Raw genomic sequence first — 55,029 nt, forward strand, 5'->3', positions numbered from 1 at the left:
ATCGTCGGGACGACGACGAGCGTCGGCGTCGCGAGGCGCTCGATCGCCTTCAGCGCGATGACGGTCTTTCCGCTGCCGGTGGGAAGCTCGAGGACGCCCGCGGGGGCGCGGTCGACGGGGAGCGTTCCGTCGGGTTCGAGGCCCGCCCAGCGGTCGGTCTCGAGCCAGGCCGACAGCGCCTCCTGCTGGTACTCGCGGAGTTCGTACGCCGAGCGCAGCTCCGAAAGAGAGCTGCGCTCGAGCACTCGATCCCGAACGTCGATTTCCTCGAGCGCCGGCGCCGCCCGAAGCGGCGCGTACCGCAGGGCGGGAACGCGTCGACCGCCCGATCTGGGATCCGACTCGAGCTCCGGAACGTGCTCTCGTAGCGCCGACACGAGTTCCGGAGTCAGTCCCTCGAGGCGGACGGTGCCGTCCTCGTACCGGAGCTCGATGACTCCCTCCTCAGCCGTCGGTGTCACGCCGAACACTGCGGTCGGCGGGCACATATATCGTCGGATCGCGCCCCGTCGAGTCCGGATCTCAACCCTTTTACCGCCGCTGGCCGTTGACCCGATCATGAGCGAAGACGAGGGCACGAACGCGTCAGCCCAGGGTGTCCCGTCCGAGGATCGACCCGACGGCGGCGACGGCGTCGAGACCGACACGGGCGACGAATCGGACGCGGAAACGGCCGAGCCGGAGCCGGAGACGGCCGGCGGCGAGACCGAGATCGACGAGGAGACCGTCGAGCAGCTCCGCGCCGAGCTCGAGGAGGCCGAAGCAGAGATCGAAGACCTCGAGGGCCGGCTCAAGCGCAAGCAGGCCGACTTCCAGAACTACAAGAAGCGGGCGAAAAAGCGCCAGGAGCAGATGAAAGACCGCGCGACCGAGGATCTGGTCGAGCGACTCGTCGGCGTCCGGGACAACCTCAAGCGCGCACTCGAGGAGGACAGCGACGACGTCGAGAGCCTCCGTGAGGGCGTCGAGATGACGATGCGGGAGTTCGACCGCGTCCTCGCCGACGAGGACGTCTCCGAGATCGACCCCGAGCCCGGAACCGAGACCGACCCCCAGCGCCACGAGGTCATGATGCAGGTCGACAGCGACCAGCCCGAGGGGACCGTCGCCGACGTCTACACGCCGGGCTACGAGATGGGCGAGAAGGTCATCCAGAACGCCCAGGTGACGGTCTCGAACGGTGAACTCGAGGACGACGCAAACGAGGACACGGCGGAGTAGTTCCTCGAGGCGCGAAGTAGCGTACCCGCTCTATCTGCGAAACCGAGTTCAGCACTACCCCTCGGAATTGCTGTTCGTGGCAGTAGATCGGAGCACGGCTGCGTTATCCGCTCTGCGGACCGATACCGGACGAACTGACCAGAGATTCGCTCACGTGTCGCCACCCGTAGTATACGAAGAGGGTGCCACGGAGTAAACGATGAAACCGATAGCCGTGGCCCCAAAGATCATCCAAACCGGTCCGACAGTTCCGACGGAGACCGAAATGGCTAACAGAGCCAGTGCGACAGCGATTATCGCAGCCCGAATCGCACGCAGGTGTGCACCGAGTAGTGCATCGTCCATATCCCGTTCCGCTCCCGGATGGTAATATGCTTTATAGGTTTGCGGACGGCGGATCGGAATCCCGAGTGAGTCGCTCGTACCGTGTACTCGGCACCCTTCGGCGACCGGGCACCGGCTCGCGCAGTAACCACGCGGCGTACAGCGAGTCGGATCGTTCGGAGGCGGGCCCGCAACTGGGTCCGGAAACCTCGCCTCACCTACCGGCGTGGAAACGTGCTAGACGGCACGAACGGCGATGCGAGAACACCGCGGGACGACTTCCCGTGTAGCTCTACGTTGTGGCCAGAGGCATTCAACGCGAGACGGCGGGCTACGGCACTCGAGGCAATTCACTCGAGCGAAGCGAGAGTGCCGTCACGGTCCCGCGGACCCGTGGATCCCGTCGGCCTCCCCGCTCGGTCCGTCGCGAGGGCTCGTTCCGTGGAACGAACAGTAGCCGAACGAAAAGTCAATATCCAGCTTGAGAGGTCTCCTCCCACGGTATCTGCTGTAATCCAAAGTGCGCTCACTCGCTGTGATAAGCTTTAAACCAAAGTGAGCATTACCCGTCTCGTAATGACGAGCAACAAGATTCTCGGTATCGACCTCGGTACCACGAACAGCGCGTTCGCGGTCATGGAGGGAGGCGATCCGGAGATCATCGCCAACGGCGAAGGCGAACGGACGACGCCGTCGGTCGTCGCGTTCAACGACGACGAGCGACTCGTCGGCAAGCCGGCCAAGAACCAGGCCGTCCAGAATCCCGACCGGACGATCCAGTCGATCAAGCGCCACATGGGCGAGGAGGACTACACGGTCGAGGTAGACGACGAGGAGTACACGCCCGAGGAGATTTCGGCGATGATTCTCCAGAAGATCAAACACGACGCCGAGGAGTACCTCGGCGACGACGTCGCGAAGGCCGTCATCACCGTACCGGCGTACTTCAACGACAAGCAGCGCCAAGCGACCAAGGACGCCGGCGAAATCGCCGGCTTCGACGTCGAGCGCATCGTCAACGAGCCGACCGCGGCGTCGATGGCCTACGGTCTCGACGACGAGTCCGACCAGACCGTCCTCGTCTACGACCTCGGTGGCGGCACGTTCGACATCTCCATCCTCGATCTGGGCGGGGGCGTCTACGAGGTCGTCGCGACCAACGGGGACAACGACCTCGGGGGCGACGACTGGGACGAAGCGATCATCGACTACCTCGCCGAGGAGTTCGAGGCCGAACACGGGATCGACCTCCGCGAGGACCGCCAGGCCCTCCAGCGGCTGAAAGACGCCGCCGAGGAGGCCAAGATCGAGCTCAGTAGTCGAAAGGAGACGGACATCAACCTGCCGTTCATTACTGCGACCGACGACGGTCCCGTCCACCTCGAGGACTCGCTGACCCGCGCGAAGTTCGAGAGCCTCACCGAGGACCTCATCGAGCGCACCGTCGAGCCGACCGAGCAGGCCCTCGAGGACGCCGGCTACGACGAGAGCGACATCGACGAAGTTCTCCTCGTCGGTGGCTCGACCCGGATGCCCCAGGTCAGCGAGAAAGTCGAGGAGCTCACCGGCCAGGAGCCCCAGAAGAACGTCAACCCCGACGAGGCCGTCGCGCTGGGCGCGGCGATCCAGGGCGGCGTGCTCTCGGGCGACGTCGACGACATCGTGTTGCTCGACGTCACCCCGCTGTCGCTGGGGATCGAGGTCAAGGGCGGCCTCTTCGAGCGCCTGATCGAGAAGAACACGACCATTCCGACCGAGGAGTCGAAAGTGTTCACCACCGCGGCGGACAGCCAGACCTCCGTGCAGGTCCGGGTCTTCCAGGGCGAGCGCGAGATCGCCGAGGAGAACGAACTGCTCGGCGAGTTCCACCTCACCGGTATCCCGCCGGCCCCGGCCGGAACGCCCCAGATCGAGGTCACCTTCTCGCTCGACGAGAACGGCATCGTCAACGTCTCCGCCGAGGATCAGGGCTCCGGCGAGAGCGAGGAGATCACCATCGAGGGCGGCGTCGGTCTCTCCGACGACGAGATCGATGAGATGCAACAGGAGGCCGAGCAACACGCCGAGGAAGACGAGAAGCGCCGCCAGCGCATCGAGGCCCGTAACGAGGCCGAGGCGACGCTCCAGCGCGCCGAGAAGCTCCTCGACGAGAACGACGACCAGATCGACGACGACGTCCGCGCCGACATCGAGGCGGCGATCGAGGACTTAGAGGAGACCGTCGACGACGACGAGGCCGACGCCGAGGACCTCGAGGACGCGACCCAGGAGCTCAGCACCGAACTGCAGGAGATCGGCAAGCAGATGTACCAGCAACAGGCCGGCGCGGCGGGCGCCGGCGGTGCGGCCGGCGGCGCCGCTGGCGGTGCGGCAGGTGCCGGCCCCGGCGGGATGGGCGACATGGGCGGCGCTGCCGGTCCCGGTGGCGCAGCCGGCGGTGACGACAGCGAGGAGTACGTCGACGCCGATTTCGAAGATGTCGAAGACGACGGCGATAACGAAGACGAGAACTGACAGGACGAGTCATCATTCGTCCGGAACCTTCGATTCGCGCTGGTGACGAGGACGAGAACTGAGCGAACAGGTCGTCCGCTTCGACTCGAGTTCGGCGGCGGGCTCGAGCGAGGAACCGTGCTCGTTCGCCAGTTGGCTCGCGACCGCGAGCGCAGTTCGGGCTTCAGTTTCGCGCCGAGGCACGACCCGGCTCGCGTCGAAGCCGCCGTGTGATCAAGCGGACGCTGATTTTCAGCGGCTACTACCGCTCCCCTCCGCGATCGCCGCGTCGCGGTCCGAGGCGTTCCGCGTTGCTCCTCGCTCCGCGACGAGGAGAAACAGCGCGGTCCAGAGGACGAGCGCGGCGCCGAGCCCGACGCCGAGGCTCGACCCCTGTTCGGCGCCGGGGTAGGCGATCGAGCCGAGGCCGACGAGCGCCATGAGCGCCGCGGCAGCGTAGACGGGGAACCGCCAGCCGACGCCCCTGAGGCTCGCGTACAGCGAGAGCGCGCCCGCGCTTACGGCGGCGCTCGCCATGATCAGGTAGTGGCCGAAGCCGGCGTGGGCGTCGCCGGTTCCGAAGTGGGCAGCGAGTTCGACGCCGGCGAACGCGAGACCGCCGACGGCGGTAACGCCGGCGATCGCGGCCAGCCGACGGTCGAACCGGTCGGTCGACGGAAGCTGATCGCGGCCGGCCGGGTGTGCCAACGCCATCCCCACGAGCAGGGCCAGCAGGACGAGGAAGATCGACGAGAACTCCCCGCCGACGGCGTACACGACCGTCAGGGAGACCCACATCACGATCGCGGCGTGGAGCGCGCCGACGCGTGCGCTCGGGCGAACCGCCTGAACGAACACGCCGAGCAGGAGGATCACGAAGAAGCCGCCGAGGACGAAGTGGTGGAGCTCGTGGGTCGGGTAGGCGTACCCTCCGAACACGATTCCCGTCCAGAACGTCAACGGCTCGGCGAACCCTGGGACGGCGAGCGCCAGGAAGCCGACGCCGAGCACCACGAACGCGCCGAGTCTCAGCCGACTGACCGAGGGGTTGATCCGCGCCGAAGTCGTGCTCACGGGCGATCGACTCCGACTATACCGACCGACTGGGACGTCGCTTCGGCGACGGCTCGAACGCGGGTTCCGGACACGTAACCTCTTTCCAACATGTGTGAGTATTATCACCACTCGAAGACATATCAACTGTTCGATACTCTCGACTCGGTCGAAGTCTGTTCGTGCCCCGAGTGCGGGTAGCGCGTCAGAATAGCCGCGAGACACGACACCTCGAGTGGTCGACGTATCGGCTAAGGGATCGATAGCGATATCCTCCCAATGGCGGTCGAACGAGACGACCCGACAGCGGGAGACCGCGTGACGGCTGCGTCGGAGCGCCGTCTCGAGACCGCCGTCTAGACAACGGACCCGGGGTCGCGATCGGCGCGGTTCGCCAGCACACCCGGTAGCCGAGGGAACGGTCGTTTCAAGTGTCTCAACCGAGTACGGCCCACAACGAATGAGCGAGGATTTCTACGACGTTCTCGGCGTGAGTCGCGACGCGTCCGCCGACGAGATCAAGAGCGCCTACCGGGAGAAGGCCACGGAGTACCACCCGGACGTCAGCGACGACCCCGACGCCGAGGAGAAGTTCAAGAAGATCCAGAAGGCAAAACAGGTGCTGACCGACGAGGAGAAACGCGAGGCCTACGACCGAATGGGCCACGACCGCTACGAGCAGGCCGAAAAGCACGGCTACGACGCCGGCGGCGGTGCGGGCGGGATGGGCGGCGACCCGTTCGGCGGCATGGGCGGCGGAATGGGTGGCGGCGGCCTCGGCGACATCTTCGAGCAGGTCTTCGGCGGTGGCGGGGGTCGCGGTCGCCAGCGCCCGCGCAAGGGCCGCGACCTGCGAACCGAACTCGAGATCACGCTCGAAGAGGCCTACGAGGGTGTCGAGAAGCAGTTTTCGGTCGAACGGCCTGAGGCTTGCGACACCTGTGACGGCGAGGGTCACCCGCCGAGCGCCGACGCCGAGACCTGTCCCGAATGTCAGGGACGGGGCCAGGTGACGCAGGTCCAGCAGACGCCGCTGGGCCGGGTCCAGCAGACGACCGCTTGTCCGCGCTGTGAGGGGGAGGGAACGCTGTACTCGGAGACCTGTAGTGACTGTCGCGGCGAGGGGTACGTCCGCGGCGAGGCGAGCCTGACCGTCGAGGTGCCCGCCGGGATCCAGAGCGGCCAGACCCTGCGGATGGAACGGGAGGGGGCGCCCAGCCCCGAGGGCGGTCCGCGCGGCGACCTGCTGATCGACGTCGCGGTCGCCGAGCACGACGACTTCGAGCGCGAGGGCGACAACCTTCGCCACCGGCTTCCGATTTCGTTCCCGCAGGCGACGTTCGGCGACACGGTCCAGGTGCCGACGCTCGACGGCAGCGTCGAGTTCGACGTCCCCGAGGGCACCCAGAGCGGGGAGACGTTCCGCCTGCAGGGGAAGGGAATGCCCCGCCTGCGCGGACGCGGCCACGGCGACCTCTACGTCAAGGTCCAGATCGTCACCCCCGACTCGCTCAACGAGGAACAGCGCGACGCCCTCGAGGCGTTCGCCGAGGCCGGCGGCGACGAGATCGAGGTCAACGAGGGCTTCTTCGAGAAGATCAAGCGAGCGTTTTAGCTGAATCCGAACGACAAACGAGTCGCTTCCCCTAACTGTCGCCACAATCGTCGGTACGAGTTTTCCTTCTCCGTGGTGTGTGCACAGACGCCATGTCCGAACAGATACTCCTGCTGGCGGGTGACTTCGTCGAGGACTACGAAGTGATGGTCCCGTTCCAGGCGCTACAGGCGGTCGGCCACGACGTCCACGCGGTCTGTCCCGAGAAGGACGCGGGCGATCAGTGTCCGACGGCGATCCACGACTTCGAGGGCGATCAGACCTACACCGAGAAGCCGGGGCACAACTTCGAGCTGACCCACGAGTTCGACGCAGTCGAGCCGAGCGACTACGACGCGCTCGTCGTCCCCGGCGGCCGCGCGCCCGAGTACCTCCGTACGTACGACGAGGTCCTCGAGACGGTTCGGCACTTCTTCGAGGAAGGGAAACCCGTCGCCACGCTGTGTCACGGCCTGCAGATACTCGCAGCGGCAGACGTCCTCGAGGGCCGGACCTGTACGGCCTACCCCGCACTCGAGGCCGATATGCGCCAGGCCGGCGCGGAGTGGGAGGAGGGCGTCGCGCGGGACGAAAACCTCGTGACCGCTCAGGCCTGGCCCGACCATCCCGAGTGGCTCGCGGCGTTTCTCGACCTGGTCGGGACCGACCTCGAGCAGCCGGCGGAGGCGGCCGACGACTGACGACCGACGCCCGCGAGTCGGCGCGCTTTTTTGCGATCGGCCCTCACTCGAGGGTATGAACGCCGCGACAGTCGACGACCTGCTCGCGCGAGAGCGACGCGGCGACCGGACGGCGCTGGTCGACGCGACCGGGCGCGAGTACGACCGCCACTGGCTGTGTACCTCCTCCTGGAAGGCCGGCAACTTCCTTCGTCACTCGGGCGTCCGCGAGGGCGTCACCGTGGGCGTCGTCGGCGAGGGTCCCCTCTCGCTGCTCGCCTTCTTCGGGACGACCCTGCTCGAGGCTACTACCCAATTCGATCCGCCGACCGACCTCGCCGACGACGAGCGGTTCCGGGCCCTCGTCGCGCCGACCGACGAGGGCGGCGCCTACGAGCTGCCGCCCGGCGCTCAGCGGGTCTACTACGGCGACAAGCCCGACGAACCGGGGGTCCACCACTTCGACGCCGGGCTCTGGAGCGAGAACCCCTCCTTCCCCCCGCTTTCGGTCGATCCGGAGACAGCGCTGGTGACCGACGGGGAGCGAACGCTCACTCATGGCGAGGCCCTCGAGGCGGCCCGCGGGGTCGTCGAGGAACACGACCTCGAGGCCGACGATCGAGTCGTCGTCCGGGCGCCGCTGTCAAATCCTGGAACCGTCGTCGCCGGTGTGCTCGCGCCGCTGCTGATCGAGGGGACGATCGTTCTCACCGATGGGACCGAGAGCGACCACGAGAAACGCGGGGAGGTCGCCGTCTCGAGCGATCCCGCCCCCGAGCCGGCCCGGATCGGCGTCGAGGGGATCGGCTACTGATATCGGAACGCACCGCCCCTTACACAACCGTTTACTGGCTCTCCGTGGAAGGACCGGCCATGCCAGACGTAGCCATCGTTGGCGGCGGTACAGCCGGACTGAGTACGGCGCTTTTCACCGCGAAAAACGGCCTCGAGACGGCGGTCTTCGACACCGACGAGACGTGGATGCACAAGGCCCACCTGTTCAACTACCCGGGAATCCGCAGCATCAGCGGTAGCGAGTTCATGTCGGTTACCCGGGGCCAGGTTCAGGATCGGGGTGCTGACCTCCATATGACCGAGGAGGTGACCGACGTCGAGGAAACCGACGACGGGTTCCGAATCGAGACCGCCGACAGCGAGTACGAGGCGACGTACGTCGTGCTCGCGACCGGTGCCGACCGATCGATCGCCGAGGAGATCGGTTGCGAGTTCGACGACGACGATACCGTCGACGTCAATCTCAGCATGGAGACGAGCGTCGAGAACTGCTACGCGACGGGCGCGATGGTTCGCGCCGAGGAGTGGCAGGCCATCATCGCCGCCGGCGACGGCGGCGCGGCGGCGCTCGACATCCTCAGCGCCGAGAAGGGCGAACACTACCACGACTTCGACACGCCTGGTGACGTTCCGACGTTCGAATCGGAGTAACTGCAACCCACCCTGCGTGTTCGTGGTCGGCGATTATTCGGGGGCGAGCGCTTTGACGTAGTATGAGCATCGACACACTCGAGGGGCTGTTCGTCTACAAACTCCGCCAGCAGTACTACGTCGAACGGGAACTCGTCGAGACCCTCGACGAGCTGGCGACGAGCGCGAACAACGGGCGGCTGCGTCAGAGCTTCGCCGACCACCGCGAGGAGACTCGAGTCCAGGTCGAGCGACTCGAGGCCGTTTTCGAGGCGCTGGACGTTCGGGCGGAGACCCGCGAGGCGCCGATCCTCGACGCGATCGACGCCCAGCGGCGCGGCTTCGAGGCCCAGATCGACGACGAGGACCTGCTCGACACCGTCTACCTCAACGCCGGGCTGATGACCGAACGGGTCGAGATGACGACCTACGAGGGGCTGTCGATGCTCGCGACCGAACTCGGACTCGACGAGACGGTCAGGGAGCCCCTCGAGGCGAACTACGACGAGGAGCAGTCGACTCACGGCGAACTCGACACGCTGGCGGCCGCCTCCGAGATGAAGTCGCTGTGGGATCGGTTGACACCGTCGTAAGGGGTCTTGAGGGCTATCTCAGCCCCGTTCTGCGAACCAGTCGGCGACCCGTGGCCACCCTCTGTCGTGGGCGACGTCCGCCACGGAGAGCCCGACGTGGCCGGTCGGGAGTTCGACGATCTCGGCCTCCTCGCTTCCGATCTCCTCGAGAATCGGGACGCTCGCCTCCCGTGGAACGAACTTGTCGTCCTCGCCGAGGACCAGCAGGGTCGGCGCGTCGATCGCCGACAGCTCGATCCGTCGACCGCCGAGCTCGAGTTCGTTTTCGATCAGCCGGTTCTCGAGGAGCAGGTCCCCGACGAACTCGCGGTAGAGCCGCACCGGAATGTCGGGGCCGCCCTCGACCCACTCGAGTTTTCGCCCCTGTTGCTCGACGAACGCGGGATCGTCCAGTCGGTCCCAGAGTCGAAGCGGCGCGGTGACGGTGTACTCGACCGGTTTGCGACACGCGAGGCCGACCTCGAGCAGCGGCGTCGGAACGGCGTCGAACACCCTCGAGATCCGCTCGTGATCGTGTCCGGCAGCGAGCGTCCGAAACAGCTCGAGATCGTCACCGGCGCGGAAGTCGATCGGCGGTCCCTGGAGGACGAGCGTCCGAACGCGGTCCGGAAAANCTCGAGATCCGCTCGTGATCGTGTCCGGCAGCGAGCGTCCGAAACAGCTCGAGATCGTCACCGGCGCGGAAGTCGATCGGCGGTCCCTGGAGGACGAGCGTCCGAACGCGGTCCGGAAACAGGGCGGCGTAGGCGACGACGAGCGGGACGGACGTCGAGTAGCCGAGCAGGTGTACCGACTCGGTCCCCTCCCGCTCGCGGACGGCGTCGACGCAGTTCGCGAGGAAGCGCGTCACGTAGTCCCCGAGTCCGAGCGAGCGGTCGATCGGCGAGGGATCCCCCCAGTCGACGACGTAGACTGGAACGCCCCGCTCGAGGAACTGTCCGACGACGCTCCGTTCCGGCGAGAAATCGAGGATTGACGGATCGTTGATGAACGCGTAGGCGATCACTACCGGCGTCGCGTCGGTCGCCTGCTCCGGGTCGTACCGCCGGAGCCGAACCGGGGGCTCCTCGTAGACCACGTCGTACGGCGTCTCGCCCGGTTCGGCCGCGGCGAGCTGGAGCGTTCGATACGGCGCCTGTCCGAGCTTCCGGGGGGTTCGGACGGCTCGGTTCGTGAGCTGACGCGAGAGCTCGAGGGGATCCATCTGTCGTCCGTACTCGAACGATCCACACGCTTGAGCCGCATCCTTGCAGGGTTCGACGCTTCGGCGTCGTGTGGTGGCTAATCCCCGGAGCGCGGGCGACCGGGGCTCGAGGCTGGCGGGGACGACCCGGTCGGTGATTCGACGGCCCCGCTCTCCCGCCGAAGCTGTCGTTGGGCGCGCCCGACGAGGTTCTTCAGCAGGATACGTCCCGAAAACGAGAGGCTGTGGCGCAGTTTCCGGTAGTAAACCTCGCCCAGCTCGGCCTCGGGGACGGTCGTCGGCTCGAACGTCGGATCCCGAAGATTGGCGACGCCCTCGCTCAGCAGCGAGACCTGGCGGCTCACGACGCGGTCGAAGACGTCCCACAGCGTGGCGCAGTTGTCGATCGCGACGTCGTCGTAGGCGACGATCTCACCGCCGTCGATCGACTCGTTTAGCCGCTGGAGCGTGGCGCCACACCGGTCCCGCCCGTCGTGAAACACCGCCGGTGGCCCCATCCCTCGGTAGGATCGAATGTCGGCGGGATGGAAACTCAAGACGCCGAATTCGGGCGCCTCGAGAATCGGTCCGCGGACGAGCCCGAACCCGAAGAGCACCAGCGCGTCACACTCCTCGGCGACGCGGTCGACGACGTCGTCCGGGAACTCGTACCAGGCGCCGTCGGTTTCGGGCTCACACCGGATGTGGTCGGCGTCGGCGAGGACGGCGACGTTCTCGACCGATCGACGCCGCCAGAGCGGTCGCTCCTCGCCGATCAGCTTGGCGAAGTTGCGCTCCGCGAGCACGAGCGCCCACGCCCGCTGGCGCTCGAGGAGGTCGACGAACTGCCGGGCGTCGGCGAGCCCGATCCGGTTTCGCGTGTTCCACGCCTCGGGGTCGCCGTCGGCTTTCTCCTCGTTGGTAACGACCAGCGACACCGTCACGCCGTGGTCGGCCCGTAGCTGCTCGAGAGCGCGGACCTGCCACTCGTTGAGGTACGGATCGGCCAGAACCCCGATCGTCTTCGGCCCGGATCGTGTCATGGTACGTTCGTCCGCCCGTCTCCCCCTTAGTTACAGTCCCCGTGCGTTCGGTTACGGGCTCCGAACAGGGGCGGAAACTGGCTCGAGACGAACTCGCCGCTGGTGTCCGAAGAGAGGGAAAGACGACGCCGACTACGACTCCGAGAGCAGTTCCTCGACGTACTGCTGTTCCCACTCGCGGCGCGCCTCGAGTTCGCGCTTGCCCCGTCGAGTGACGGTGTAGAAGTTCGTCCGTCGGTCGACCTGCCCCTTCTCGACGAGTCCCTTGTCGACGAGCGTGTCGAGGTTCGGGTACAGCCGCCCGTGGTGGATATCCTTCTCGTAGTACTCCTCGAGTTCCTCCTGGATCGCTAGCCCGTGGGGCTCGTCCTCGCCCTCGATGACGTACAGGAGGTCCCGCTGGAAGCCGGTTAAGTCATACATGTTTCCTCGGTTGAGCTATTGATATAATACGATATCGGAATCGACCGATTTCGAACTGGGTCAGCAGTGCTCTCGACCGGACGGTCCAGAAGGACGATCACCTCGTGAGGTCCACGTCGGTACCACGGCACTCGGGACAGATTCGTTCGCCCCCGACTCTCGGGTCCCCGTCGCGAATCCGCCAGTTGAGTTCGTTTGCGCCCCCGCTCCAGCGGCAGGTTCGACACTCGGATTGCATCGGCTTCGGTACGCCGTGTGAGGTGATACCTCTTTTTACACGGTGGCGAACCGGTAGTCGGATCGAGACGAACTCGCGAGACGTCCTCGGGGGATGACTCTCACGGGTGCAAGCATCGAGCGCGCACACGGCGAACGGTCGAAACGGACGAACCGGCGACGACACCCTCGCGTAGCGTTGCGGTCGGACGAAACGGGACGGTACCGGGAACCGCTCACTCGGTCGTTGCGTACGGATCAGCCGGTGCGCTCTCTAGCACTTCGAACGACGTCCCCCCGCAGGAACACTGGCGGACGCCGATCGGTTCGATCGCTCCGCCGTCCGACTGCCGGACTGCGAATACGTTTCCACACTTCGCACACGTTCCAGCAGCCCTGGTTTTGGACGCCATACACGTTGCATCGCCATCAAGTAACATAAGGCGTCCGTGAATACAACCGTAGTACTCGAGTTGTTACTACGGGTGTAACAACTACGTCGTTCGGCGGGCAGATGGCGCGGTCGCGTTCGACTCTCCCTGTCGTCGGATCCGCCTAGAGGGGGACAGATGGCGAGGGCAAGCCGGGTCGGTTCAGCCACACCTTCAGTTGCCACTGAACGTCGTTGCACGCTCGCTCACGAGAGGACGCTCGGAGATCGGGCCGTTTTCGGCCTCCGGGCGCTGTTCGTGAGCAGTGTAAAAAGCGTTCCAGCCGTAGCTGTAGCGGCCGAACGCGCCGAGAAACCGCGCGAGGTGAAGTCCCGCTTCAACTCGCTCCGTGTGGTTCGTATCTGGTTCGTGGTGCGAGGTCGGTGGGATCGAGGGTGAAGGCATGACCTCTGACCGTTAGGGCAGTTCGAATAACTCCCCCACCGACCACCTGGTTCTACTTAGGGTGGTTACAATAATCTTTTTATTAGTCAGGTGTAATAAGAAGTTCAGAGCTGCGACTAAACATATTAGAGGGACCGCCGTTCAACTGTGGACCGATATGTCTCGCGTCAGAGCCACGGATCGATACGGACGTTTCGACCGACCGACGCTCGAGTCGCTCGAGGCGTGAGGTCGGACGCTTCGAAAGAGCAGCGATGGGGGGAGGGGAGTGGCCGAGGAAACTCACGAGCGATGCCTGTCAGAGGCAGTATTCCTCCGGCCGTTTCACAAAATAACACGCTGGAATAAATACTTTCTGTCCGAAGATACTGACGGTGGACATCGTCTGGAGCGGCGCTATGCTGCCGGGAACGATGCTCGAGACGACGTGGATCTCGAAGAACCGTGGTGGCGGACTGCCTGGCGTCGTCTGGGTTTCGTTCGTTGCGATCATCTCCGGGTCGGGGCTCGTGATCGTGACGCAACGTTTCGGGCGAATCGGAGCGGAGAACGCGGGCTGTGTGGCGGAGTCGACGGCAATCCAGAGGACGCCGGCTCCCGTCACTGTAACTCGAGCTCGAACCCCCCACGTTCCGTGCTCGTCGTACTCGTGTGCCGTTCGATACGTCCCGCGATCCGGACACGAGTCCGTCAGCTCCTCGTCGACCGGCGCGACCGCGCACCGCTGTTTGATGGCGTCGCCCGGCTCGAGAACGGTCTCCACTTCGACGTCGTTGCGTGCGATTCGTCGCTCCAGTCGAGCACAGCCTTCCTCGTCGAGCAGGGCGGCGTCGACTTCGTCCGCCAGCCCGATCTCGAGTTCGTCGGTAACGCGCCGTTGCGGGAACGCGAACTCGGACTGCGACTGCGTCCACGTCGCCGGTTCGTCGCCCACGTTTTCGACCGCGATCTCGAGCGTCGGAACGTCGGTCTCCGACAGCCCCTCCTCGAGGGATTCGATCTCGAACGAGAGCGGATCGATGTCGTCGTCCATCGACCCGAGCGAGAGCGTCATCTCCGGGTCGCTCGCGTCGGTCGCATCGGTCGCCTCTCCGAGGCAGCCGCTGGCGGATAGCCCGAGCGCGGTACCGACGCCGGCGAGGACCGTCCGTCTGTTCATGGCCGATATCTGGCAAGTACAGATAAAGCCTTCCTTCAAAGTGAAACGGCTGTTTCACTCGGTTCGTCCATCGGGTCGCTCTCGAGCGACCCGAACCGTCTCGTCGCGTCGCTCGTGCAAGACCGTGAACTAACCGAAAAGCACAGTATTCTGTGTACCCACAGAAGCCTGTATGCCCAGTATTACGGTCAACGTGGACGACGACCTCAAAACGCGCATGGAGAACCATCCGGAAATCAACTGGAGCGAGGTCACGCGACAGGCCATCCAGGAGAAGGTCGAGACGCTCGAGATGATGGACGAACTCACCGGCGAGAGCGAACTTACCGAGCGCGACGTTCAGGAAATCGCCGATAGGATCAACGAGCGTGGACGCAAGCGCATCGACGAAGAGTCGGCGTAGACTCGACGGATGAAGCTGGTCATCGACGCCAACGTTGTCATCTCCGCACTCATCGCCGACTCGAAAACGCGGGAACTTCTCGTCACACTCGAGCCGGATCTCCTGACGCCCGAATTCGTCCACGACGAAGTCGAGAACTACGAGGATCTGATCGTCGAGAAATCCGGAATGAATCCGGATCGCGTAACCCAGTTCATCGACCTCTTATTCCAGTATATCGAGGGCGTTCCTGCCGACGACTTCCATCCGGCTATCGAGACGGCAGAAGCGGCAATTGGAGACACCGACCCTGACGATGTGCTGTATCTCGCGTGTGCGATCGCCAGCGATGCTGCAATCTGGAGCGACGATTCCGACTTTGACGAACAGAGCCTGGTCGAGACGTATTCGACGAGTGATGTGGTTGCCTCGTTCGACACACGCTAATTCGGTCGAGTCGCCCCTCAGCACTTCGATACTATAGACAGATGAATACGAGTCGATCTTCCGCGGTGGAGTAACTGCCGCCCCTCACTCCCGTCCAGTTCCTCCATCGAGTCGCTCTCGAGCGACCCGAACCGTCTCGTCGCGTCGCTCGTGAAAGACCGCGACGCAGTCGGGCACTCGGCCGTCGAATTCGATCTCGAGGACGTACTCGACGACGCCGAGACACTGCACGCAGAAGCCGTCCGGTTCGTCGACGCCGACCGTCACCTCGAGTGCGTCGCGCTCGTACGAAACTGACTCGAGGACGAGGACGTGACAGGGCGTCGGCGTTCGGATGAGTCCCTCGAGGACGAGCGTGCCCCCGTCGATCCGAGCCGTCGCCGCGTCGTCCTCGTCGCTCGCACAGCGCTGCTTGCGGCGCTCGATCGACGCCGTCGCGTCGTCATCTCGGGCGACGAACGCGCCGAACCCGGTTGCGAGCCCGCCCAGCAGCGTTCGCCGTCGCATACTGTACTCGCCTACGGCGCGGGATAAATCGCTTTGCCGTCGTCGGGCGACGTGCCCGAGATCGGCCTCGAGCTACCGGAGTCGGTGAATCACGCGCAGCAGGATCGAGGTCGCCGTTCCGATCCCGGGGATCCGCGTCGAGAGCGCGGCTGCAGCGAGCAACAGCAGTGCGCTCTTGGGTCGCCCGCGGGCGAACGCGAGCCCCGCGTCGATCACCGTCGAGACGATACTGAGCTTGTTCGCCGACGAGCCGCTGAAACCGCCGTTGCTGGTGTTTGTGGACATCGTACCCCTTGTAGGGGCGCCACGAGGAAATAGTACGCCCCTGAACCTCCAGGTGGAGACCGGACGGCTGGCCGACGCTTCGGTCGCTTTCGCCGAATCCGCTCGCTCCGGAGCATCGATCCAAGTCCGACCCCACGTCGGCACGCCTATTACGGTCCGACGCCGCGTTGGGAGTAGATGAGCGAACCAGCGGAGACCGTCGGATTCCTGGTCGCCGGCGAGCCCTCGCCGGAACAGCGCGCCGCCCTCGAGTGGTGTGCGGCGGCCGGGGTCGACGTCGAGACGATCTCACTCGCGGCCGTCGCCGAAGGTGGCGCCCGGCTCGCGGCGTACGACGTCCTCTGGTGGCACCGCGCCGAGCCGGCCGATGACGCAATCGCCGAGGACGCACGCGCTGCGCTCGAGGCGTTTCTCGGGGACGGCGGCGGGCTCTTGCTGTCCCTGCGGGCGCTCGAGGCCGTCCCCGCACTCGGGATCGACCCGGTCGGCCCCGATACCGCGGGAACGGAGGCGGGGACGACGGGGCTGCTCGTGAAGTCGCTGCGCGCCGACCGTCCCGTCTTCGAGGGACTCGAGGGGTTGCGGGTGCCGACCGCCTCGCCGGAGGCCGAGCAGCCGTTCGCGCGCTACCAGGGGATCCTCCCGCATCGGGGAGCCGTCCTCGCGAGCACGCTCCGGGCCGACGGGGAACGGCCACACGAGACCGCGCTGCTCGGCTGGCGGATCGGTGACGGCGACGTCGCCGGGCTCGGGACGGGAGTCCGATTCGACGAACCCCTTCCCGAGGAGGCCGCCCGCAATCGGGACCGTCTGCTCCGGAACCTCTTCGCGGTACTCGGCGGGAGGGATCGACTGCTCGAGCACGATCCCGGGGGAACCCCCGCGCTGTCGGCCGACCGTGACCGACTGGCCGACGACCACCACCGTCCCCGCTATCACGTGTCGCCGCCGGGCAACTGGCTCAACGACCCCAACGGGATGATCAAGTGGAACGGGACGTACCACGCCTTCTACCAGCACAACCCGGGCGGTCCCCATCACGGCACGATCCACTGGGGGCACGCGGTGAGCGACGATCTGGTCACCTGGGAGGACCGCCCGATCGCGCTGACGCCATCACCGGACGGCCCCGACCGCGACGGCTGCTGGTCGGGCTGTGCGGTCGACGTCGACGGGACGCCAAAAATTCTCTACACCGGGGGCCGGGACGACGTGCAGCTTCCTTGTCTGGCGACCGCGACGGACGACGAGCTGACGGGCTGGAAGAAGTCACCCGAAAATCCGGTGATCAAGTCGGTCCCCGTCGAGCCGCCGCTTCGCTCGAGCGAGCACTGGCGCGCGGAGTTTCGCGACCACAACGTCTGGCTCGAGGACGGCGTCTGGCACCACCTCATCGGCTCCGGCATCGAGGACGGGGGTGGGACAGCCCTGCTCTATACCAGCGACGACGACGACTTCACCGACTGGACCTACGAGGGGCCGATCCTCACCGGTGCGGCCGAGACCGACGGCGTGATCTGGGAGTGTCCGGAGCTGCTCGACCTCGGCGAGAAGCGGCTGTTACACGTTTCGAACTACGAGGAGGTCCGCTACTACCTAGGCGACTACGCCGACGGCTCGCTCGAGGTCGAGCGGACGGGGCTGCTCGATCACGGCGCGTTCTACGCGCCCCAGTCGCTGCGCGACGACGACGGCCGGTGGCTCACCTGGGGGTGGATCAAACCCGACCGCAGTCACGAGTTCCAGTGGGACGCGGGCTGGTCGGGCACCCTCTCGCTGCCCCGCGAGATCGATCTCGACGAGGCGGGTCGGCTCCGACAGCGCCCCGCGGCCGAGTTGACCGCACTCCGAGAGGAACGCGGCTACGACGGCTCTCCGGTGCTTACCGACGAACGCCGCGACCTTCCCCTCGACAGTCGGTCGTTCGAGCTCCGAGCCGAGATCCGACTCGACGACGCCGACGAATGCGGGCTCGTCGTGCGAGGATCGCCCGACGGCGAGGAGGAGACCCTGCTGCGGTACACCCGCGAGAGCGACCTCGTCGTCGACCGGTCGGCGTCGACGACCGACCACCGGGCCTCGAGCGAGCCGATCTCGATGCCCGTCACGCCGGTCGACGAGAGCCTGTCGCTGCGGCTGTTCGTCGACGGCTCGGTCCTCGAGATCTTCGCGAACGAGCGCCACTGCCTGACGACGCGGATCTTCCCGACCCGACCCGACAGCGACGGTATTTCGCTGTACGCCGCCGAGGGACGGGCCGTCTTCGAGGATCTCGAGGTGTGGACAATGGGCTCGGCCTGGCCGAACGTCGGGGCTGAACGCGAACGCGAGCGGGGGTCGGAACGCCCGGTCGGTCCGGAACGCTAGTACTCGCCGCCGCCGTCCCCGCCCCGGTAGGAGGAGAACAGCGTGGGGAGGTTCTCGCGGGGCAGCGGCAGGTGGCCGTGATCCAGCACGCCGAGCACCCGCGTCTCGGTCCCGTCGACGCCCAGCCGAACCGTCGGGGCGAGGGTGCCGCCGAACCGACGCTGTTGCTCGTCGTCGGGGAGGTGTGCGACGTCGTCGAGCGAGAGCCCGCGCAGGTCGTAGTAGTTGAAGAAGCTGCTGACGAGGATCTCCTCGCGGTGGGGGTAGGCCAGCCAGGAATAGGTCTGGAACGGCGCGCTCTCCGGATTGGTAAGCACGAGTCCCGACTCGTTCAGCGGGACGTACTCGCCCCGCAGCGAGTCCGCGACGAAGCCGTACAGCGCGTCGTACCCCTCGAGTCCCTCGGCGAAAGTGTGCTCGTGACTCGAGAGGAAGAGGTAGTACCGCCCGTTCTGGACGACCAGATGCGGACGCTCGAGCTCCTGGTTCGTCCCGACGCCCTCGAGGATCGGCGACTCGAGTTCCCACTCGGTCGGATCGCCCGACGGCGAGACGGCAATCCCGACGCTGCCGTTGAAATCGAGGTGTTCGGGGTCGGCGTCGTACCGATCGCTCTCGAGTTCGGGGTCGGGAACCGGCGTGTTCGCCTCGAACAGCAGGCAGGTCTCGCCCGTCTGCGGGTCCTCGAAGAACCAGGGGTCGCGGAAGGTGTAGATCATCCCCCGGGACTGCTCCTCGCGCTCGTACTCGGTGCCGTCGGGCTCGAGCAGGATCTCGTGGTCGAACGGCCCCGAGATCTCGAGGCCGTCGTCGTCGGTTTCGATCGTCCCACCCGAACCGACGGCGAGGCGCTGGGTGTAGGTGAGATCGGTCTCGTCGCGGGTTCCCGAGGCGGTGTAGTAGAGGTACAGCTGGCCGTCCTCGTCGTCGTCCGCCACGCCCCCGCGACGGTCGTACAGCGCCGAGCCGGCCCACTGGCGCGAGCCGAACGGGACGCTGTCGCCGGACTCCGTCCGGCTGCCCGCGGAGCGTTGCTCCGCGCTCTCCTCGAAGACGGGGCCGCCACAAGTCCACTCCCGGCCGTCCCGCGAGTAGAAGTACCGAATCGTCGCCACGTCGTGGCGTTTGCCCGGCAGGAGGTCGGCCGGCGCCGTCAGCGAGAAGATCACGCGGTAGCCGTCGATCTCGGCGATCGTTCCGTCACGATTGCGCAGGAGCCAGGTGTCCCAGACGTGTACGTCCGGATCGATATCCTCGGCGGGCGGGTAGACGACCGGCGCGAGCGTCTCCTCGCTGCGCCGGATCGCGGCCGCCTGCGAGCGCGTCCACCGCGAGATCGTCCGCTCCTCTCGAGCGGACTGCGGATCGTCGTGCATGCTGTAGCGTCCGCAAGCGCGGTAGAAAAACGATTTGGAGCGCGAGTGCGACGCGGTCGTCGATCTACTGGCTGTCGACTTCCGACTCCTCGCCCGGCGTCTCTTCCTCGTCTCGCGGCACGTCGATGCTGTCCGGGCTCTGGCCCATGTCCTCGCCCTCCTGGATCGCCTGGGCCTCCTTTTCCATCTCCTCGACGTCCATCTCGAGCTCCTCGTCGATCTCGCCGAGGATCTTGCTGATGTCGTCGAGGCCAATCAGTTCGCGAGTTTCGTCGTCGAAGTCGAGGCTCTCGAGCTGGCGGTCCTGTTGCTGGACGTCGCTGCCCGAGAGGTGCTTGCCGTAGCGTCCGACCATCGACGTGAGCTCCTGGGGCATGACGAAGGTGGTCGATTCGCTCTGACCGATGTTTTCGAGGGCGTCCATTCCCTTGTCGATGACCGCACGCTCGCCCATCGATTCGGCGGATTTCGCCCGCAGGACCGTCGAAATCGAGTCACCCTGCGCCTCGAGAATCTGGCTTTGCTTCTCACCCTGGGCGCGGATGATGTTCGACTGCTTCTCCCCTTCGGCCTTCTCGACGGCGCTGCGGCGTTCACCCTGTGCCTCGAGGATCATCGCGCGCCGTTTCCGTTCGGCGGAGGTCTGCTGTTCCATCGCGCCCTTGACGTCCGGCGAGGGAGTGACCTCCCGGACCTCGACGCTCTCGACGCGGATGCCCCACTCGTCGGTGGGTTCGTCAAGCTCCTGGCGGATCCGCTCGTTGATCATCTCCCGGCGGCTGAGCGTGTCGTCGAGCTCCATGTCGCCCAGGACCGCACGGAGGGTCGTCTGGGCGAGATTCGAGACGGCGTTCTTGTACTCGTCGACCTCGAGGAACGCCCGTTTGGCATCCATTACGCGGATGTAAACGACGGCGTCCGCGGTGACGGGCGAGTTGTCCCGCGTGATCGCTTCCTGGGTCGGCACGTCGATCGTCTGGGTCCGCATATCGAACGTGTAGACCCGCGAGACGAACGGCGGAACGATGTTCAGCCCCGGCTGGAGCAGCTTTCGGTACTCCCCGAAGACCGTCAGTGCACCCCGGTTGTAGGCATCGACGATCTCGACCATCTGCCAGACCGTGATCGCAGCGACCGCGAGCACGAGCGCTCCGATAAACAGCATCGGATCGATCCCCGGATCCTCGAGTTGGAGGACTGTCGCCACCAGTTCGTTCATACTCGAATCAGGGGTTCCGTTCGAATAACTCTTCGTTCAGGAATATGTGAGAGAGTAGCACTTTCCGGTCGAGATTGCCGGTATCGTCCGGATTCCACCGACGGCTCCGAGCCACGAATCGGCGGATCACCTCTCGGTAGCCGTCCCGATCACCCGCAGGATGGTCACTCGAGCTCGACTCGACCAGTGGTCGACCCGGCGCCTTGGGAAGCAGGCACAACCCTTTCGGGTAGCGCTACCGTTGCTGGACGCATGAACGAACGGTTGCTGGTTCCGATCGACGACTCGGATCCTGCTCGAGCGGCGCTCGAGGAGGCGACGGAACTGTTTGATCCCAAAGAGATCGTCCTGTTGCACGTTCTCGAGCTGGACGAGGTCACCTACGGCGCGGCCGGCGCCGCGGCGGAAGGCATTCGGGAGGAACGCGAGGAGGAAGCCCGGGAGCTGTTCGACGACGCGCGGCGAACGCTCGGCGATGACGTCTCCGTCGAGACGGTGCTCGAGACGGGCGACCCGTCGTCGGTGATCGTCAACGTCGCCGAGGCCAAAGCCGTCGATCACATCGTCATGGGGAGCCACGGTCGGTCGGGGCTCTCCGGAATCCTGGTCGGCAGCGTCGCCGAGAACGTCATCGGGAACTCACCGGTCTCGGTGACGATCTCGCGGCCGTAGCGTCCTCCTTTTTCGAACTCGTGTAGCGCCCGTTCGTTGTCGAAACCGCTCGAGCGAGTGCTACCCTCGGCGTAGTCGAAACGGACGGTCGTCAGTTAGTGCATCGCCGATTCGTCGATCTCCTCGGCGGGTTCGGGGCCGAAGAACTTCAGCAGGATCGAGACGCCGACGCAGATCGAACTCAGCGTCACGATCACGATGAACCCCCACGCGTAGCCGATCTCGCCGTAAATGTCCACGAACACGCCGAGGATCGGTAGCACGAGGAGGGTTCCGGCGCCGCCGATTCCCCCGATCCAGCCGGAGGCGCCGCCGACGGCGTCGGGGACGTACTTCGGAACGAGTTCGAACACCGCCGCGTTCGCGACGCCCATCCCCGTGCCGAGCACCATCATTCCGACGAAGGCAGGGATCACGGCCTGGGAGACGGTGGCGATACCGGCGCCGATCACCATCACGGCGAAGCTGACGGCGGCGACGTTCTCGCCGCCGAACCGGTCGCTCAGGCTGCCGCCGGGAATTCTGACCAGCGAGCCGTAGACGACGAAGACGCCCGCGAACAGCCCCGCCATCGCGAGGCTCATTCCGTGGAAGAGGTTCCAGTAGGTCGGGTACCACGTCGTCAGCGCGGTGAAACCGCCCCCGTAGGAGACGGTGTAGAGGAAGACGAGCACCCAGGTCCAGCGGTTCGTCGAGGACTCCTTCAGCGAGTCCCAAGTGCCGCCGCCAGGGAAGACCTCCTGGCCCATATCTTCGGCGACGCTCTGTGCTCGGTCGCTGTCGAGTCCCTTGTCGAGGAGCTGGAAGTAGTACGGGTTGGCGCCATAGACGAAGTACAGCGCGGTCGCGGCGAGCATGAAGACGAGCCAGCTCGAGTATGCGAGCGCCAGTCCCGCGACCCCGATGAGGAAGGGAATCACCGAGTTGATGATCCCCGGTCCGATGTTCCCGGCGCCGCCGAAGACGCCCATCGCGAACCCCTGTTTATCCTCGGGGAACCAGTAGGAGGTCTGGGCGATACCGACCGAGAACGTCGCGCTGCCGGCGCCCGCCAGGATCCCGAAGACGAGCAGCGGGACGTACAGATGGGAGCCGAAGTTGTCGGGGTAGAACAGGAACAGCGTCGCGACCAGGCCGACGAACCCGACGAGCGTCATTCCCATGAGGATGAGAATGGGCTTTCGCGCGCCGATGTCGTCGACCCAGGCGCCGAACGGCACCCGGAGGAGCACCTTGCTGATGTGAGGTGAAGACAGCAACAGTCCCAGCAGCGCTCCGGAGATCCCGAGCGCCTCCTGGAAGGTCGGGCCCGCCACGCCGTAGAAGGCGATCGTCGTGAGACCGGCGAAAAACGACAGCGTTGCCATAATCAGCCCCCGTCTGGGGTTCCCCGTAAGATCGTACTCGTCACTGTGGTCCGCGTCCTGAGCCATATGCGTACACAAAATTGTCTGTATTGGAACAATTCTCTGCCTTCACGACAAAGCACTCTTAGTGGGGGTAGGGGCTCTAAGAATTGTAGTCGGGGTATTGAGCCGTCCAAATTTATCTACTCGAGTATAATTTTCAGTTGGTTCTGGTGCGGCCGACGAGAGCAGGTGAGCACCCTTAAGAGCCGCCGGAAACAGGGTTCGCGTATGCAACCGCGCGACCTGTCCGAACACGTCGCCTACGAGGCGGGGCGAGGCATCGAGGAGGTCGCCCGCGAACTCGGGCGCGACCCCTCGGAGTTCATCAAGCTCGCCTCGAACGAGAACCCGCACGGCCCCTCCCCCGCGGCCGCGGACGCCATCCGGGAGGCCGCCGGGAGCGTGAGCTCCTACCCCAAATCCACGCACACCGATCTCGCCGACGCGGTCGCCGACCGCTGGTCGGTCGACCCCGCGCAGGTCTGGCTCGCAAACGGCGGCGACGGCGCGATCGACTACCTCTCCCGGGCGATTCTCGAGCCGGGCGACGACGTCCTCGTCCCCTCGCCGGGCTTCGCCTACTACGGGATGAGCGCGCGCTTTCACCACGGCGGGGTTCGAGAGTACACCCTCGAGCGCGAGGCCGACTTCGCACAGACCCCCGAGACGGTGCTCTCGGCGTACGACGGCGAGCGGATCGTCTACCTCACGAGCCCGCACAATCCCTCGGGGTCGACGATCGAACTGGCGGCCGTCGAGGTGATCGCCGAGGAGACCGGCGAGGACACCCTCGTCGTCGTCGACGAGGCCTACGGCGAGTTCGCCGACGTCGACAGCGCCGTTTCCCTGCTCGAGGGCCGGAACGGGTTCGAGGCCCGCGACGACGTCGCCGTCCTGCGGACGTTCTCGAAGGCCTACGGCCTCGCGGGCGTCCGACTCGGGTACGCGATCGTTCCCGACGAGTGGGCCGACGCCTACGCCCGGGTGAACACCCCCTTCGCGGCCAGCGAGATCGCCTGCCGTGCAGGGCTGGCGGCGATCGACGACGACGAGCACGTCGAGCGAACCGTCGCGACGGCCCGGGACTCCCGCGAGTACATGCGCGAACGGCTCGGCGCCCGTGTCTGGCCCAGCGAGGGCAACTTCGCGCTCGCGGCGGTCGGCGACGCGACGGCCGTCGCCGAGGCGACCCAGGAGCGAGGCGTCATCGTCCGGGACTGCTCGAGCTTCGGCCTGCCGGGCTGTATCCGGATCACCTGTGGCACCGAACGCGAAACCGAACGCGCCGTCGAGACGGTAAACGCCGTCCTCGAGGAGCTGGAACTCGAGCGAGAGCCGGAGGTGACCGACACGTGAGGATCGCCGTCACCGGAACCCCGGGAACGGGGAAGACCACCGTGACGGAACTGCTCGAGGATCGGCTCGCGGACGGCGAGTCGCCGATCGAGGACGACGCCCTCGAGGTGGTCCACCTCAACGAGGTCCTCGAGGAGGAAGAACTCTACACGGCGATCGATCCCGACCGCGAGAGCAAGATCGCCGATCTCGACGCGCTGGCAGAGCGTCTCGCGAACTACGAACACGCGGTGATCGAGTCACACCTGGCACACCACTTCGAGGCGGATCGTGTCGTCGTTCTGCGCTGCGAGCCCGCACAGCTCGAGCAGCGCTTGCTCGAGCGCGGCGAGCGCGAGGCCAAGGCCGGGGAAAATGCCGAGAGCGAGGCCCTGGACGTCGTCCTCGCGGAGGCCGTCGAGGAACACGGCCTCGAGTCGGTCTACGAGATCGACACCACGGATCGCGACCCCGAGGCGGTTGCGAGCGAACTCGAGGCCGTCGTCGCGGGCGACCGTGAGCCGAGCGCCGGCGAGGTCGACTTCGTGGGGTATCTGGAATGACGCTGGATCAGCTCCGTCCGTACGTCTCCGGAATTCTGGACCCGTTCGTCGAGGGGTTCGACCGGCTGGGGATGACGCCCAACGGCGTCAGTCTGCTGGCGTTCGGGATGGCGGTGCTGGCGGCGCTCGCCTTCACGCTCGGCGGGCGGGTGGCGCCGATCTGGTTCGTCGCGGCCGCGATACTGGTCTTTCTGAACGGCTGGCTCGACGTCATCGACGGGGCGCTCGCCCGCGAGCAGAACGTCGCCTCCGCGGGCGGGGACCTGCTCGACCACGTCATCGACCGCTACGCCGACATCGTCATCATCGGCGGACTCGCAGCCGGCGTCGAGAGCTACTTTCTGGGCTTTCTGGCAGTGACGGGCGTCGTGATGACCTCGTACCTGGGTACGCAGGCCCAGGCAGTGGGACTCGACCGAGTCTACGGCGGGCTCATCGGCCGCGCGGACCGGCTGGTGATCATCGGCCTCGTCGGCTTTCTCGCCTACCCGATCTCCGGCGTCTACGGCGGGCTAACGCTGATCGGCTGGCTGCTGGTCTTCCTCGCGGTCGTCGGCCACATCACCGCGCTCCAGCGCTTTTACTACGCCTGGATCGCCCTCGAGTAACCGTCCCTCTCGGCGCCGACTCCGGGGGACTGGGACCGCGCCGCATGGTTTATGACGTCCCGCGATATAGGTTCGGTCATGGTTCAATGCGAGATGTGTGGCACCGAGACGTCGTCTCCGAAGACGATCAAGGTCGAGGGTGCGAAGCTGGACGTGTGTTCGAACTGTACGGAGTTCGGGACGGAGGTGAAACAGCCCAGTAGCTCGAGCTCCTCCACGAAGTACTCGACCAGTTCGAGCTCTTCGAGTTCGTCCTCGAGCTCCGGCGGTGCCGCGAGCGGCGGCTCGACGTCCTCGAGTTCCGGCGGCTCGCGCCGCCAGGACATGTTCGACGACATGGACGAGCTGGCGACCGACTACGACGATCTGGTTCGGAACGCTCGCGAGAGCAAGGGGCTCAGCCAGTCGGATCTCGCGAACGAACTCAACGAGAAGGCGAGTCTCATCCGCAAGATCGAACGCGGCGACACGCTCCCCAGCGACCGCGTGCAGTCGAAACTCGAGAGCCACCTCGGAATCGACCTGAACGCCGAGGGCGGCTCGGCCGAGGACTCGGAGTGGTCGGGCGGCTCGGCCTCTGGCAGCTACACCCTCGGCGACGTCGTCAAGCGCAAGGACTAGCCGGGACCGACTCGCAAGCTATTTCTCTCCGGCGACGGCCGTCTCTGGTATGTTCGTTCTCGTCAACCTCAAGACCTACCCGTGCGATCCGATCGAGGTCGCGGAGGCCGTCAGCGACGTCGACGACCGGACCGACGCCCGACTGGCCGTCGCACCCCAGGCCGCCCACCTCGAGCGCGTCGCCGAGACGGGCGTCGAGACCTGGGCCCAGCACGTCGATCCGATCGATCACGGCAGCAACACCGGCCACACGCTCGCCGAGTCGGTCGCCGACGCGGGCGCCGACGGCACGCTGATCAACCACTCCGAGCAGCGCCTGAAGCTGGCCGATATCGACGGCTCGGTTCGTGCGGCCGAACGTGCCGACCTCGAGACGGTCGTCTGTGCGAACAACCCGGCCCAGATCGGCGCCGCGGCGGCGCTCGGTCCCGACGCCGTCGCCGTCGAGCCCCCGGAACTCATCGGCACCGGCACCCCCGTCAGCCAGGCTGACCCCGACGTCGTCGAGGACGCCGTCGACGCCGCCTCGAACGTCGATTCGGCGGTTTCCGTGCTCTGTGGCGCGGGCATCAGCACCGGCGACGACGTCGTCGCCGCGGGCGGCCTCGGCGCCGAGGGCGTCCTGCTGGCAAGCGGTGTCGCGAAGGCCGACGACCCGGCCGCGGCGCTCGAGGACCTCGTCGAGCCGCTGTAGCGGGTAATCGTTTTTAGGGACACCGGCCCAACTCGGAGGTATGTCACCGGACCACGCCGTCGATGTCGCGCTCGAGAACCGGCTGATGAGCAACGGGATCTACGTCACCGACGTCTCCTGGCCCGACGGCGGCGGTGGCGAGGCGCCCGCCGACGGCGCGGCGATCGACCTCGAGTACGAGACCGTCGCCGAGGCGCCGTTCGTGACGACCGACGAGGTGAGCTCCGTCGTCCGGATGTTGCTCTCGATCGCCGAGGAGCGCGACTGGACGCCCGGTCGTCTCGAGGTCACCTCGCTGTCGACCGACGGCGAGTTGCGGGGGCACTGGCACGTCGAGGAGGAGTGGTTCGCGGGACTCAACGACGAGCTCTCGGAGGTAGAGTTCTCCCAGCGCGTGCTCGGGACGGTCACCGGGCCGCCCGAGGCCGAGTAACCGCGTTCCGGCCCTGTGAGAACGAACCGAGACATCGATATGGACGCAGTCGCGAGAGTCGGGCATGGACACACCGGCCCGCTCGTCCGCGTTCTCGATCGACCGGGAGGGGCTTGCGCTCGGCGCGGTCGATCTCGCCTTGCTCGCCGCGATCATCGTTGTCGGCCAGCTGAGCCACGGCGTCGACCCGATCGGGGAGCCGCTGGCCGCCCTCGAGACGGTCGTCCCCTTCGCCGTCGGCTGGCTCGCGATGGCTCCGCTGACCGGGCTGTACGCGCCCGGCGTCGCCACGTCGCTCGCTCGCACCGTCCGCCTGACGACGGTGGCCTGGGTCGCGGCTGCGAACGTCGGTCTGATCCTGCGGGCGTCGGCGCTGTTCGACGGCGGCGCGGTCTGGCCGTTCCCGCTCGTGATGACCGGGTTCGGTCTGCTCGCGCTCGTCGGCTGGCGCGGGGCCTACGCGGTCTACGCCCGCTCCCGTCGCTGACTGCACCGAAACGGTTCCGCCCGACGACTCCGAACGCTGACCCTCCACCGAGCCTCTCAGAAACCGAACAGGATGTTTTCTTGCTGATACGCTCAGCAGATAATGTAATTATCGATCGTGTTCTTTCCCGCGTTCGACGATTAACGGGCGCAAAACGCCTCTATCGGGCTATTTTTTGGGTTTCAGCCGATAGATAGTCGGCGCGCTATGGGGGATAGCTCGCTTCAAACCGATGGTTTCGCTCCCTGTCATATCGACATGAATTTCCCATAAGTTATGCAAATCGCTCCTCGCTAATACGAGTTAGAAATAGGTCCAGTATCAGCTAATTATGGGAAACACTTATACCACTATTCCGCATAGTATAGAATACATTATGACTGGATACTACGACATTGTTCTCGGCCTCATCCCAGTCGCACTGCTCGGCATCACCGCTGCACTGACGTTCGTCGGCCTGTCAGTGACGGCGGCGGTACCGGCCGGAGCGTTCGCCGCAATGACGCTCATGGGCCACGCAATGTTCGTCAACGCGCCGCTCGACTCGACGGACGACGTCCAGTCGACGCCCCAGCCGCTCAACGCGGACTGAATCCGATCTCGAGCCGATATCCCTTTCTCCCTTCCCGTTGTTCTCCCCGGTGTGACCGACACCCTGTTTCTGACGAGCGAGGACGTCAACGGCCTCGCGACACCAGCCGAGTACGTCGACGCCGTCCGCGAGGGGTACCGACAGCGCGGCGAGGGTGCCCCCGCCCAGCCCAGATCGAAGCTCGTTCGTGACGAGCCCGCGGGGATGCTCACCGGCTACACCGCCATCCTCCCCGACAGCGGCGTCATGGGTGGATACACGTACAGCGCCGGGTTCGGCGCCGAGGACGCCTGGTTCGTGTTGCCGCTGTTCGACGCCGACAGCGGGGCACCGCTGGCGCTGTTCGACGGCGCGAGCCTGAACCCGTTCAAGACCGGCGCGGCCGGCGCCGTCGGCGTCGACGCCCTCGTCCGCGAGGACGCCGACACGCTCGGGATCATCGGTAGCGGCGCCCAGGCACGCGGCCAGCTGCGGGCGACGGCGACCGTCCGCGACCTCGCCGACGTGCGGGTCTACTCGCCGACGGCCGAGAACCGCGAGGCGTTCGCCGCCGACTTCGACGCCGAACTCGAGGCCGACGTCCGGGCGGTCGCCTCGAGCGCCGACGCGGTCGCCGGGGCGGACATCGTGATCACGGCGACGCGGGCGAGCGACCCCGTCTTCGACGGGAACGACCTCGAGCCCGGGACCCACGTCACGGCGATGGGTCAGTACGGAACCGACGGCCGCGAGCTGGACACGACGACGATCAAGCGGGCGACGTACGTCCCCGACCTGCGGGAGCGGGCGACGTTCGATGCCGGTGCCTTCCTCGCGGCGCTCGAGGCCGGCGTCGTGAGCGAGGACGACGTCCACGCCGAACTCGGCGAGGTCGTCGCCGGGGTCGCGCCCGGCCGGACGAGCGCCGAGGAGATCACCGTCTTCGACAGCGGCGGCACCGGGGTCGAAACGGTCGCAGCGGCGAATATGCTTTACGAGCGCGCGAGCGAGGAGGGGCTCGGCACGGAGATTCCGTTCGCGCCAGCCAGCGAGGCGTTGACGGGTAACTGAGCGAACGGGTACACGCCGCTTACCGACGGTGATTGCGACATATGGCGCTGCTACCTCGCGATAACGTTTAATTTCCAGTGTAATTCCTGCGAAACCGTAGGGGCGTTCAAACGTTTCGACCCCCTACGGCGTCCCATGTCACGCGCGGCCGAGCTCGCCGCGGTTCTCGAGACCCGCGACTCGCTTGCGATCGTCTGTCACGACAACCCGGATCCCGACTGTCTGGCCAGCGCGCTGGCTCTCGAGGCGATCGCCGACGACGTCGGCGTCGGCGAGGTAGCGATCGCCTACGGCGGCGACATCTCCCACCAACAGAACCGTGCGTTCGTCTCGGTCCTCGAGATCCCGCTGCAGACCCTCGACGGGATCGAGCTCGACGACTACGACGCCGTCGCGTTCGTCGACCACTCCCAGCCCGGGGCCAACACCGAGCTGCCGGAGACGGTTCACCCGGAGATCGTCGTCGACCACCACCCCGGCGATCCGATCGAGGGCGCGTTCGTCGACGTCCGCGTCGACTACGGCGCGACAGTGACGATCTTCGTCGAGTACCTCGAGGAGCTCGGGATCGAGCCGACCCCCCGGCTGGCCTCGGCGCTGCTGTTCGCGCTCCACCGGGAGCGGCTCGACTACGTTCGGCGTCCGACCCGCCGCGAGTACGAGGCCGCGCTCGCCGTCTACCCCGAGGCCGAACTCGAGGCGCTCGACCAGCTGTACGGCAGCGCCTTCTCCGCGGCGACGCTCGACGCTATCGGTCGAGCGATCGCGACCCGCCAGCGCCAGGGGTCGTCGATGGTTGCTACCGTCGGCCGGACTCCCGAAACGGACGCACTCCCACAGGCCGCGGACTACCTGCTCAACCTCGAGAACGTCGACACGGTGTTGGTCTACGGCGTCGTCGACGACGCGATCCGGCTGAGCGCCCGGTCGATCGATCCCGAGATCGACATCGGCGAGGCGCTCGAGGCGGGCTTCGACGAGCTCGGCTCCGCCGGCGGCCACCACGACATGGCCGGCGGTCGGATCGAGCTGGCGGCGATCGTCGACGACGTCGATCCCGAGGCCAGGGAGCTGCTGACGGTCGTCGGGAGCCGGCTCCCGGATCGGTTCTTCGAGGCCCTCGAGGCCGAGGGCTGAAAGCAGACAGCGTGCCCGTCTCAGTCGATGTCGATCGCGTGCGAACCCTCGCCGGGCTCGAACTTGGGCAGGCGGATCGTCAACACGCCGTTGTTGACCGTCGCCTCGATCCCGTCGGCGTCGACGGGCTCCGGGAGCGTGAGCTGGCGGCTGAACGACTCGAGTTCGCGCTCGCGGCGAAGGTAGCTGTCGTCGCGCTCGTCGGTCGTCCCGTGTTCGCGTTCGCCGCTGATGTAGAGGGTTTCACCCGAGAGTCGGCTATCGAGGTCCCCGGATTCGTAGCCGGGCACGTCGACGGTGACGACGAACTCGTCGCCGTGGTCGGCGAGGTCGAGCGTGGTCGTTGCGCTGCCGAAGGCGAACTGCTCGCCCTGCTCGTCCTCCCAGTCCCTGGCAGCCTCCTCGAACTGGCGGTTCAGTCGGTCGAACAGTTCCTCGAGGCGGTCGAAGGGGTTTCGTCGGCCGGCCATAGCAGTTCGAGTCTCCACCGTCGTCCCCAAAAACCCATTCACGAGCCCCGGGACTGTCACCGGTCCGGACGTGTCGACTCGCGAACGCGGCAGCATCCAGGCTCGTCGTTTTCCGTCTTCCGACCCTCGCTTCGGGTATGACGAAAGCGCTGTTCGTTGTCAGCGAGGAAGGCTACTGGGGCGAGGAATGCATCGAGCCGCTCGAGACACTCTCCGACGCCGGCGTCGAGATCACCGTCGCGACACCGTCCGGCGGACCGCCCGAACTCGACGAGACGTCAGCCGATCCCGACGAGGTCGGCGAGGAGACCGCCGAACACGTCCGCGAGGTCCACGAGAGCGACGAGCGGCTGAACGATCCGATCCCGGTCGCGCGAGCCGACGGCGAGGCCTACGACGCCGTCGTCTTCCCGGGCGGCCACGGCACCGAGTGGGACATCAACCAGGACGTCGACGCCCGTCGACTCCTCCGTGAGGCCGTCGAGGGTGACGACGGAACGGCCCTGGTCGTCTGTCATGCCGTCGGCATGCTCGGGTTCGCCCGCGACAGCCAGGGCGCCTTTATCGTCAACGGCCGCGAGGTCACCGGCTTCCCCAACGAGTGGGAGGAAGACATCGTCGACGAGAACGACGTGATGCCCGACGGCCGCAAACTCCCCTACTGGGTCGCCGACGAGGTCGAGGCCGCAGGCGGCGAGTTCGAGCCCGAACTCGACGCCGACACGAGCGTCACCGTCGACGGCGACCTGCTGACGGCCCGCGGCCCCGAGTCCTCGAGCGCCGCGGCCGAAGCGCTGCTCGAGGAACTCGAGTAACTCCGAACCGGGCCAGTTATCCCTCCGGATTGCCGAGTTCGGGTGTGACCGCCGACCCGACGCCGCCCGAGCGAACGACCGAGCTGCGGAGCGAAAGCTACCGAATCACCGTCGACGACGGCCGGGATTCGTTTTTCGCCCTGAGCATCGAAGACGCCGAAAACGACGACGCGTGGCTCATGTCCGACACCGTCTACGCCCTCGAGAGCATGCGGTAGCCGGCCCGCCGCCGGCTCCCCCGTGGCGAATCAGTCCCTTTTTACCCCGCGCCGGGGAACAGCCACTATGAGCTTCGAGAAAGACGACGACGTCGTTTTGCACGACGAGCACAGCGAGTTCGACGGCGAGACCGGCACCATCACCCAGACGATGGAGTCGATGTTCGGCGACGTCACCTACACGATCAGCTTCGAGGACGGCCAGGAGACCGGCGTCCCCGAGGACTCCCTCGAGGCGGCCGACGGCGCCGACGAGGACGACGAGGAGTAACCCGACGAGACGACCCGACGGTCGTCCTCCGGAACCAGCGATCCGCACTGTACCCGCAGATGCCACAGATACCCCTTCACTACGTCGACTTGCGGGCGTTTTGCTACGCCACCGAGGACGAGAAACGCGTCGAGCAGGCGCTTCGAACCTTCCTCCCCAAGGAGTTCGAGATCGAGCGCGTCGAGAGCGAGGGCCACTACGGCGACCGCATTCTGGTGCTGTCGGCCCGCGTCGAGAACGCCGACGACGTGCGCCACGTCCTCTCGCGGCTCGCCGACCTCGAGGACCTCGACGGCCTCCTCGGCGAACTCGACGACCGCGTCACCGAGAACACCGAACTCTTCTTGCGCCTGGACAAGCAGGCCGCCTTCGGCGAGGAGGTCCGCCTCGGCGAGGGGATCACCTTCCGCGCGAAGGTCGAGGCCTACCCCGCCAAGAAAGAACAGGCCGTCGACAACGCCGAGGAAGTCCTCGAGCGCCTGCGAGACGAGGAGTAGTCCTCGAGCGTAGCGTTCCGTTCGCCTGCCGACGCGAAACAGGAGCGCCCGTACTGTAAGGCTTCGAACCCGCCGACCAGACCGTGAGCACGACATGATAGCGGTGTCAGTTGAGACGGCCGTCGAGGTCGCGACGACGATCTTCGTCCTCACGACGATGTTCTCGATCGGGATGGAGCTGTCGCTCGGTCAGTTACTGGCTGCACTCCGCAAGCGGCGACTGATGGCGAAATCCCTGGTCGTCAATCTCGTGGCGATCCCGGTACTCGCGTACCTGCTCGTTCGTCCGCTTTCCGTGGAGGCGGGATACGCGGCGGGGATCGTGCTGATCGCCGTGGCTCCCGGCGCCCCTTTCGGGCCGAAATTCGCAGAAATAGCGAACGGTGACATCGAGTTTGCCAGCGGCCTGATGGCGGTTCTCGGAATCGTCTCGGTCGTGACGATACCCGTCAGTCTGGCGCTGCTTCTGCCCGGAACCGTTGCCGTCGATCCGCTCGCGATCGGGTGGATGATCTTCGGTATTCAGCTCCTCCCCCTGCTGGCAGGGATGGGGCTCGACTTCAGGTACTCCGCCGTGACAAACTGGCTGTACCCGCCGGTACAACGGCTCTCCGATCTCTCGTTTCTCTTCTTGCTCGTCCTCCTGTTGGCTGCCTATAGCAACGAGATGCTCTCGCTCATCAGCACGGGAACGCTGTTCATTTCGGTCGTCATCATCGCCGGGTCGCTACTGCTCGGGTACGTACTCGGTGGACCGGGACGGAACACGCGGGAAGTGTTGGCGACGACGACCGCCGCTCGAAACGCCGCGATCGCGCTCTTTATCGCGACGACCAGCTTTTCCGATCCCGACGTGCTGATGGTCGTGCTGGCGTTTTCGTTTATCGGCGTCGTTCTCTCGGGACTCCTCGCCGGAAAGTGGAGGCGACCGGTGACGTGACGCCAGACCGCCGTGGAATCCGCTTTTCGAGTCCGGTCCGGGTGCCGATTCCTGTCACGTTCGCCCGTCTCCGTGACGAATCGACCGATCTGACCAGCGACCCGGACCGGGTCGGGTACGGAGCGTGTGCGACTATCCGCTGATACCTGTATCCCGGCACGATCCGGCGTCGTCCCGCGGTCGCTCCGGAAATGACTTACAGCAGACCGTACGACGATCCGGTATGCACGTTTCCGTCGTCGGTGAGGATCCCGTTCGCGACGCCGTCGAGACCGCCCTCGAGGACGTCGACGTCTCGGTCCGTTCGGCCGGACCGGCAGCCCTCGAGGACGCCCGTTTTGCCGTCGTCAGCGACGTCGCCGGCGCGGCGACGTTCGAGCGAGCGAACGAGGCGGCGCTGGCGGGGGGGACTCCCTGGATCGCCGTCGAGATCGGCGGCGTCGGCGGCCACCCGATCGCGGAACTGGACGCTGCCGTCTCCGGGTTCGCCCCCGCGACGGGCTGTTTCGACTGTCTGCGTGCCCGCGTCGAGTCACACCTCGAGTCCGCTGAGGACGAGCCCAGCGCCGACTCGAGCGCGGCCCGGTTCGCGGGCGCGCTGGCGGGTCGAGAGTGCGTACGGGTGCTGTCGGGCGAGGAGCAGTCGGTCATCGGCCACGTCGTCGAGGTCCCCCATAGCCGACGACGCGTCCTCCCGGTACCGGGCTGTGACTGTGGCGGCGAACGGGATCGATCCCTCGAGCGCGACGACGAGTCGTTCGATCTCGCACACGCCGTCGAGCACGCCGATCAGGCGATCGACGACCGGGTCGGGATCGTCAGCACGATCGGCGAGGTCGAGTCGTTCCCCGCGCCGTACTACCTCGCGACGACGGCCGACACGAGCGGCTACAGCGACGCCAGCGCAGCGAACCAGGCGGCGGGGGTCGACCCCGACTGGAACGCCGCGCTGATGAAGGCCGTCGGCGAGGGGCTCGAGCGCTACTGTGCTGGCGTCTACCGGGATAGCGAGTTCGAACACGCGAGCGAGGCCGACCTCGAGCGAGCGGTCTCGCCGACCGAGCTCGTTCGACCCGACGACGCTCCCGAGTACGATCCAAGCGAGGAGCACCGCTGGGTCGAGGGCGAGAGCCTCGAGACGGGCGAGCGGACCTTTCTGCCGGCCGCGGCCGTCCAGTTCCCCCAGCCCGGCGAGCGACTCGTCCCCGCGATCACGACCGGGCTCGGCCTCGGCTCCTCGACGGTCAACGCTCTGGTGTCGGGACTGACGGAAGTCATAGAGCGCGACGCGACGATGCTGGCCTGGTACTCGACGTTCGAACCCCTCGGGCTCGCCGTCGAGAGCGAGACGTTCGCGGATCTCGAGCGCCGCGCAGCGAGCGAGGGGCTCGCGGTGACGCCGATGCTCGTCACCCAGGACGTCGACGTTCCCGTGGTCGCGGTGGCGGTCCACCGCGAGTCCGCGGACGGGGACGGCGAGACCGAGTGGCCGGCGTTCGCCGCGGGCTCGGCGGCCGGTCTCGACGCCGCCGAAGCGGCGACGGCGGCGCTCGCGGAGGCGCTACAGAATTGGATGGAGCTGCGCGGACTCGGCCCCGACGAGGCCGCGGAGGCCTCGGCCGCGATCGGCGAGTACGCCTCGTTCCCCGAGCCCGCGCGGGCGTTCGTCGACGTCGATCGGACGGTTCCCGCGGCGAGCGTCGGTCCCGATCCGGCGCCGACCGGCCGCGAGGCGCTCGAGGAACTCGTCGCACGAACGGTCGACGCCGGACTGGAGCCCCACGCAGCGCGGCTGACGACCCGTGACGTCGAGGGGCTGGGCTTCGAGGGCGTGCGAGTCGTCGTCCCCGGCGCCCAACCGCTGTTCACCCGGGAGCCGTTCTTCGGCGAGCGCGCCCGGGCGGTGCCGGCCGAACTCGGGTTCGAGCCTGCACTCGAGCGGCCGTTCCACCCCTACCCCTGATCCGCGTCGTCGTCGCCATCGCCGTCGCCTTCGGAGCCGTCGTCGTGTTCCTCCTCGAGTTCCTCCTGTTCCTCTTCGGCTTCCGTCTCGTCCTCGATGATCTCGAGTTCGATCTCGTCCTCGTAGAGGCTGATCAACACGAGGTCCGTCTCGTCGGTGATCGTCCCCATCTCGACCAGATCGTCGACCTCGTCGTTGCCATGTCGGGTGACGCGGAACTGCTGATCTTCGCCCTCGATGTGGGGTGGAGCGACGCGCTCGCCGGGCGTGATAGTGAACGCTTCCTCGTAGCTCTCCCGGCCGTTGCCTCGAGCCACGGCGTCGAGGCTCACGTCGTACGGGTGATCCCCGTCGTTGGTGATCTCGACCGGAACCGGGCTCTGGAGGCTTCCCGTGAAGTGGTCCTGGACGCCGTCGATACAGCCCGCGAGACCGACGAGCGCGACGGTCCCGGCGGACTGCAGTACCCTGCGGCGGTTCACGCTCGATTCTCGGAGCCGAGCGACCGTCAGTATTACTTTTCGGCCCCGCCGTGAGCGGCTCCTTTCGAGGAGCGGCGACGGAGTTTAACATGTTAACGATCACCTACTCGGCAATCTATTGTGTGTAATAGGACGATGATTTGTGATAGAAAGCGACGGGTCGGCCGAGTGCGGCCGGTCCCGAGGGGACGCCGCGGGGGACGCGGACAACGCGTCGAGACCGTCGGCGGACGGCCGGACCGACGACTCGAGCGAGGGGTGAGCGACCGATGACGCGGAACACGACGATGACGGTGATCGGCGTGCTCTCGGTGGTCGCACTCGTCACGGCGGCGCTGGGACTGTACCGCGTGTTCTCGTTTGTCGGTGCGGCGACCATCCTGGCGGTGTTCGCGGTCGCGACGATCGAACGCAACGGGTCCGAACTCGATCTCGCGCCCTACACCGGACTGATCGGCATCCTCGGCGCGTTCTTCGTCGCTGGCCTGGCCGGGATCTGGCTAACCTGGGAGCCCGGCGTCACCGACTACAGCTACGTGCTGGGCGTGCCGACGTCGACGCTGATCTACTTCGGGTTCATCTGGCTGTTGCCCCTGACCTGTGCGGTCTACTACTCGCTGCTGTTCGATCGGGTTGCAAGCGAGGAGATCGTCGAGGGCATCCTCGAGGACGCCCGTAAGGCCCAACGGGGCGAGTCGCTCCCGCTGGCGTCCGAACAGCCCGAGAGCACCCTCGAGGCGACCGACGGAGGTGAGCAGACCGATGAGTAGCGTCCTCGGAACCGCCGGAACCGTCCTTCAGCAGGACGGGATCCCCGTCGCGGACGACCCGATCATCCTCGGCTTCGGCGCGGCGTACCTGCTGATCGTCCTCCTGATCGGTATCTGGGGCTGGATGAGAACGGAGTCGACCAGCGACTTCCTGATCACGGGCAAGAGCATCGGCACCTGGGTCCTCGCGCTGACGGCGTTCTCGGTGATCCAGTCCGGGTTCGGATTCATCGGCGGTCCCGAACTTGTCTACGAGTTCGGGACGACCGCGCTGTGGATCTTCTTTACCGCGCCGCTTGGCTTCCTGCTGACGTGGGCCGTCCTGGCAAAGCGGATGCGCCTGCTTGCCGACATCCGGAACGTGTTGACCCTGCCCGACGCGATGTACGTCCGCTACGAGAGCGACTGGGTTCGCGGGCTCAGCGGCGTCGCCGTCGCGCTCGGCGTCGTCGCCTACCTGGCGGTCAATCTGGCGGCGCTGCAGTTCGTCATGCGGGCGATCTTCGGCATCCCCGTGCTGTGGGGACTGTTCGGGGGCGCGCTAATCCTGCTGCTGTACTGTATGCTCGGCGGGATGATCGCGGGCGTCTGGACGGACTTCCTGCAGGCGATCACGATGGTCGTCGGCGCCGTGTTCGTCTTCGCGTACGCGATCTCGTTCGGGGGCGGGATGGAGAACATCTCCCAGAACCTGGCGAGTACCGATCCGAACCTCATCTCGCCGTTCGGCGCGATGGGCGGTGCGACGACCGCCGTGCTCGTCGGCATCGCCTGGTGGGTGCTGTTCTCCGTCGGTGCGGCTGGCCAGCCCCACCTGATCACGAAGTTCTACATGAGTCGTAACCTCACGATCCTGAAGTGGGGTGCACCGATCGCGGCGATCTCCTACGCGATCTCGAGCCTGATTGCCTTTTCGGCCGGCCTCTCGATGCGCGCGATGGTCGAGGCCGGCCAGCGCGAGGCGACGTTCTCGGCCTCGGAGGTCGGCCCCGTCTTCGTGCTCGATCACACCGGGAGCATTGTCGCCGGGCTGATCCTCGCAGCGCTTCTGGCGGCGATCATGTCGACCAGCGACTCGTTCCTGAACATCGGCGCGGCCGCGATCTCGCGGGACATCCCGCGGGCGCTCGGCCGGCCGATCACCGATCCGAAGACCGAACTCCGCGTCACCCAGGCCGCACTCGCAGGGCTGACGGTGTTGTCGACGATCGTCGTCTTCTACTCCGACGCGCTGGTCGGTATCCTCGGCGCGATCAGCTGGGGCTTCTTCGCCGCCGCGTTCGTCCCGGTGGCCGTCTTCGGGTTGAACTGGAAGGGGGCGACCAAAGAGGGGGCGATCGCCGCCCTCGTGGTCGGCATGCTGTACAACATCATCTACAACGTCGTGCCCGAGGCCGCGGCGATCGTCGACGCGGGCTGGCTCAACTGGGTCAGCGAGAACGTCGTGATGGCGACCTACCCGTACCCGCCGGAGGTCCCCGCGGAGGCGATCTCGCTGCTCGTGACGATGGCCGTCTTCGTCTTCGTCTCGATCGCCACCCAGAAGGGACGTGAACTGCCCGCCGACCTGCACGCTCTGTTCGAACGGTGATGACCGCGACCGAGGAACCGATCGCGAGACTCACCCACTGGATCCGCCAGCGCCCGAACTCGATCGAGTTCTGGGAGCTGGTGGTCACCGACGAGCGGCTGCTCTGCTGTTTCGTCGGCGAATCCTACCGTTCGATGCTGTTGCGGGCCGACATGGGCGAACGCGGCCGCGCGCTCGTCGCCGACAGCGCGCCCGCGGAACTCGAGTCCCTCGACGAGCGAAACTTCTCGGTTCCCCTCGAGGCCATCGAGGGAATCCGGCTCGTCACCGGAACGCGGTTCCGGCGAGCGAAACTCGAGATCGACTGGAACGACACGGACGCCCCCTACGACGACGGAATGACGCTGACGGCGTCGAGCGGAGCCGAGTCCCAGGCCGACGTCGTCGCCGGCCTCGAGGACGAGCCATCCTTCGAGGACGTCGCCATCGACGTCGAACGGCGGGGCTGGTTCTAGGACCGCGTTCCGTTCGAACGGATGACTTTTCACGTCGACCCGTGAGGGATCGTGTATGTCCACGGGTGCGACGACGACCGTCGAGATCGATACGACACTGTTTATCACCGTCTCCGGGCCACCGGGCTGTGGCGCGACGACGCTCTGTGAGCGTCTCTCGGATGCGATCGGCTGTCCGTACGTCTCCGGCGGAGACATCTTCCGCGAACTCGCCGAGGACCGCGACATGAGCCTCAACCAGCTGACGGCGAAGGCGGAGGCGTCGGGCGATATCGACCGGGCGCTCGATCGGCGGCTGCAGTCGATCGCGGAGAAGTGGGGCACCGCGAACAAACCCTTCATCCTCGAGTCCCGGCTCGCGGGCTGGATCGCGGGCGAGCGCGCCGATCTGCGGATCTGGCTCGACGCCCCCGAGGACGTCCGCCTCGAGCGCATCGAGGATCGTCTCGAGACCGAGGCCGAGATGCGGGTCCGGGAGGTCAGCGAGGCCGGCCGCTACGAGTCGTACTACGAGATCGACATCGACGAGCGGGAGTTCTACGACCTGCAGCTCAACACCGCCCGCTGGGGGAAAGAGGGCGTGTTCCAGATCGTCCGGGCGGCACTCGAGGAGTACGACCCGGGCGCCGATACGGGAGCGTTTCCGACGCCGGCGCTGGACCCGTAGTCGCTTCCCGCCACTACCGGAGACGACGGGAGAGGCCAGTACTGTGCTGAACCCCAGCCGTGACTCAACCGAAGGCAGTATTATCGAATCAAGAACCCATCGGATAAGGGATCTTCCGGATCGATCACAAATTCGTTCCGCCCAGTGACGTAGGCACTTCCGGAGATCCGCGGAACGATCGCGTCGTAGCCGCCATACGGTTCTTTGCCGGTGATTGTTCCTCGGAACACCGTACCGATGATGCTCTCGACGACAAGTTCGTCACCCACCTCGAGGTCGCCGCGTGCGTGTTGGATAGCGAGTCGGCCGCTGACACCGGTGCCGGTTGGCGAGCGGTCGATTTGCCCGTCTGCAAACACACACACGTTCTTGCTGTCGCACCCTTCGGTGGAAGACTCCTTTCTGAAGACGGTCCCGTACAAGAAACTCAAATCGTCTTCAACCGGGTGTTTGATGTCAAAAGAATCCGAAACCGCGCGCTTGATAGCCATACCGGTGTGTATTATTTCGTCATCGTTATCTGGTGAAAGATCCAGATCAATCTGATCGGCATCACAGTAGGCATAGAACGCGCCCCCATATCCGAGATCAAATTCGACCGGGCCAAGTTCGGGAACAGTGACGGTTTGATCTAGTAGCGGAGCGAACGATGGAACGTTCTCGAAAGAAACCGACGTCACACGATCCTTCTCGATTTGGGATGTCGCGGTGACGAGTCCTGCGGGAGTGTCGAAAGCGACGATTTCTTCGGGCTGGTTCGGCGGGAGCATCCCAGTCTCGAAGAGAGCCGTTCCCAGCGCAATAATACCGTGACCACACATCGAACTGTAGCCTTTGTTTGTAGTGAACAGGACACCAACGTCGGCTTCGTCGGAAACCGGTTCAGTGAGAACCGCGCCGTACATGTCCGCATGTCCGCGTGGTTCCCACATTAGTGCGGACCGAAGCGTATCGTACTCATCGTGCATGTAGCGACGCCGTTCGAGAATCGTTTCACCCGTTAGCTCAGGAAAGCCGTCAACGATGATTCTGAGAGGTTCTCCACCTGTGTGCGATTCGATCGTCGTAATACGATCCCACTCACTCGGGATCCGGGGCTGGTCCAGCATAGTTCACTAGCTCTCGTTTTTCTGGACGGTATATGTTCTCGCCGAACGTAACTCGGCCTCACTGTTCCTCTCGTGCTCGTCAACGGCAATCACGATAGTGTTTCCGACAATATGCACTAATTTTCCAAATCCTGAAACGAGTTCAAATATCGTGCCCCGACTCAACCTCACGGCCACCCCTGAACGGAGCCACAATGTGATTCACCACTATGCGTCGGGTCGACGCGCCGAGCTGCCGATCTTGCTCACGCAATCACAATCCCTTTTCGGATCCTGACGAATCCTTCGGACATGGTAGACGAAATCGCTCCCGACTTCTGTCCGACGACGTCGAACGGCCTGCCGATGCTCGGCCTTGGTACCTGGGAGAACGACGACCCCGAACAGTGCGCCGAGAGCGTCCGAAACGCCCTCGAGCGAGGGTACCGACATATCGACACGGCACAGGCCTACGACAACGAGGAAGCCGTCGGCGAGGGGATCGCGAACGCCGACGTCGACCGCGAGGAAATCTTCCTCGCGACGAAGATCTGGACCGACAACCTCGGCTACGAAGACGTCAAGGAGACCGCTCGAGAGAGCATGGACCGCCTCGGGGTCGACTACCTGGACATGCTGTACGTTCACTGGCCCGCCGGAGCGTACGAGCCCGAGGAGACCCTCTCGGCGTTCTCGGAGCTGTACGACGAGGGACTGATCGAGAACGTCGGCGTCAGCAACTTCATGGCCGAGGACCTCGAGAGGGCGATCGACGTCTGCGACGCGCCGATCGCGGCCAACCAGATCGAACTCCACCCGCTGCTCCCCCAGCCGGACCTGCGCGAGCGCTGTCAGCAGTACGACGTCGACGTCGTCGCCTACTCGCCGCTGGCCCGCGGCCAGGTGTTCAACCACGAGGGGCTCCAGAACGTCGCGGCCCGACACGGCGTCAGCGAGGCCCAGGTCAGCCTCGCCTGGCTGCGCGAGAAGGGCGTCACCGCGATCCCGAAGGCGACCGGCGAGGACCACCTCGAGGACAACTGGGAGTCGCTGCTTGTCGAGCTCGACCGCTCCGACGTCGACACGATCGACAACGTCGACGACGTCAGCCGCGAAGTCGACCCCAGCTTCGCCCCCTGGAACTGACTCGAGGGCTGCCGACTCGACCAGTTCGAGTTCCTGAATAGGAAGAAAGCTTACCACTTTTCGAGCCGTCGCAGGCGCTATGGCAACCCGCACACGGAGGGGTGACGCCGGCATCTTCGGCGAGATCGCGACAGACGTTCGGCGGCTCCACGTCGGCTGGATGGCGCTTCGGTTCCCCAGACAGCGCGGCCGCGGCCACGCCGTCATGGGTCGGTGGACCCCCGAGACGACCTCCCAGCAGCTCCGCTACTACGGCTGGGGCGTCCTCGGCGCGCTCGGTCTGCTCGTCGCCTACCCGCTCACCGTCATCGGCCTCGCGACCCGCTACTACGCGGCAAGACTCGACTCGACCCGAACCCGGCTCGGCGTCGCCGGCGTCACCGGTCTCGCTGTCCTCGCGTGGGGCGGGCTGACGGCCGTCGCTCACCTTCAGCTCGAGCCCGACGCCGTTCTCGCGGTCGCCGCAGCCAGCGCAGTCGCGACGGGGGCGACGGCGCTTTCGGCCGGCTGCTCGCGGGTCGGGGGCCGATCCGTCTCCGTGCTGCTGGCGTACCCGTTCGCGCTGACCGCACTCTTACTACCGCCGGTCGTCGCCGCGCTCGTAACCCCCTCGCTCGAGGGGGTCGTCCTCGAGCCCAGCTACGCGTTCGCGGTGCAGCTGCTCGAGGGGCCGCTGGCCGTCGGCGGACTCAACGAACTGCTCCGGGCGAACTTCGAGCTGGCGGGCGCGGCTTACGCGGCGATGTGGGTTGCGATCGCGTTCCCGCTGGGGTGGCTGCTGGGACTTGCAGTCGCGCTGGCAAACCTGGTTCGGCCCTCGAGCTGAATCGGAGTCGTAGGCAAGCAGTATACTTCTCCTCGTGGTCCGACGGCTATGACCGAGCGCGGCGAAACGATCGAACCCTTTCCGCTGGGGCGACGCGGCACCGTCGACTACATGCGCACGGCCGGCCGACGGAGCGTCGTCCACGGGCTTGTCGAACTTGACGTGACCGAGGCTCGACGGCGCATTCGAGAGCTCGAGGAGCGGACTGGAACGCGACGGTCGTTCACCGCGTTTCTCGTCTTCTGTCTGGCTCGAGCGATCGACGACCACCCCCACGTTCAGACGTACCGCGACTGGCGGGGTCGACTCGTCCGGTTCGAGGACGTCGACGTGAACGTCCTGATCGAACGGGAGGTCGACGGCGATCGGATCGGCGTCCCGCACGTCATCAGGGCGGTGAACCGACGGTCGCTCGAGTCGATCCACGACGAGATTCGAGCGGCCCAGACGGATCCGAGCGTGGGACGACAGCGCGGCCTGGCGGCTGCGGGCCTGCGGCTTCCCGGCCCCGTCCGGCGGCTATTGTGGCGACTGCCGCAGGTCTCTCCCCGCCACTGGAAGCGCCTCGCCGGTACGGTCGCCGTGACCTCCGTCGGGATGTTCGGCGACGGCGGCGGCTGGGCGGTTGCGCCGACGAACTACGCGCTCCAGCTCACGGTCGGGGGTATCGAGCGCAAGCCAGGGCTCGTCGACAACGAGGTCGTGCCTCGAGAGTACCTGAGCCTCACGGTGACGGTCGACCACGACGTCGTCGACGGCGCGCCCGCTGCTCGGTTCGTCGGGCGCCTGCGTGAACTCGTCGAAGCGGCGCACGGGCTGGATGAGGATCTCGAGACGTAGGGATTACAAAACAGGGAGCGTCCGGTACTCGGAGCCCTGCTGCTCCGCGGAACTGTCGGATCCGAATACGTTCGGCCCAGCTCGAGTGTCTGCTCGAGCGTACTGCCGGTTTCCGATACCCTTTGGGGGTTCGCCGTCCCACGATCACGTATGGAGTTCGATCTACCAACCACGGCGGCGACGTTTATCGCGCTGATCACGCTCGGCGCGGTCGGGATGATCGCCTCGAACATGATGACGACCGACAGCATCCTGATGATGGTCGTCCCGTCGATGGTGATCTTCGGCGGGATCATGCTGCTGATCGGCGTCAAACACGGCCAGTACCGAGCGATGAAGTAGCCGAAATCGGCATTTCAGGGTCCCTCGTCGAACATCCAGCGGGTCGCGTCCGTCGGAAAGTCGGCCCACGCGAACACGACGTCCGGACGAACGCGAAAGAACGGCGTTCCGTGCCGGACGTCGTACTTCTCCTCGTAGGCCGCCTCGAGCGACTCGAGGAGTTCGGCGTCGGCCGTTTCCTCGTCGAGTCGCTCGGCCCGACCCTCGAGGATCACCACCTCCGCGGCGTCCTCGCGGTGGACGACAATATCGGGGTTTCGCTCGAGGTTGCGAACCCACCGCGTCCGCTCCCCGCCGCCGCAGTGGAAGGCGCCGTCGACCCAGACACCCCAGGTCGGCCGAACATGTGGAAACCCGTCCGGGCGAACGGTCGTGATCCAGTACGATCGGTCGCCGGCCAGTTTCTCGCCGACGAACTCCCAGGGGAGCAGACCTTCTCTATCGTCAGGAATACCGTAACTCGCCTCGGTCGCGGGACGGGATCGGTGCGCGTCGTCGATGAATCTCGAGTCCTCGTCGGTCATCGAATCATACACGCGACGGAACTGCATGAAACGCTGGTTGCTCGAGAGATATCGAAAGTCCAACTACTATCGTTCGCTGTACAGCTCAACCAGTTATAAATGCTAAAAAGAATACGCGCGCCCTCAGCAACGGGAGGATGGCAAGGGCAGCGCAGAGAGTACTTGCCGCTAAAATCGAGGTTCTCGTTGTCAGGCTTGACAACGGATAGAACGGTAGAGCAGGTGGTGTAGAACGATAGACGGTACGTTATGAGGTGGCTTCGGATAGTCTACGAAGGTAGGCTCCGGCGAAGAGTACCCCGAGGAGCGGGGGAACGATCGTCCCGACGAGAATCGGAGCCGAGATCTCAATGCCCTCTCCCATATCCACGACCGTAATTGCGGTCAGCGTCGGCGCGATCAACGCTGCAAAGACGAGCAATACACCGGCACAGACGTAGCCCCACGGCCGTGAACGGTGTAGCCAGATGGCGGTGATGGCGAGTGACGGAACCAGAATGCCGAGATCGATAACGTAGGTGTGGGCCGCCTCCGGCCCGAACTGCGCAATGGCGGACGGGAGTTCACCTGCAAGCAGGGCAGAAACGATGTCGAATAGCCACATGAACGTGAGGCCGACCGCTGCCACCGCGAGGAACACGACGTACAACCGTACCGAGATTTCGTCGTGGAGTGCGTCGTATACCCGTCTCGAGTTCGTTGTTACAATGCCACTGAGGAGTGTGAACACAGCGAGGGCAAACAGTGCAACGTAGCCGAGAAAAAAGTCGTTGTAGGCGACGACGAACGCGTAGTGGGTCCACATGTAGGCCATGAACGCGAGAGAACCCAGCCAGATGAAGCGTCCACGAAGTGAGCCACGGACAGCCAGCCAGAGACCGACTGCGAGTGTGGGAACCCCGAGGAAAAGGACGACCGCGTCTTGGGCTTGCAAGCGGAGAAGTTCGAACCCTGACTCGACGTAGTGTCCGTCTCGAAGGAGACCGAGCGCACTCGCAACCACCGCCAGAAGCAAGAGGGCCACCGTCGCGGCGGTCTCGTACCGACTCGGTTGTGTCATGCTGTGTCACCTCCCTCGGTTCGTCAGAAAAAGATTCGCCACGGGCCTGCGAAAGGCTCTGTAGTCCGCTCTCGGGTCGTCGCCTGTTCTCCCACCTACTGTCGATTCTGGCAGACGGTTCAACGGTTACTAATCTGACCTGCGTAACGCCTCTGCTCGCTCGAATCCGGTACGAATACGCAACACCGAACCCGGACTACCGACTTACCGCTACATGTAGCCCAGATCGCGCAGGCGCTCCATCAGGTCCTCCTTGTCCTGGGCGCGGCCCGCGCGCTCGGTCGTCCCCTCGAGATCCTGGAGCCAGGCGGGGTCGTCCTCGGTCTTCTCGGTGCTGATCTCGCTGCCTAGCGATCGGAACCCTTCCCAGTACTTCGGCGAGACGGGCGTGTCGGCGGGCTCGAGGCCCTCCGGCAGGTCGTCTTTCCCCTCGGGGACGTAGCCCTCGTCGGGGAACTCCGCAACGGTGTCGGGGACGACGAAGTTCCAGAACGCCTCCCAGACGGCGGCCTCCTCGAACTGCAGGATGGACTGGATCCGGTCGTGGGGCGGGTAGATGTCGGGGTCGTGACGCGGCGAGAAGAACGTCTCGTCGGCGCGGGCCTCCTGTTCGTCCCAGCGGACGCCCGAGAGGATGCCGTCGATGTCGTGCTCCTCGAGCGCGTTGTTGAGCGCAACCGTCTTCAGCAGGTGGTTGCCGACGTAGGTGTCGAGCAGGAACGGGAACGTCTCCTCCTCGTACTCGAGCAGGTCACGGACGTGGTGGCGGTTCTGCTCGGAGAGCTCCTCAATCTCGATCTCGTCGCCGGGCTCGAGGCCGTGTTCGTCGACGTAGTCGCCGACGTCCTCGTTGCGCGCGTAGATGACTTCCAGGTCCCACTTCTCGGCCCAGTCGTCGACGAAGTCGTGGATTTCGTCGAAGTGCTGGTAGTGGTCGATGAAGATCGCCGGCGGCACCTCGAGGTCGTACCGTTCGGCGACCTCCTTGACGAAGTACAACACGAGCGTCGAGTCCTTCCCGCCGGTCCACATGACCGCGGGGTTCTCGTACTGCTCTAAGCCCTGGCGGGTGACCTCGACGGCCTTCTCGATCTTGTCGTTGATGTGCGGGTAGTCCTCGGGATCCTCTCCCTCGCCGTCCTCGTAGTTTACGTCGACGTAGTCGGGGAAGTTCTCGGTCATCGTACTGTAATTAGATATAATTAGGAGGGTTAAACCGTTTGTGGGACCGGAAACCTCTGACGGAACTCCGGACGCCTAGTGGCACCTGACGGGTCGGCTGTTGGCGAGTGAACAAATCGTTTATCTATCCGGGCTCGAGAACACTCAGCATGATCGATGCGGTCGCTGTCGCGTTCGTCCTCGCCGGGATCGCCCTCCTGCTCTCCGGCACCGCCCTCTCCGTGTACGGCGTCGTCGCCCTCGGACTCGCCGCGGGCGCCGGCGGCGGGTATCTGGTCGGCCCCGCGGTCGGAGCCGCGCTTGGACTCGAAGGCGTCGCGGCCGCGGGAACCGCCGCCGCGCTCGGCGCGGTCGTCGGCGGCCTCGGGAGCTACCTCGTCCTGTCGGCGGCCGTCTCGCTTCTGGGGTTCGTCGTCGGGTCGTCCCTCACGCTCGCCGCGATCGCCGCGGTCGCTCCCGAGGGCGGCTGGCCCCTCGAGTGGGGGCTCGCGGTCGCCGTCGGCCTCGTCGCCGCGGTGCTCGGACTGGTACTGACGCGGTGGGTGACCGCTGCGATCACCGCAGTCGTCGGCGCCGCGCTCGCCTCGCAGTCGCTCACCCCCGACACCGTGCTCGCCGCGGGAGAGACGCTGGCGCTCGAGCCGCTGCTGTTCGACGTCACCTCGCCGCTGTTCCTGGCGCTGGTCGCGCTCGGCCTCCTCTCGCAGTTCGGCCTGTTCTCGCTGGGGACCCTCCCGCGGCTCGTCCGGGCGGTTCCGGGACTGTCTCTTATACACATCTCTGATGGNGCCATCAGAGATGTGTATAAGAGACAGGTGTCGATGACGGCGAGGATAATGAACGACTACCAGCAGAAAACCGCCCGACAGCGTTTGCCAGGATCGACGGCGTGATCACGTCCGATCGCACCGCGGACCGGCCCCGCTCGGTTCCGAAACCGTCGCCCGCTCGAGGAAAGGTGTGGCTTACTTTGTCGGTCCCCCTCACACAGTGAGGCGATGACGTTCGCCGAAGACCGACTCGCGAGACACCTCGTCGACGGCGAATCGGTTCGGGCGCTCGCTACCGGTTCGTTCCCCGGAGAGCCCGGATCCGAGCCGGTAGCCGTCGGTCTCACCGACCGACGCGTGCTCTGTGTCTCGGCGGGAGGCGGGCTCACCGACATCAGGTACGAGTTCGTTAGCTCGGTCCGAAGCCGACCCCGACGCCGGTGGCAGTACCGCTACCGGACGGACGACGCGCTCCTGGTCGGGGCCGTCGGAGCGCTTCTCGCGACGATCGGCGTCCTCGTCGCGGTCGGTGTCGCCGCCGGCGTCGGACCGATGGGCGGCGCGCTCACGACCGCGCTCGCGGCGGTTGCTGCGACGACGCTCGCGGCGGCTCATCGTGTCCGAACGATGACCGGGCTCGGGCCGACGGTTCGGCAGTTCCTGATCGGTGCCGGCGGTTTCCTCCTCCTGTCGATCGCCGTACTCGCGGCCCTCGTCTCTTCGATCTCCCCCTCGCTACTCGCGGCCGCGACGGTCGCCGGGCTAGGGAACCTCGTCTGTACGCCCCGGTTCGTCGCCGCGTTCGACGGCGTCGGACTCTCGCGAACCCGCGCGACCGAGCTGACGATCGCCACGGTCGACGGCGAGACCGTGCGACTCCTGTTCGAGGGCGACTCGGAGTTCGGTCGGATGCTCGGTGCCTCGCTCGCTCGAGACGACTCGCCCTCATCGAACAGTTCTGCGGACGACGGACCGACGGTCCTCGCTCGAGATCCCCTCGAGGGAGAGGGGCGATAACGCACAACTGCTAACCACCCCCGCTGTGAACGTCTTGATATGCGAGTTATCGACGCGGACGTGGTCGTGACGGGCCGTGACGAGCCGCCGCTGTCGGACGGACGGCTCGTCGTCGACGACGAGGGGCGTATCGACGCCATCGGGACACAGGAGGACGTCGCCGCGCCGGCGGCGGCCGCCCACGATAGCTACCCCACGGTTACTCCGGGCCTGATCGACGCCCACGTTCACCTGCAGGGAACCCGGGAGATGAACCCGCTCGTCTGGGCCACCGAATCCTCGGAGCTTGGGACTGCACGGGCGACCGCGGACCTCCGCTCGCTGCTCGAGGCGGGCTTTACCGCCGTCCGGGACGTCGGCTCCTCGACTGGGCTGGGGCTTCGCGGGGCCGTCGCCGAGGGCGCGATTCCGGGACCGCGGGTGTTCACGAGCGGGCAGAGCATCAGCCAGACCGGGGGACACGGCGACTCGCACTTCCTCCCCTACGAGTGGGCCGCGGACGGCGACGGCTCGCTGGCGACGCTGGCCGACGGCGCCGACGACTGTCGCAAGGAGGCCCGCAAGCGGATCCGCGACGGCGTCGACGTCATCAAGATCATGACGACCGGCGGGGTGTTGAGCGAGAAGGACGCTCCCGACCAGAGCCAGTTCACCGACGCCGAGATCCGGGCGTTCGTCGAGGAGGCTCACCGCGTCGGGATCCCGGTCGCCTCCCACGCCCAGGGCGCACCGGGGATCAAGGCCGCGCTCCGCAACGGCGTCGACACGATCGAGCACGGCTTCTGGCTCGACGAGGAGTGTCTCGAGCTGTTCGCCGAGACGGGAGCGATCTTCGTCCCCACGCTGTCGATCATGCATCGCTTGCTCGAGCACGGCGCCGACCACGGCGTCCCCGACTACGGCCTCGAGAAGGCCCGCGAGGCGAGCGAAGCCCACTTCGACTCCGTCCGGCGCGCCTACGAGGCCGATGTCCCGATCGCGACGGGGACGGACTTCCTCGGCCCCGAGCTGGTCCCCCACGGCGAGAACGCCCTCGAGCTCGAGCTGTTCGTCGAGGAGGTCGGCATGAGCGAACACGAGGCGATCCAGGCCGCGACCCGGGTCGCCGCCGAAACCGTTCCCGCCGACGATATCGGCACGCTCGAGGTCGGCAACCGCGGCGACGTTCTCGCGCTCGTCGGCGATCCCTGCGAGGACATCGGCGCCGTCAGGAGTCCGGAGACGGTATACGTCGACGGCGAACCGGTCGGGCTGTAGGACCTCGAGTCACCGATACCATTATTCCTCGGCGGCCGAAGATCCGTCCATGGGAACGATCGACGCGAGCGACCTCCTGCCCGCCGAACGGCTTCGAACGAGCGCGCTCGAGGGCGAGATCACCCAGCTCCACCGCGGGGACAAACACGCCGCGGAGGGCGATACCTTCGAGATCGGGGGGACGACCTTCGAACTCGTCAAGGTGACGGAACGGCGGCTCGGCGATCTGACCGACGAGGACGCACGTGCCGAGGGGTCGTCGGATCTCGAGGCCTACAAGCAACGGATCGAACGCACCCACGGCACCGAGTGGGACGACGAGAACACCGCGTTCTTGCACCGATTCGAACCGATTTCCTGAACTCGACCGTCAGGAGTTCGAGAACTGAGCCAGACACTCCCCACAGCACTGCTCGTCGGCACCGTTCGGTTCTCCGCAGGTCGGACACATACTCCCCGAACCGTCGGCGCGGTCGAACTCGAGCCCGTTTGCCAGCACGGCGAGGACGTCGTCGTTCGGCGACGGTTCGAGGGTTCCCTGCCGACGCAACTCGAGGACGAGCGCGTCGTTTTGCAGTCGCTCTAACCCCCGCACCAGCCCGAGAAAGAGGAGCGTCGGCGCGACCGTGACGAACGCCGCGAGCGCGAGTCGACCGACGATCCCGTAGCTGCTCGGATCGTCCATACGCGGAGTACGGGGACGGAACGGAAATCGCTGCCGTCAGTCGGGTCTCGAGACGCTCGCGCTGCCGGGAGGCTCAGTCGCTGCTGAACGTGTCGTGTATTTTCGCGTCGGGTAGGTCGTCGACAAACAGTCGGTTCCGGGAACATACATCGATTCCAGATCGCTCTCGGCCGATCTTCGTGCTGAATCGGATGGTTCCCACCACGAGGCGACTACCGCCGATCGAGCCACTGACGCCCCGTTCGAAGGTCACTCGGAACCTCACCACCGAGCGAACACCGCACGCGGTCCGCCGTGCATGGGTTCCCGATCGTGACTTCGATCTCCGGAGAGCCGCCCTCGAACACTGCCGAACTCGCGGTTGTCAGTTGTCCGAAGCCGTTCGGTTCGTCCGTTTCGGGTTCGGGATGCCGACAGATCGAGTCGTCACCTGGCCCGTTCACATGATCCCGAGCGAACCGCCACAGCTCGTCCCTCCCGATTCTATCGGCGTCATCGAGTAGCGACGACAGCCGGTTCAGACGTGCCGTCGAACTCTCAGTTGTAGGTGACTCCGAGAGGACGAAGTGGTTTGTTCGCGTTGCGACAGACCCGGCCTCGACAGCGGTTTCCTCCGCGATCGGATCGATCTCGAGTATCATACCGTCGTCCTCGTCGGCGAGAAACAGCGTTTGCCCCATCAGCCGCCATGTCGGAATCGACTCGAGTAGCGTTCGGGCCTCTGTGACGGTCGCACACTCCTCGAGTATTCTGCGAACGATGGTCCCGTTCCGGATCTGCAGTTCCCGGTCAACGTCGTCTTGCTCTCGGTCGATGTTCGTATTCGCGACGACCAGTCCTCGATCGTTGACGCCCTTGAAAATCGAGACCGTTCCACAGGAGTCGACCGATAGAAACCCGTAATAGTCGTCTATCGGTGGCTGTTCGATAATCGACTTCGGTCGTAGTCCCCGTCCGGTGATATCCCGGTTCTTGAGCACGAGCGGGCCCGTTGCTGGAGCGTCGGGTCTGGATGCATCGGAGGTCGCTATCGACGGCTCAACGAGTACGTTCGCACACCCGTCTCCACCACCTTCGGATCCGTCGTTACTGAGCGCTCCACAGAGTTCCGGGTACGCAAAGACGTACACCTCGTAGATATCGCGATCGACGTCGAAGGTCTCAGCCATCGCGTCGTAGGCTCGCCGGTGACGATCTGGCAAACTCTCACGGCTCTGCTCGGCCTTCTTGAGGAGCGGATCGACGTCGATCCCCTGTATCGTGATCTCGGACCCGAGTTCGTCGATTGCCCACTCGACCGCTGTCCGTTCGGTCTTCGCACGTCGGCGAGCCTGCTGAGTAAACGTGTCTACTTGGGCGATCGTCTCGGGCCCCGCTTGATCCATGGCGAGAACAGTTTCTCGGACAATTTATGTTAACAGCTTGCAAACTAACCGATTAATACTTGAGGAAAACACTCAGTTAGGGTATCGAGGCATACTAACCGCAAACTCAGCTCCTGTCGAATCGGTCTGGTTTGGTAGCTGTGGCGTAAGCAGTGCTCGAGAAGAACACGATCCGTACAGAGTAGGTGGCTGGGTGGACGGAAACCCTGTACGACCTACCGGTGATCGATATGAGGAGGTGATCTCGCTTCGTCTGCGGACGACTTCCTGCGGAGGGATCTACAGCCTCAGTCGCTGATGAACTTGTTGTCCCGCCAGTTGACGCCGCCCTGGCTCGAGCTGTGGTCTCGGGGCCCCTCGACGACCTCGATGTCGGCCGGCCGGGGCTCGCCCTCGACGATCCGGGTCGCCTCGAGTTCGTCGTCGAACTCGGTGATCGCCGTCAGGGTCCCCTTCTCGGCGGCCTCGGCGATCTTACAGAGGACGAGGAACATCTCGTACTGCAACAGGGAGTTCTGGAGGACGGTTTCGCGATCGCCCTTGAACGCGGCGTACTCGACGAGCTCGGATTCGATCTCGTCTTCCTCGTCCTCGTCCCAGCGAAAGGAGTTGTGTCGCTCGTCGGGGTCCTCCTCATAGACCCGGTTCTCGGTGACGCTGGCCTTGAGCTGGGCCGTCGGCGTGTACTTGCTTACCGTCTCGTCCTCGGCGACGGCTTTCAGGATCAGCGTGTTGTTTCGCCGCGTGATCTCGACGTCCGAGACCCCGTCAGGGTACGTCGCCTCGTCGATGTGGTCGTGGAGGTCTTCGAGGGGCAGTTCGAGGGTTGAATGCAGCCGATATACGTGTCTGGATTCCTCTGTGGACATAGTGGGAAGGTGTGGAGCGGTCGCTGGTCCCTAGTACGGTCGGGTGGCTTATATGACCTGCTATTAAATTCGAGTCCATCTAAAAGGAATGAATTTAATTCGATCTCGCTGCTAGTTATTCGTCGGACTCGAGCGTCTCGGCCAGCTCGCCGCGCTCCTCGAGTTCGGCGAGGATGTCGGAGCCGCCGACGAACTCCCCGTCGACGAACGTCTGCGGGATCGTCTCCCAGCCGCTCTGGTCCGCGAGGGCCGTCCGGTACTCGTCGAGCGACTCGAGGACGTCGACGGTCTCGTAGTCGTCGCGGTACTGGTCGATCAGCCCGAGCGCTCGTCGGGAGTAGCCACACTGTGGCATGAGTTCCGTCCCCTTCATGAAGAGGACGACCTCGTTGTCCTCGAGTACGTCGGCGACCTGTTCGTCGACTTCGTCCTGATCGAGCCCCTGGTTCGGTGGAAAGTCCATACGCCGGCTACGGTCGTGACGCGGATAGACCTTACGTCCCCGGTTATGGTACCACGGTTCGTCTCGTCTCCTCAGTCGGCCGTCGACGCCGGGGCGTCGCCTTCGGCCCGGGCCGACCGCCAGTAGCCCTGGACGTAGGCGCCGAGGAACATACCGGCGATCCCGTAGAGGATCGCGACGTTCCCGACCCCGAGACTGGCGTAGGCCGCGCCGGGACAGATCCCGGAGAGCCCCCAGCCGACGCCGAAGATGCCGCCGCCGAGGACGACGTTTCGGTCGAGGGTCTTCAGCCGACGGGCGTAGGGCGTTCCGGTAAACGGCGCCGTACTCCGGACCAGTTTGATGCCGAAGAACGTGATCCCGGTGACGACCGCTGCCCCGCCCATGACGAACAGTAGCCCGAAGTCCTCGAACTGCAGGAAGTTCAGTACGATCTCGGGCTGGGCCATGTGGCTGAAGCCGAGGCCGAAGCCGAAGATCAGTCCGCCGACGAACACCAGCGGCATGAACAGCGGGTGTTGGTCGTGGTCGGCGCTCATCGCTCACACCGCCGTTCGTGGCTTGCGGTTCGCTTCGATCGCCGCTTGCGTCCTCGGGATTTTCGCACGGCTCGAGTCCCGCTCATCAGGGACTCACCCCCAACGCCTGCACCAGCTGGGCGACCCCGATCGCGATCAGCAGGAACGTCGCGACGCCNCCCGCTCAGAGATGTGTATAAGAGACAGGTACAACCCTTGCCGACGCGGGTGCCGATCCCGATGAGGATCCCCCCGACGAACAGCCGCCAGGGCTGAACCTCGGTCATCCACAGCGTCAGCCCGCCCACGTCGTAGAGCTGGCCGGTCGTCGCGGGCTGGTGGAGCGAACTCGAGACCAGTCCGGACTGGAAGGTGACGGCGTAGATCGCCGCGCCCGCGACGATTCCCAGGGTGAAGACGACCCGCCAGTCCCGCGATGGGACGTACCGCTGGAATCGCGAGAGGTTCGAGACGTACGAGAGCGTCGACTCGAGGAACGTGCTCGCACCGGCGGCGATACCGGTGCCGAGATAGATGACGACGGTACCGAGCCCCACGAGGAGACCCCCGATCGCGTAGTGGCTGATCCCGTTCGGGAACAGCTCCCCGAACGCGACCGCGAGGAGTGCTGTCGCTGTCATGTACGTTCGAAGGGGACGGCGAGGCATCAATCCTCCTCACTCGGGGAAACTTGTGCGTATCTCGGAGCTTCGCGGACTGACTCGAGCCCGAACCGATAACCGATGACCCTCCCGCGTTCACGCGTGGAGACCGGTCGTCAGTCGGCCGCGCTCGAGGTCGTCACGACGTCGAGCTTCTCGGCGGCGTAGCCGAAGACGTCGCAGTAGCCGTAGGAGGACATGAGAACGGGGTAGAACGACTCGGTCGCGACCTGCGTGTCGCCGTCGGCGGCGGCGAACGGATCGCCCGGCTCGATCTCGGTGAAGTTGTCGACGAACACCTCGTAGCTGTCGGCCTCACCTTTCGGAATCGAATCGACGAGGCGGTAGACCGGGAGGTCCCGTCCAACCGTATCACCCGGCAGCGCGTCGACGGCGGTCAGGAACGATCGGGTGAGCCGGAGGGCGTTCTGGGCCGCCGTCTCCGACCCCTGGAGCCCGCACTCGACCTCGACGGTCTCGATCTGGGAGAACAGCCGTCCCTCGGCGAACTCGCTGGTCTCGACCATCGCCTGGACGGGCAGCTGCGGACAGATCGACGTCGCCCGCTCGTTGACCTGGTTGACGATGGCGAACGGTTCGGCGTGGCTCTGCGTGGAGTGCATCGAGAAGGCGAAACAGCCCGACAGCTCGTCGACAAGCTCGTCGGCAAGCTGTCCCTCGTGCGTCTTCGCGTTCGGATCGCCCGGAAACGCCCGATTGAGGTCCTCGTCGACGAACCGGACCTGCCGCTCGAGGGCCTTCTCGTTGGCGACCACGAGCTTGACCGGACGCTCGACGGTTGGGTTCTCGTCGAGCAACTGCTCGACGG

62 protein-coding genes and 1 pseudogene (2 of these 63 cut by a window edge) are annotated in these 55,029 nt (G+C 65.7%); 38 read left to right on the plus strand and 25 right to left on the minus strand.

All coding sequences use genetic code 11. The features are described 5' to 3' along the window. Window positions 1-488, minus strand: the beginning of a protein-coding gene (locus tag C491_RS19515) for a DEAD/DEAH box helicase (protein ID WP_005559523.1). Its footprint begins 973 nt before the window's first position; the window shows 488 of its 1,461 coding nt (coding positions 1-488); the start codon lies at window positions 486-488; its stop codon lies off the left edge, out of view. A 70-nt stretch (window positions 489-558) separates the two neighbouring features. On the opposite strand from C491_RS19515, the gene C491_RS19520 reads away from it, so the two are divergent. Together C491_RS19520 and dnaK are read left to right on the plus strand one after the other, a co-directional pair. Continuing rightward, window positions 559-1,221 (plus strand): nucleotide exchange factor GrpE, encoded by a 663-nt coding sequence (locus C491_RS19520; RefSeq protein ID WP_005559525.1) that lies wholly within the window; start codon window positions 559-561, stop codon window positions 1,219-1,221. A gap of 900 nt (window positions 1,222-2,121) precedes the next feature. Then, window positions 2,122-4,059, plus strand: coding sequence for a molecular chaperone DnaK (dnaK, locus tag C491_RS19525; protein WP_005559528.1), 1,938 nt, complete (start codon window positions 2,122-2,124; stop codon window positions 4,057-4,059). Between the two features lie 231 nt (window positions 4,060-4,290). Here the strand turns inward: dnaK and C491_RS19530 are convergent, their stop codons facing one another. Then, on the minus strand, window positions 4,291-5,112 hold the full coding sequence (locus tag C491_RS19530; RefSeq protein WP_005559529.1) for a hypothetical protein: 822 nt from the start codon (window positions 5,110-5,112) through the stop codon (window positions 4,291-4,293). A 439-nt stretch (window positions 5,113-5,551) separates the two neighbouring features. Here C491_RS19530 and dnaJ point away from each other — a divergent pair, with 439 nt between their 5' ends. The 5 genes from dnaJ (at window position 5,552) to C491_RS19555 (ending at window position 9,383) form a co-directional block, all read left to right on the plus strand. Continuing rightward, the gene (dnaJ, locus tag C491_RS19535) at window positions 5,552-6,706 is read left to right on the plus strand and encodes a molecular chaperone DnaJ (RefSeq protein ID WP_005559530.1); all 1,155 of its coding nucleotides are present in this window, start codon (window positions 5,552-5,554) and stop codon (window positions 6,704-6,706) included. 92 nt (window positions 6,707-6,798) lie between these two features. Beyond that, a complete protein-coding gene (locus C491_RS19540; RefSeq protein ID WP_005559531.1) occupies window positions 6,799-7,386 on the plus strand; it encodes a DJ-1/PfpI family protein in 588 nt (195 codons plus the stop codon). Between the two features lie 55 nt (window positions 7,387-7,441). After that, entirely contained in the window at window positions 7,442-8,179 is a 738-nt protein-coding gene (locus C491_RS19545) for a hypothetical protein (protein WP_005559532.1), read from the plus strand. Window positions 8,180-8,238: 59 nt separating this feature from the next. Further along, window positions 8,239-8,811 (plus strand): NAD(P)/FAD-dependent oxidoreductase, encoded by a 573-nt coding sequence (locus C491_RS19550; RefSeq protein ID WP_005559533.1) that lies wholly within the window; start codon window positions 8,239-8,241, stop codon window positions 8,809-8,811. A gap of 62 nt (window positions 8,812-8,873) precedes the next feature. Beyond that, window positions 8,874-9,383, plus strand: a complete 510-nt coding sequence (locus C491_RS19555) for a YciE/YciF ferroxidase family protein (protein WP_005559534.1) — start codon at window positions 8,874-8,876, stop codon at window positions 9,381-9,383. A 550-nt stretch (window positions 9,384-9,933) separates the two neighbouring features. Here C491_RS19555 and C491_RS19565 read toward each other — a convergent pair. From C491_RS19565 to C491_RS19585, 5 genes are all read right to left on the minus strand, one after another. Then, window positions 9,934-10,587 (minus strand): alpha/beta fold hydrolase, encoded by a 654-nt coding sequence (locus C491_RS19565; RefSeq protein ID WP_241431370.1) that lies wholly within the window; start codon window positions 10,585-10,587, stop codon window positions 9,934-9,936. A gap of 77 nt (window positions 10,588-10,664) precedes the next feature. Continuing rightward, entirely contained in the window at window positions 10,665-11,609 is a 945-nt protein-coding gene (locus C491_RS19570; protein WP_005559535.1) for a formyltransferase family protein, read from the minus strand. 132 nt (window positions 11,610-11,741) lie between these two features. Beyond that, window positions 11,742-12,032 (minus strand): PadR family transcriptional regulator, encoded by a 291-nt coding sequence (locus tag C491_RS19575; protein WP_005559536.1) that lies wholly within the window; start codon window positions 12,030-12,032, stop codon window positions 11,742-11,744. A gap of 821 nt (window positions 12,033-12,853) precedes the next feature. Further along, the gene (locus C491_RS19580) at window positions 12,854-13,084 is read right to left on the minus strand and encodes a hypothetical protein (RefSeq protein WP_005559537.1); all 231 of its coding nucleotides are present in this window, start codon (window positions 13,082-13,084) and stop codon (window positions 12,854-12,856) included. 298 nt (window positions 13,085-13,382) lie between these two features. Beyond that, entirely contained in the window at window positions 13,383-14,243 is an 861-nt protein-coding gene (locus C491_RS19585; protein ID WP_005559538.1) for a hypothetical protein, read from the minus strand. Between the two features lie 172 nt (window positions 14,244-14,415). Here C491_RS19585 and C491_RS19590 point away from each other — a divergent pair, with 172 nt between their 5' ends. Next, window positions 14,416-14,646: a hypothetical protein gene (locus C491_RS19590; protein ID WP_049892393.1), complete on the plus strand. Its 231-nt coding sequence runs from the start codon at window positions 14,416-14,418 to the stop codon at window positions 14,644-14,646. Between the two features lie 9 nt (window positions 14,647-14,655). Beyond that, window positions 14,656-15,072: a PIN domain-containing protein gene (locus tag C491_RS19595; RefSeq protein ID WP_005559541.1), complete on the plus strand. Its 417-nt coding sequence runs from the start codon at window positions 14,656-14,658 to the stop codon at window positions 15,070-15,072. An 84-nt stretch (window positions 15,073-15,156) separates the two neighbouring features. Here C491_RS19595 and C491_RS19600 read toward each other — a convergent pair whose 3' ends face one another. After that, a complete protein-coding gene (locus tag C491_RS19600) occupies window positions 15,157-15,579 on the minus strand; it encodes a hypothetical protein (protein ID WP_005559543.1) in 423 nt (140 codons plus the stop codon). 72 nt (window positions 15,580-15,651) lie between these two features. Beyond that, on the minus strand, window positions 15,652-15,864 hold the full coding sequence (locus C491_RS19605) for a hypothetical protein (RefSeq protein ID WP_005559544.1): 213 nt from the start codon (window positions 15,862-15,864) through the stop codon (window positions 15,652-15,654). Window positions 15,865-16,041: 177 nt separating this feature from the next. Between C491_RS19605 and C491_RS19610 the strand changes: the two genes are divergently transcribed. Next, window positions 16,042-18,231 (plus strand): glycoside hydrolase family 32 protein, encoded by a 2,190-nt coding sequence (locus tag C491_RS19610; RefSeq protein ID WP_005559545.1) that lies wholly within the window; start codon window positions 16,042-16,044, stop codon window positions 18,229-18,231. On the opposite strand, the gene C491_RS19615 is transcribed toward C491_RS19610, so the two are convergent. Together C491_RS19615 and C491_RS19620 are read right to left on the minus strand one after the other, a co-directional pair. Then, entirely contained in the window at window positions 18,228-19,607 is a 1,380-nt protein-coding gene (locus tag C491_RS19615) for a glycoside hydrolase family 68 protein (protein WP_005559546.1), read from the minus strand. The two genes, C491_RS19610 and C491_RS19615, sit on opposite strands and share 4 nt — an antisense overlap. 64 nt (window positions 19,608-19,671) lie before the next feature. After that, entirely contained in the window at window positions 19,672-20,826 is a 1,155-nt protein-coding gene (locus tag C491_RS19620) for an SPFH domain-containing protein (RefSeq protein WP_005559547.1), read from the minus strand. A 252-nt stretch (window positions 20,827-21,078) separates the two neighbouring features. On the opposite strand from C491_RS19620, the gene C491_RS19625 reads away from it, so the two are divergent. Next, window positions 21,079-21,498: a universal stress protein gene (locus tag C491_RS19625; RefSeq protein ID WP_005559548.1), complete on the plus strand. Its 420-nt coding sequence runs from the start codon at window positions 21,079-21,081 to the stop codon at window positions 21,496-21,498. Window positions 21,499-21,593: 95 nt separating this feature from the next. Here C491_RS19625 and C491_RS19630 read toward each other — a convergent pair whose 3' ends face one another. Next, window positions 21,594-22,931, minus strand: coding sequence for an MFS transporter (locus C491_RS19630; protein WP_005559549.1), 1,338 nt, complete (start codon window positions 22,929-22,931; stop codon window positions 21,594-21,596). Window positions 22,932-23,135: 204 nt separating this feature from the next. Between C491_RS19630 and hisC the strand changes: the two genes are divergently transcribed. The 10 genes from hisC (at window position 23,136) to C491_RS19685 (ending at window position 30,427) form a co-directional block, all read left to right on the plus strand. Then, complete coding sequence (hisC, locus tag C491_RS19635; protein ID WP_005559550.1) at window positions 23,136-24,263, plus strand: histidinol-phosphate transaminase; 1,128 nt, start codon at window positions 23,136-23,138, stop codon at window positions 24,261-24,263. Continuing rightward, a complete protein-coding gene (locus tag C491_RS19640) occupies window positions 24,260-24,805 on the plus strand; it encodes an adenylate kinase family protein (RefSeq protein ID WP_005559551.1) in 546 nt (181 codons plus the stop codon). The genes hisC and C491_RS19640 overlap by 4 nt, the downstream gene beginning before the upstream one ends. After that, the gene (locus C491_RS19645) at window positions 24,802-25,413 is read left to right on the plus strand and encodes a CDP-alcohol phosphatidyltransferase family protein (RefSeq protein WP_005559552.1); all 612 of its coding nucleotides are present in this window, start codon (window positions 24,802-24,804) and stop codon (window positions 25,411-25,413) included. Before C491_RS19640 ends, C491_RS19645 begins: the two co-directional genes overlap by 4 nt. 78 nt (window positions 25,414-25,491) lie before the next feature. After that, the gene (locus C491_RS23900) at window positions 25,492-26,034 is read left to right on the plus strand and encodes a multiprotein bridging factor aMBF1 (protein ID WP_083909396.1); all 543 of its coding nucleotides are present in this window, start codon (window positions 25,492-25,494) and stop codon (window positions 26,032-26,034) included. 49 nt (window positions 26,035-26,083) lie between these two features. Then, window positions 26,084-26,728, plus strand: a complete 645-nt coding sequence (gene tpiA / locus C491_RS19660; protein WP_005559556.1) for a triose-phosphate isomerase — start codon at window positions 26,084-26,086, stop codon at window positions 26,726-26,728. 40 nt (window positions 26,729-26,768) lie between these two features. Next, on the plus strand, window positions 26,769-27,161 hold the full coding sequence (locus C491_RS19665; RefSeq protein ID WP_005559557.1) for a hypothetical protein: 393 nt from the start codon (window positions 26,769-26,771) through the stop codon (window positions 27,159-27,161). A gap of 64 nt (window positions 27,162-27,225) precedes the next feature. Beyond that, the gene (locus C491_RS19670) at window positions 27,226-27,648 is read left to right on the plus strand and encodes a DUF3054 domain-containing protein (protein ID WP_005559558.1); all 423 of its coding nucleotides are present in this window, start codon (window positions 27,226-27,228) and stop codon (window positions 27,646-27,648) included. Between the two features lie 376 nt (window positions 27,649-28,024). After that, complete coding sequence (locus C491_RS19675) at window positions 28,025-28,240, plus strand: hypothetical protein (RefSeq protein ID WP_005559559.1); 216 nt, start codon at window positions 28,025-28,027, stop codon at window positions 28,238-28,240. A 51-nt stretch (window positions 28,241-28,291) separates the two neighbouring features. Continuing rightward, window positions 28,292-29,290, plus strand: coding sequence for an ornithine cyclodeaminase family protein (locus C491_RS19680; protein ID WP_005559560.1), 999 nt, complete (start codon window positions 28,292-28,294; stop codon window positions 29,288-29,290). A 135-nt stretch (window positions 29,291-29,425) separates the two neighbouring features. Then, a complete protein-coding gene (locus C491_RS19685) occupies window positions 29,426-30,427 on the plus strand; it encodes a DHH family phosphoesterase (RefSeq protein ID WP_005559561.1) in 1,002 nt (333 codons plus the stop codon). A 20-nt stretch (window positions 30,428-30,447) separates the two neighbouring features. On the opposite strand, the gene C491_RS19690 is transcribed toward C491_RS19685, so the two are convergent. Next, window positions 30,448-30,897, minus strand: coding sequence for an Hsp20/alpha crystallin family protein (locus tag C491_RS19690; protein ID WP_005559563.1), 450 nt, complete (start codon window positions 30,895-30,897; stop codon window positions 30,448-30,450). A gap of 137 nt (window positions 30,898-31,034) precedes the next feature. Here C491_RS19690 and C491_RS19695 point away from each other — a divergent pair, with 137 nt between their 5' ends. From C491_RS19695 to C491_RS19715, 6 genes are all read left to right on the plus strand, one after another. Then, window positions 31,035-31,712 (plus strand): type 1 glutamine amidotransferase domain-containing protein, encoded by a 678-nt coding sequence (locus C491_RS19695; RefSeq protein ID WP_005559565.1) that lies wholly within the window; start codon window positions 31,035-31,037, stop codon window positions 31,710-31,712. Window positions 31,713-31,756: 44 nt separating this feature from the next. After that, window positions 31,757-31,930, plus strand: coding sequence for a hypothetical protein (locus C491_RS23440; RefSeq protein ID WP_005559566.1), 174 nt, complete (start codon window positions 31,757-31,759; stop codon window positions 31,928-31,930). A gap of 67 nt (window positions 31,931-31,997) precedes the next feature. Continuing rightward, a complete protein-coding gene (locus C491_RS19700; RefSeq protein ID WP_005559569.1) occupies window positions 31,998-32,201 on the plus strand; it encodes a hypothetical protein in 204 nt (67 codons plus the stop codon). A gap of 59 nt (window positions 32,202-32,260) precedes the next feature. Next, window positions 32,261-32,698 carry an RNA-binding protein gene (locus C491_RS19705; protein WP_005559571.1) on the plus strand — a complete coding sequence of 146 codons (438 nt, stop codon included), beginning with the start codon at window positions 32,261-32,263 and terminating at the stop codon, window positions 32,696-32,698. A gap of 94 nt (window positions 32,699-32,792) precedes the next feature. Further along, window positions 32,793-33,638: a bile acid:sodium symporter family protein gene (locus C491_RS19710; protein WP_049892395.1), complete on the plus strand. Its 846-nt coding sequence runs from the start codon at window positions 32,793-32,795 to the stop codon at window positions 33,636-33,638. 223 nt (window positions 33,639-33,861) lie between these two features. Further along, window positions 33,862-35,601 carry a YcaO-like family protein gene (locus C491_RS19715; protein WP_005559575.1) on the plus strand — a complete coding sequence of 580 codons (1,740 nt, stop codon included), beginning with the start codon at window positions 33,862-33,864 and terminating at the stop codon, window positions 35,599-35,601. On the opposite strand, the gene C491_RS19720 is transcribed toward C491_RS19715, so the two are convergent. Beyond that, entirely contained in the window at window positions 35,592-36,083 is a 492-nt protein-coding gene (locus C491_RS19720) for a hypothetical protein (protein WP_005559577.1), read from the minus strand. The two genes, C491_RS19715 and C491_RS19720, sit on opposite strands and share 10 nt — an antisense overlap. A 269-nt stretch (window positions 36,084-36,352) precedes the next feature. On the opposite strand from C491_RS19720, the gene C491_RS19725 reads away from it, so the two are divergent. Genes C491_RS19725 through cmk form a run of 4 tightly spaced genes read left to right on the plus strand, consistent with a single transcriptional unit; the run spans window position 36,353 to window position 39,566 of the window. Beyond that, a complete protein-coding gene (locus C491_RS19725) occupies window positions 36,353-36,853 on the plus strand; it encodes a hypothetical protein (RefSeq protein WP_005559579.1) in 501 nt (166 codons plus the stop codon). Continuing rightward, on the plus strand, window positions 36,846-38,444 hold the full coding sequence (locus C491_RS19730) for a sodium/proline symporter (RefSeq protein ID WP_005559581.1): 1,599 nt from the start codon (window positions 36,846-36,848) through the stop codon (window positions 38,442-38,444). The genes C491_RS19725 and C491_RS19730 overlap by 8 nt, the downstream gene beginning before the upstream one ends. Then, window positions 38,444-38,899 carry a hypothetical protein gene (locus C491_RS19735; protein WP_005559583.1) on the plus strand — a complete coding sequence of 152 codons (456 nt, stop codon included), beginning with the start codon at window positions 38,444-38,446 and terminating at the stop codon, window positions 38,897-38,899. The genes C491_RS19730 and C491_RS19735 overlap by 1 nt, the downstream gene beginning before the upstream one ends. A 55-nt stretch (window positions 38,900-38,954) precedes the next feature. Beyond that, a complete protein-coding gene (cmk, locus tag C491_RS19740; protein WP_005559585.1) occupies window positions 38,955-39,566 on the plus strand; it encodes a (d)CMP kinase in 612 nt (203 codons plus the stop codon). 80 nt (window positions 39,567-39,646) lie between these two features. Here cmk and C491_RS19745 read toward each other — a convergent pair whose 3' ends face one another. Next, window positions 39,647-40,675 (minus strand): proline racemase family protein, encoded by a 1,029-nt coding sequence (locus C491_RS19745; protein WP_005559587.1) that lies wholly within the window; start codon window positions 40,673-40,675, stop codon window positions 39,647-39,649. 291 nt (window positions 40,676-40,966) lie between these two features. Between C491_RS19745 and C491_RS19750 the strand changes: the two genes are divergently transcribed. The 4 genes from C491_RS19750 to C491_RS19765 all read left to right on the plus strand — a co-directional run bounded on the left by C491_RS19750 (window position 40,967) and on the right by C491_RS19765 (window position 43,808). Further along, the gene (locus C491_RS19750) at window positions 40,967-41,800 is read left to right on the plus strand and encodes an aldo/keto reductase (RefSeq protein ID WP_005559589.1); all 834 of its coding nucleotides are present in this window, start codon (window positions 40,967-40,969) and stop codon (window positions 41,798-41,800) included. A 79-nt stretch (window positions 41,801-41,879) separates the two neighbouring features. Beyond that, a complete protein-coding gene (locus C491_RS19755; RefSeq protein WP_005559590.1) occupies window positions 41,880-42,626 on the plus strand; it encodes a hypothetical protein in 747 nt (248 codons plus the stop codon). 48 nt (window positions 42,627-42,674) lie between these two features. Continuing rightward, entirely contained in the window at window positions 42,675-43,466 is a 792-nt protein-coding gene (locus C491_RS19760) for a 2-oxo acid dehydrogenase subunit E2 (RefSeq protein WP_005559592.1), read from the plus strand. A gap of 150 nt (window positions 43,467-43,616) precedes the next feature. Next, a complete protein-coding gene (locus C491_RS19765) occupies window positions 43,617-43,808 on the plus strand; it encodes a DUF7333 family protein (protein ID WP_005559594.1) in 192 nt (63 codons plus the stop codon). A 14-nt stretch (window positions 43,809-43,822) separates the two neighbouring features. Here C491_RS19765 and C491_RS19770 read toward each other — a convergent pair whose 3' ends face one another. The 3 genes from C491_RS19770 to C491_RS19780 form a co-directional block, all read right to left on the minus strand. Next, window positions 43,823-44,332: a pyridoxamine 5'-phosphate oxidase family protein gene (locus C491_RS19770; protein ID WP_049892412.1), complete on the minus strand. Its 510-nt coding sequence runs from the start codon at window positions 44,330-44,332 to the stop codon at window positions 43,823-43,825. 247 nt (window positions 44,333-44,579) lie between these two features. Beyond that, window positions 44,580-45,392, minus strand: a complete 813-nt coding sequence (locus C491_RS19775) for a hypothetical protein (RefSeq protein ID WP_005559597.1) — start codon at window positions 45,390-45,392, stop codon at window positions 44,580-44,582. 210 nt (window positions 45,393-45,602) lie between these two features. Further along, entirely contained in the window at window positions 45,603-46,574 is a 972-nt protein-coding gene (locus C491_RS19780; protein WP_005559599.1) for a phosphoadenosine phosphosulfate reductase family protein, read from the minus strand. Window positions 46,575-47,572: 998 nt separating this feature from the next. Here C491_RS19780 and C491_RS19790 point away from each other — a divergent pair. The 3 genes from C491_RS19790 to C491_RS19800 are packed head-to-tail and all read left to right on the plus strand — an operon-like array spanning window position 47,573 to window position 49,979. Then, window positions 47,573-48,361, plus strand: coding sequence for a hypothetical protein (locus C491_RS19790; protein WP_005559601.1), 789 nt, complete (start codon window positions 47,573-47,575; stop codon window positions 48,359-48,361). A 39-nt stretch (window positions 48,362-48,400) separates the two neighbouring features. Beyond that, window positions 48,401-49,618, plus strand: coding sequence for a metal-dependent hydrolase family protein (locus C491_RS19795; protein ID WP_005559602.1), 1,218 nt, complete (start codon window positions 48,401-48,403; stop codon window positions 49,616-49,618). Window positions 49,619-49,667: 49 nt separating this feature from the next. Continuing rightward, the gene (locus C491_RS19800) at window positions 49,668-49,979 is read left to right on the plus strand and encodes an ASCH domain-containing protein (protein WP_005559603.1); all 312 of its coding nucleotides are present in this window, start codon (window positions 49,668-49,670) and stop codon (window positions 49,977-49,979) included. Between the two features lie 9 nt (window positions 49,980-49,988). Here the strand turns inward: C491_RS19800 and C491_RS19805 are convergent, their stop codons facing one another. The 7 genes and pseudogenes from C491_RS19805 to C491_RS19835 form a co-directional block, all read right to left on the minus strand. Further along, entirely contained in the window at window positions 49,989-50,303 is a 315-nt protein-coding gene (locus C491_RS19805) for a hypothetical protein (protein ID WP_005559604.1), read from the minus strand. 212 nt (window positions 50,304-50,515) lie between these two features. Continuing rightward, complete coding sequence (locus C491_RS19810; protein WP_005559605.1) at window positions 50,516-51,688, minus strand: C45 family autoproteolytic acyltransferase/hydolase; 1,173 nt, start codon at window positions 51,686-51,688, stop codon at window positions 50,516-50,518. A gap of 287 nt (window positions 51,689-51,975) precedes the next feature. Continuing rightward, window positions 51,976-52,557 (minus strand): DUF7110 family protein, encoded by a 582-nt coding sequence (locus C491_RS19815; protein ID WP_005559606.1) that lies wholly within the window; start codon window positions 52,555-52,557, stop codon window positions 51,976-51,978. 115 nt (window positions 52,558-52,672) lie between these two features. Then, on the minus strand, window positions 52,673-53,020 hold the full coding sequence (locus C491_RS19820) for a glutaredoxin family protein (protein ID WP_005559607.1): 348 nt from the start codon (window positions 53,018-53,020) through the stop codon (window positions 52,673-52,675). Between the two features lie 71 nt (window positions 53,021-53,091). Beyond that, a complete protein-coding gene (locus tag C491_RS19825) occupies window positions 53,092-53,559 on the minus strand; it encodes a DUF6691 family protein (RefSeq protein WP_005559608.1) in 468 nt (155 codons plus the stop codon). Between the two features lie 85 nt (window positions 53,560-53,644). Next, window positions 53,645-54,179 (minus strand): annotated as a pseudogene (locus tag C491_RS19830) (YeeE/YedE family protein). A gap of 137 nt (window positions 54,180-54,316) precedes the next feature. Then, window positions 54,317-55,029, minus strand: the 3' portion of a protein-coding gene (locus tag C491_RS19835; protein ID WP_005559611.1) for a M14 family metallopeptidase. It continues 85 nt past the right edge of the window; the window shows 713 of its 798 coding nt (coding positions 86-798); its start codon lies beyond the right edge, outside the window; the stop codon is at window positions 54,317-54,319.

Origin of the sequence: Natronococcus amylolyticus DSM 10524, from assembly GCF_000337675.1 — an archaeon.
Taxonomy (GTDB): domain Archaea; phylum Halobacteriota; class Halobacteria; order Halobacteriales; family Natrialbaceae; genus Natronococcus; species Natronococcus amylolyticus.

Bases quoted from the DNA above. Each gene is read 5' to 3' on its own strand.
- C491_RS19520 (WP_005559525.1), top strand. From the start codon at position 559: ATGAGCGAAGACGAGGGCACGAACGCGTCAGCCCAGGGTGTCCCGTCC.
- dnaK (WP_005559528.1), top strand. From the start codon at position 2,122: ATGACGAGCAACAAGATTCTCGGTATCGACCTCGGTACCACGAACAGC.
- dnaJ (WP_005559530.1), top strand. From the start codon at position 5,552: ATGAGCGAGGATTTCTACGACGTTCTCGGCGTGAGTCGCGACGCGTCC.
- C491_RS19540 (WP_005559531.1), top strand. From the start codon at position 6,799: ATGTCCGAACAGATACTCCTGCTGGCGGGTGACTTCGTCGAGGACTAC.
- C491_RS19545 (WP_005559532.1), top strand. From the start codon at position 7,442: ATGAACGCCGCGACAGTCGACGACCTGCTCGCGCGAGAGCGACGCGGC.
- C491_RS19550 (WP_005559533.1), top strand. From the start codon at position 8,239: ATGCCAGACGTAGCCATCGTTGGCGGCGGTACAGCCGGACTGAGTACG.
- C491_RS19555 (WP_005559534.1), top strand. From the start codon at position 8,874: ATGAGCATCGACACACTCGAGGGGCTGTTCGTCTACAAACTCCGCCAG.
- C491_RS19570 (WP_005559535.1), bottom strand. From the start codon at position 11,609: ATGACACGATCCGGGCCGAAGACGATCGGGGTTCTGGCCGATCCGTAC.
- C491_RS19575 (WP_005559536.1), bottom strand. From the start codon at position 12,032: ATGTATGACTTAACCGGCTTCCAGCGGGACCTCCTGTACGTCATCGAG.
- C491_RS19580 (WP_005559537.1), bottom strand. From the start codon at position 13,084: ATGCCTTCACCCTCGATCCCACCGACCTCGCACCACGAACCAGATACG.
- C491_RS19585 (WP_005559538.1), bottom strand. From the start codon at position 14,243: ATGAACAGACGGACGGTCCTCGCCGGCGTCGGTACCGCGCTCGGGCTA.
- C491_RS19590 (WP_049892393.1), top strand. From the start codon at position 14,416: ATGCCCAGTATTACGGTCAACGTGGACGACGACCTCAAAACGCGCATG.
- C491_RS19595 (WP_005559541.1), top strand. From the start codon at position 14,656: ATGAAGCTGGTCATCGACGCCAACGTTGTCATCTCCGCACTCATCGCC.
- C491_RS19600 (WP_005559543.1), bottom strand. From the start codon at position 15,579: ATGCGACGGCGAACGCTGCTGGGCGGGCTCGCAACCGGGTTCGGCGCG.
- C491_RS19605 (WP_005559544.1), bottom strand. From the start codon at position 15,864: ATGTCCACAAACACCAGCAACGGCGGTTTCAGCGGCTCGTCGGCGAAC.
- C491_RS19610 (WP_005559545.1), top strand. From the start codon at position 16,042: ATGAGCGAACCAGCGGAGACCGTCGGATTCCTGGTCGCCGGCGAGCCC.
- C491_RS19615 (WP_005559546.1), bottom strand. From the start codon at position 19,607: ATGCACGACGATCCGCAGTCCGCTCGAGAGGAGCGGACGATCTCGCGG.
- C491_RS19620 (WP_005559547.1), bottom strand. From the start codon at position 20,826: ATGAACGAACTGGTGGCGACAGTCCTCCAACTCGAGGATCCGGGGATC.
- C491_RS19625 (WP_005559548.1), top strand. From the start codon at position 21,079: ATGAACGAACGGTTGCTGGTTCCGATCGACGACTCGGATCCTGCTCGA.
- C491_RS19630 (WP_005559549.1), bottom strand. From the start codon at position 22,931: ATGGCTCAGGACGCGGACCACAGTGACGAGTACGATCTTACGGGGAAC.
- hisC (WP_005559550.1), top strand. From the start codon at position 23,136: ATGCAACCGCGCGACCTGTCCGAACACGTCGCCTACGAGGCGGGGCGA.
- C491_RS19645 (WP_005559552.1), top strand. From the start codon at position 24,802: ATGACGCTGGATCAGCTCCGTCCGTACGTCTCCGGAATTCTGGACCCG.
- C491_RS23900 (WP_083909396.1), top strand. From the start codon at position 25,492: ATGGTTCAATGCGAGATGTGTGGCACCGAGACGTCGTCTCCGAAGACG.
- tpiA (WP_005559556.1), top strand. From the start codon at position 26,084: ATGTTCGTTCTCGTCAACCTCAAGACCTACCCGTGCGATCCGATCGAG.
- C491_RS19665 (WP_005559557.1), top strand. From the start codon at position 26,769: ATGTCACCGGACCACGCCGTCGATGTCGCGCTCGAGAACCGGCTGATG.
- C491_RS19670 (WP_005559558.1), top strand. From the start codon at position 27,226: ATGGACACACCGGCCCGCTCGTCCGCGTTCTCGATCGACCGGGAGGGG.
- C491_RS19675 (WP_005559559.1), top strand. From the start codon at position 28,025: ATGACTGGATACTACGACATTGTTCTCGGCCTCATCCCAGTCGCACTG.
- C491_RS19685 (WP_005559561.1), top strand. From the start codon at position 29,426: ATGTCACGCGCGGCCGAGCTCGCCGCGGTTCTCGAGACCCGCGACTCG.
- C491_RS19690 (WP_005559563.1), bottom strand. From the start codon at position 30,897: ATGGCCGGCCGACGAAACCCCTTCGACCGCCTCGAGGAACTGTTCGAC.
- C491_RS19695 (WP_005559565.1), top strand. From the start codon at position 31,035: ATGACGAAAGCGCTGTTCGTTGTCAGCGAGGAAGGCTACTGGGGCGAG.
- C491_RS19700 (WP_005559569.1), top strand. From the start codon at position 31,998: ATGAGCTTCGAGAAAGACGACGACGTCGTTTTGCACGACGAGCACAGC.
- C491_RS19705 (WP_005559571.1), top strand. From the start codon at position 32,261: ATGCCACAGATACCCCTTCACTACGTCGACTTGCGGGCGTTTTGCTAC.
- C491_RS19710 (WP_049892395.1), top strand. From the start codon at position 32,793: ATGATAGCGGTGTCAGTTGAGACGGCCGTCGAGGTCGCGACGACGATC.
- C491_RS19715 (WP_005559575.1), top strand. From the start codon at position 33,862: ATGCACGTTTCCGTCGTCGGTGAGGATCCCGTTCGCGACGCCGTCGAG.
- C491_RS19725 (WP_005559579.1), top strand. From the start codon at position 36,353: ATGACGCGGAACACGACGATGACGGTGATCGGCGTGCTCTCGGTGGTC.
- C491_RS19730 (WP_005559581.1), top strand. From the start codon at position 36,846: ATGAGTAGCGTCCTCGGAACCGCCGGAACCGTCCTTCAGCAGGACGGG.
- C491_RS19735 (WP_005559583.1), top strand. From the start codon at position 38,444: ATGACCGCGACCGAGGAACCGATCGCGAGACTCACCCACTGGATCCGC.
- cmk (WP_005559585.1), top strand. From the start codon at position 38,955: ATGTCCACGGGTGCGACGACGACCGTCGAGATCGATACGACACTGTTT.
- C491_RS19745 (WP_005559587.1), bottom strand. From the start codon at position 40,675: ATGCTGGACCAGCCCCGGATCCCGAGTGAGTGGGATCGTATTACGACG.
- C491_RS19750 (WP_005559589.1), top strand. From the start codon at position 40,967: ATGGTAGACGAAATCGCTCCCGACTTCTGTCCGACGACGTCGAACGGC.
- C491_RS19755 (WP_005559590.1), top strand. From the start codon at position 41,880: ATGGCAACCCGCACACGGAGGGGTGACGCCGGCATCTTCGGCGAGATC.
- C491_RS19760 (WP_005559592.1), top strand. From the start codon at position 42,675: ATGACCGAGCGCGGCGAAACGATCGAACCCTTTCCGCTGGGGCGACGC.
- C491_RS19765 (WP_005559594.1), top strand. From the start codon at position 43,617: ATGGAGTTCGATCTACCAACCACGGCGGCGACGTTTATCGCGCTGATC.
- C491_RS19770 (WP_049892412.1), bottom strand. From the start codon at position 44,332: ATGACCGACGAGGACTCGAGATTCATCGACGACGCGCACCGATCCCGT.
- C491_RS19775 (WP_005559597.1), bottom strand. From the start codon at position 45,392: ATGACACAACCGAGTCGGTACGAGACCGCCGCGACGGTGGCCCTCTTG.
- C491_RS19780 (WP_005559599.1), bottom strand. From the start codon at position 46,574: ATGACCGAGAACTTCCCCGACTACGTCGACGTAAACTACGAGGACGGC.
- C491_RS19790 (WP_005559601.1), top strand. From the start codon at position 47,573: ATGACGTTCGCCGAAGACCGACTCGCGAGACACCTCGTCGACGGCGAA.
- C491_RS19795 (WP_005559602.1), top strand. From the start codon at position 48,401: ATGCGAGTTATCGACGCGGACGTGGTCGTGACGGGCCGTGACGAGCCG.
- C491_RS19800 (WP_005559603.1), top strand. From the start codon at position 49,668: ATGGGAACGATCGACGCGAGCGACCTCCTGCCCGCCGAACGGCTTCGA.
- C491_RS19805 (WP_005559604.1), bottom strand. From the start codon at position 50,303: ATGGACGATCCGAGCAGCTACGGGATCGTCGGTCGACTCGCGCTCGCG.
- C491_RS19810 (WP_005559605.1), bottom strand. From the start codon at position 51,688: ATGGATCAAGCGGGGCCCGAGACGATCGCCCAAGTAGACACGTTTACT.
- C491_RS19815 (WP_005559606.1), bottom strand. From the start codon at position 52,557: ATGTCCACAGAGGAATCCAGACACGTATATCGGCTGCATTCAACCCTC.
- C491_RS19820 (WP_005559607.1), bottom strand. From the start codon at position 53,020: ATGGACTTTCCACCGAACCAGGGGCTCGATCAGGACGAAGTCGACGAA.
- C491_RS19825 (WP_005559608.1), bottom strand. From the start codon at position 53,559: ATGAGCGCCGACCACGACCAACACCCGCTGTTCATGCCGCTGGTGTTC.